Source organism: Rhodococcus sp. P4_F3_2 (assembly GCF_056401335.1).
In genome coordinates this window covers 1-57,671 of the sequence record NZ_JBFUJN010000001.1, presented here as the reverse complement: position 1 = coordinate 57,671, position 57,671 = coordinate 1, and the positions used below count along the sequence as shown (strand labels likewise).

At 61.6% G+C, this 57,671-nt stretch carries 54 protein-coding genes and 1 pseudogene (1 of these 55 running past the window's edge); 24 read left to right on the top strand and 31 right to left on the bottom strand.

The genetic code is table 11. The annotated features are described in order from the left end of the window. A protein-coding gene (locus AC1DWA_RS00275; protein ID WP_019745331.1) for a type I glutamate--ammonia ligase crosses the window boundary here: on the bottom strand, positions 1–1,018 show its 5' portion. It extends 275 nt beyond the left edge of the window; the window shows 1,018 of its 1,293 coding nt (coding positions 1–1,018); the start codon lies at positions 1,016–1,018; the stop codon falls past the left edge of the window. A 38-nt stretch (positions 1,019–1,056) separates the two neighbouring features. Beyond that, on the bottom strand, positions 1,057–2,223 hold the full coding sequence (gene hsaA, locus AC1DWA_RS00270; protein WP_020970820.1) for a 3-hydroxy-9,10-secoandrosta-1,3,5(10)-triene-9,17-dione monooxygenase oxygenase subunit: 1,167 nt from the start codon (positions 2,221–2,223) through the stop codon (positions 1,057–1,059). 237 nt (positions 2,224–2,460) lie between these two features. Between hsaA and AC1DWA_RS00265 the strand changes: the two genes are divergently transcribed. From AC1DWA_RS00265 to AC1DWA_RS00250, 4 genes are read left to right on the top strand one after another with little or no spacing between them, the layout of a single operon-like run. Next, entirely contained in the window at positions 2,461–3,624 is a 1,164-nt protein-coding gene (locus tag AC1DWA_RS00265) for a 3-ketosteroid-9-alpha-monooxygenase, oxygenase component (protein ID WP_019745333.1), read from the top strand. After that, positions 3,602–3,898 carry a hypothetical protein gene (locus tag AC1DWA_RS00260; protein WP_033233220.1) on the top strand — a complete coding sequence of 99 codons (297 nt, stop codon included), beginning with the start codon at positions 3,602–3,604 and terminating at the stop codon, positions 3,896–3,898. Before AC1DWA_RS00265 ends, AC1DWA_RS00260 begins: the two co-directional genes overlap by 23 nt. A 30-nt stretch (positions 3,899–3,928) precedes the next feature. After that, positions 3,929–4,717 carry an SDR family NAD(P)-dependent oxidoreductase gene (locus AC1DWA_RS00255; RefSeq protein ID WP_197940935.1) on the top strand — a complete coding sequence of 263 codons (789 nt, stop codon included), beginning with the start codon at positions 3,929–3,931 and terminating at the stop codon, positions 4,715–4,717. 51 nt (positions 4,718–4,768) lie between these two features. Then, positions 4,769–5,227 carry a nuclear transport factor 2 family protein gene (locus AC1DWA_RS00250; protein WP_021331968.1) on the top strand — a complete coding sequence of 153 codons (459 nt, stop codon included), beginning with the start codon at positions 4,769–4,771 and terminating at the stop codon, positions 5,225–5,227. Between the two features lies 1 nt (position 5,228). Here the strand turns inward: AC1DWA_RS00250 and AC1DWA_RS00245 are convergent, their stop codons facing one another. Beyond that, a complete protein-coding gene (locus AC1DWA_RS00245) occupies positions 5,229–6,023 on the bottom strand; it encodes an SDR family NAD(P)-dependent oxidoreductase (protein WP_031333800.1) in 795 nt (264 codons plus the stop codon). Positions 6,024–6,237: 214 nt separating this feature from the next. Between AC1DWA_RS00245 and AC1DWA_RS00240 the strand changes: the two genes are divergently transcribed. Further along, positions 6,238–6,816: a GNAT family N-acetyltransferase gene (locus tag AC1DWA_RS00240; protein ID WP_477845653.1), complete on the top strand. Its 579-nt coding sequence runs from the start codon at positions 6,238–6,240 to the stop codon at positions 6,814–6,816. On the opposite strand, the gene AC1DWA_RS00235 is transcribed toward AC1DWA_RS00240, so the two are convergent. The 6 genes from AC1DWA_RS00235 to AC1DWA_RS00210 all read right to left on the bottom strand — a co-directional run bounded on the left by AC1DWA_RS00235 (position 6,807) and on the right by AC1DWA_RS00210 (position 16,670). Beyond that, positions 6,807–7,313 (bottom strand): ClbS/DfsB family four-helix bundle protein, encoded by a 507-nt coding sequence (locus AC1DWA_RS00235; RefSeq protein ID WP_019745339.1) that lies wholly within the window; start codon positions 7,311–7,313, stop codon positions 6,807–6,809. The two genes, AC1DWA_RS00240 and AC1DWA_RS00235, sit on opposite strands and share 10 nt — an antisense overlap. 87 nt (positions 7,314–7,400) lie before the next feature. After that, positions 7,401–8,336, bottom strand: a complete 936-nt coding sequence (locus AC1DWA_RS00230) for an alpha/beta fold hydrolase (RefSeq protein WP_029256278.1) — start codon at positions 8,334–8,336, stop codon at positions 7,401–7,403. Between the two features lie 32 nt (positions 8,337–8,368). After that, on the bottom strand, positions 8,369–9,448 hold the full coding sequence (locus tag AC1DWA_RS00225) for a dipeptidase (protein WP_069145588.1): 1,080 nt from the start codon (positions 9,446–9,448) through the stop codon (positions 8,369–8,371). Between the two features lie 98 nt (positions 9,449–9,546). Next, positions 9,547–10,941: a serine hydrolase domain-containing protein gene (locus tag AC1DWA_RS00220; protein WP_029537034.1), complete on the bottom strand. Its 1,395-nt coding sequence runs from the start codon at positions 10,939–10,941 to the stop codon at positions 9,547–9,549. 217 nt (positions 10,942–11,158) lie between these two features. After that, positions 11,159–11,914: a histidine utilization repressor gene (gene hutC, locus AC1DWA_RS00215; RefSeq protein WP_024487384.1), complete on the bottom strand. Its 756-nt coding sequence runs from the start codon at positions 11,912–11,914 to the stop codon at positions 11,159–11,161. 109 nt (positions 11,915–12,023) lie between these two features. Beyond that, on the bottom strand, positions 12,024–16,670 hold the full coding sequence (locus AC1DWA_RS00210) for an NAD-glutamate dehydrogenase (protein ID WP_477845652.1): 4,647 nt from the start codon (positions 16,668–16,670) through the stop codon (positions 12,024–12,026). Between the two features lie 235 nt (positions 16,671–16,905). Here AC1DWA_RS00210 and AC1DWA_RS00205 point away from each other — a divergent pair, with 235 nt between their 5' ends. From AC1DWA_RS00205 to hutG, 11 genes are all read left to right on the top strand, one after another. Continuing rightward, entirely contained in the window at positions 16,906–18,075 is a 1,170-nt protein-coding gene (locus AC1DWA_RS00205; RefSeq protein WP_019745344.1) for an acyl-CoA dehydrogenase family protein, read from the top strand. Between the two features lie 11 nt (positions 18,076–18,086). Further along, on the top strand, positions 18,087–19,229 hold the full coding sequence (locus AC1DWA_RS00200; RefSeq protein ID WP_084324934.1) for a CaiB/BaiF CoA transferase family protein: 1,143 nt from the start codon (positions 18,087–18,089) through the stop codon (positions 19,227–19,229). A gap of 37 nt (positions 19,230–19,266) precedes the next feature. Beyond that, complete coding sequence (locus tag AC1DWA_RS00195) at positions 19,267–19,929, top strand: IclR family transcriptional regulator (protein WP_019745346.1); 663 nt, start codon at positions 19,267–19,269, stop codon at positions 19,927–19,929. 92 nt (positions 19,930–20,021) lie between these two features. Beyond that, positions 20,022–20,813 carry an IclR family transcriptional regulator gene (locus AC1DWA_RS00190; RefSeq protein ID WP_477845651.1) on the top strand — a complete coding sequence of 264 codons (792 nt, stop codon included), beginning with the start codon at positions 20,022–20,024 and terminating at the stop codon, positions 20,811–20,813. Between the two features lie 109 nt (positions 20,814–20,922). Further along, on the top strand, positions 20,923–22,491 hold the full coding sequence (gene hutH / locus AC1DWA_RS00185; protein ID WP_046379310.1) for a histidine ammonia-lyase: 1,569 nt from the start codon (positions 20,923–20,925) through the stop codon (positions 22,489–22,491). Beyond that, entirely contained in the window at positions 22,488–23,561 is a 1,074-nt protein-coding gene (locus AC1DWA_RS00180; protein ID WP_046379311.1) for a histidinol-phosphate transaminase, read from the top strand. Before hutH ends, AC1DWA_RS00180 begins: the two co-directional genes overlap by 4 nt. A 16-nt stretch (positions 23,562–23,577) precedes the next feature. Then, positions 23,578–24,942 carry an FAD-binding oxidoreductase gene (locus tag AC1DWA_RS00175; RefSeq protein ID WP_029256287.1) on the top strand — a complete coding sequence of 455 codons (1,365 nt, stop codon included), beginning with the start codon at positions 23,578–23,580 and terminating at the stop codon, positions 24,940–24,942. 202 nt (positions 24,943–25,144) lie between these two features. Continuing rightward, on the top strand, positions 25,145–26,581 hold the full coding sequence (locus AC1DWA_RS00170) for a purine-cytosine permease family protein (RefSeq protein ID WP_020909179.1): 1,437 nt from the start codon (positions 25,145–25,147) through the stop codon (positions 26,579–26,581). A gap of 43 nt (positions 26,582–26,624) precedes the next feature. Next, positions 26,625–28,298, top strand: a complete 1,674-nt coding sequence (gene hutU, locus AC1DWA_RS00165) for a urocanate hydratase (RefSeq protein WP_019745352.1) — start codon at positions 26,625–26,627, stop codon at positions 28,296–28,298. A 37-nt stretch (positions 28,299–28,335) separates the two neighbouring features. Beyond that, positions 28,336–29,526, top strand: coding sequence for an imidazolonepropionase (gene hutI, locus AC1DWA_RS00160; RefSeq protein ID WP_029256288.1), 1,191 nt, complete (start codon positions 28,336–28,338; stop codon positions 29,524–29,526). 23 nt (positions 29,527–29,549) lie between these two features. Beyond that, entirely contained in the window at positions 29,550–30,518 is a 969-nt protein-coding gene (gene hutG / locus AC1DWA_RS00155) for a formimidoylglutamase (protein ID WP_021331955.1), read from the top strand. Here hutG and AC1DWA_RS00150 read toward each other — a convergent pair. Continuing rightward, positions 30,515–31,168: a TetR/AcrR family transcriptional regulator gene (locus AC1DWA_RS00150; protein ID WP_097386853.1), complete on the bottom strand. Its 654-nt coding sequence runs from the start codon at positions 31,166–31,168 to the stop codon at positions 30,515–30,517. The two genes, hutG and AC1DWA_RS00150, sit on opposite strands and share 4 nt — an antisense overlap. A 110-nt stretch (positions 31,169–31,278) precedes the next feature. Between AC1DWA_RS00150 and AC1DWA_RS00145 the strand changes: the two genes are divergently transcribed. After that, positions 31,279–31,653, top strand: a complete 375-nt coding sequence (locus AC1DWA_RS00145; protein WP_097386852.1) for a nitroreductase family deazaflavin-dependent oxidoreductase — start codon at positions 31,279–31,281, stop codon at positions 31,651–31,653. Between the two features lie 9 nt (positions 31,654–31,662). On the opposite strand, the gene AC1DWA_RS00140 is transcribed toward AC1DWA_RS00145, so the two are convergent. The 4 genes from AC1DWA_RS00140 to AC1DWA_RS00125 form a co-directional block, all read right to left on the bottom strand. Then, complete coding sequence (locus AC1DWA_RS00140) at positions 31,663–32,214, bottom strand: TetR/AcrR family transcriptional regulator (protein WP_021331952.1); 552 nt, start codon at positions 32,212–32,214, stop codon at positions 31,663–31,665. Positions 32,215–32,241: 27 nt separating this feature from the next. Next, a complete protein-coding gene (locus AC1DWA_RS00135) occupies positions 32,242–32,928 on the bottom strand; it encodes an ABC transporter ATP-binding protein (protein WP_020970838.1) in 687 nt (228 codons plus the stop codon). Continuing rightward, positions 32,925–34,055 carry an ABC transporter permease gene (locus AC1DWA_RS00130; RefSeq protein WP_477845649.1) on the bottom strand — a complete coding sequence of 377 codons (1,131 nt, stop codon included), beginning with the start codon at positions 34,053–34,055 and terminating at the stop codon, positions 32,925–32,927. The genes AC1DWA_RS00135 and AC1DWA_RS00130 overlap by 4 nt, the downstream gene beginning before the upstream one ends. A gap of 143 nt (positions 34,056–34,198) precedes the next feature. Next, positions 34,199–35,149 carry a TauD/TfdA dioxygenase family protein gene (locus tag AC1DWA_RS00125; RefSeq protein ID WP_113682581.1) on the bottom strand — a complete coding sequence of 317 codons (951 nt, stop codon included), beginning with the start codon at positions 35,147–35,149 and terminating at the stop codon, positions 34,199–34,201. 128 nt (positions 35,150–35,277) lie between these two features. Here AC1DWA_RS00125 and AC1DWA_RS00120 point away from each other — a divergent pair, with 128 nt between their 5' ends. The 3 genes from AC1DWA_RS00120 (at position 35,278) to AC1DWA_RS00110 (ending at position 38,612) form a co-directional block, all read left to right on the top strand. Then, complete coding sequence (locus AC1DWA_RS00120) at positions 35,278–36,093, top strand: MerR family transcriptional regulator (RefSeq protein ID WP_019745361.1); 816 nt, start codon at positions 35,278–35,280, stop codon at positions 36,091–36,093. Positions 36,094–36,192: 99 nt separating this feature from the next. Next, on the top strand, positions 36,193–37,734 hold the full coding sequence (locus AC1DWA_RS00115) for an alpha/beta fold hydrolase (RefSeq protein ID WP_477845648.1): 1,542 nt from the start codon (positions 36,193–36,195) through the stop codon (positions 37,732–37,734). A gap of 92 nt (positions 37,735–37,826) precedes the next feature. Further along, complete coding sequence (locus tag AC1DWA_RS00110; RefSeq protein WP_019745363.1) at positions 37,827–38,612, top strand: IclR family transcriptional regulator; 786 nt, start codon at positions 37,827–37,829, stop codon at positions 38,610–38,612. Positions 38,613–38,617: 5 nt separating this feature from the next. On the opposite strand, the gene AC1DWA_RS00105 is transcribed toward AC1DWA_RS00110, so the two are convergent. The 14 genes from AC1DWA_RS00105 to AC1DWA_RS00040 form a co-directional block, all read right to left on the bottom strand. Beyond that, positions 38,618–39,373, bottom strand: coding sequence for an SDR family oxidoreductase (locus tag AC1DWA_RS00105; protein ID WP_007732761.1), 756 nt, complete (start codon positions 39,371–39,373; stop codon positions 38,618–38,620). After that, the gene (locus AC1DWA_RS00100; RefSeq protein WP_019745364.1) at positions 39,360–41,090 is read right to left on the bottom strand and encodes an IlvD/Edd family dehydratase; all 1,731 of its coding nucleotides are present in this window, start codon (positions 41,088–41,090) and stop codon (positions 39,360–39,362) included. The genes AC1DWA_RS00105 and AC1DWA_RS00100 overlap by 14 nt, the downstream gene beginning before the upstream one ends. Continuing rightward, the gene (locus tag AC1DWA_RS00095; RefSeq protein ID WP_020909189.1) at positions 41,083–41,976 is read right to left on the bottom strand and encodes a beta-keto acid cleavage family enzyme; all 894 of its coding nucleotides are present in this window, start codon (positions 41,974–41,976) and stop codon (positions 41,083–41,085) included. The genes AC1DWA_RS00100 and AC1DWA_RS00095 overlap by 8 nt, the downstream gene beginning before the upstream one ends. Further along, positions 41,973–42,605: a dihydroxyacetone kinase subunit DhaL gene (gene dhaL / locus AC1DWA_RS00090; RefSeq protein ID WP_020909190.1), complete on the bottom strand. Its 633-nt coding sequence runs from the start codon at positions 42,603–42,605 to the stop codon at positions 41,973–41,975. The genes AC1DWA_RS00095 and dhaL overlap by 4 nt, the downstream gene beginning before the upstream one ends. A gap of 29 nt (positions 42,606–42,634) precedes the next feature. Then, positions 42,635–43,630: a dihydroxyacetone kinase subunit DhaK gene (locus AC1DWA_RS00085; protein WP_029537040.1), complete on the bottom strand. Its 996-nt coding sequence runs from the start codon at positions 43,628–43,630 to the stop codon at positions 42,635–42,637. Beyond that, positions 43,627–44,061 (bottom strand): hypothetical protein, encoded by a 435-nt coding sequence (locus AC1DWA_RS00080; RefSeq protein ID WP_020909192.1) that lies wholly within the window; start codon positions 44,059–44,061, stop codon positions 43,627–43,629. The genes AC1DWA_RS00085 and AC1DWA_RS00080 overlap by 4 nt, the downstream gene beginning before the upstream one ends. Further along, entirely contained in the window at positions 44,061–44,417 is a 357-nt protein-coding gene (locus AC1DWA_RS00075) for a hypothetical protein (RefSeq protein ID WP_127160019.1), read from the bottom strand. Before AC1DWA_RS00075 ends, AC1DWA_RS00080 begins: the two co-directional genes overlap by 1 nt. A 58-nt stretch (positions 44,418–44,475) precedes the next feature. Beyond that, complete coding sequence (locus tag AC1DWA_RS00070) at positions 44,476–45,396, bottom strand: beta-keto acid cleavage family enzyme (RefSeq protein ID WP_019745366.1); 921 nt, start codon at positions 45,394–45,396, stop codon at positions 44,476–44,478. Beyond that, on the bottom strand, positions 45,386–46,150 hold the full coding sequence (locus tag AC1DWA_RS00065; RefSeq protein WP_019745367.1) for an SDR family NAD(P)-dependent oxidoreductase: 765 nt from the start codon (positions 46,148–46,150) through the stop codon (positions 45,386–45,388). Before AC1DWA_RS00065 ends, AC1DWA_RS00070 begins: the two co-directional genes overlap by 11 nt. A gap of 2 nt (positions 46,151–46,152) precedes the next feature. Next, complete coding sequence (locus AC1DWA_RS00060) at positions 46,153–46,695, bottom strand: VOC family protein (RefSeq protein WP_477845645.1); 543 nt, start codon at positions 46,693–46,695, stop codon at positions 46,153–46,155. A 136-nt stretch (positions 46,696–46,831) separates the two neighbouring features. Further along, positions 46,832–48,211 carry an MFS transporter gene (locus AC1DWA_RS00055; protein ID WP_477845643.1) on the bottom strand — a complete coding sequence of 460 codons (1,380 nt, stop codon included), beginning with the start codon at positions 48,209–48,211 and terminating at the stop codon, positions 46,832–46,834. Between the two features lie 88 nt (positions 48,212–48,299). Further along, positions 48,300–49,820, bottom strand: coding sequence for an AMP-binding protein (locus AC1DWA_RS00050; RefSeq protein WP_019745370.1), 1,521 nt, complete (start codon positions 49,818–49,820; stop codon positions 48,300–48,302). Positions 49,821–49,893: 73 nt separating this feature from the next. Further along, on the bottom strand, positions 49,894–51,015 hold the full coding sequence (locus AC1DWA_RS00045; protein ID WP_019745371.1) for a DUF5938 domain-containing protein: 1,122 nt from the start codon (positions 51,013–51,015) through the stop codon (positions 49,894–49,896). Positions 51,016–51,072: 57 nt separating this feature from the next. Beyond that, positions 51,073–51,876 (bottom strand): SDR family NAD(P)-dependent oxidoreductase, encoded by an 804-nt coding sequence (locus AC1DWA_RS00040; RefSeq protein WP_019745372.1) that lies wholly within the window; start codon positions 51,874–51,876, stop codon positions 51,073–51,075. 307 nt (positions 51,877–52,183) lie between these two features. Here AC1DWA_RS00040 and AC1DWA_RS00035 point away from each other — a divergent pair, with 307 nt between their 5' ends. Then, the gene (locus AC1DWA_RS00035) at positions 52,184–52,786 is read left to right on the top strand and encodes a TetR/AcrR family transcriptional regulator (protein ID WP_371326914.1); all 603 of its coding nucleotides are present in this window, start codon (positions 52,184–52,186) and stop codon (positions 52,784–52,786) included. A gap of 24 nt (positions 52,787–52,810) precedes the next feature. Here the strand turns inward: AC1DWA_RS00035 and AC1DWA_RS00030 are convergent, their stop codons facing one another. Further along, positions 52,811–53,404: a TetR/AcrR family transcriptional regulator gene (locus AC1DWA_RS00030; protein ID WP_019745374.1), complete on the bottom strand. Its 594-nt coding sequence runs from the start codon at positions 53,402–53,404 to the stop codon at positions 52,811–52,813. 116 nt (positions 53,405–53,520) lie between these two features. On the opposite strand from AC1DWA_RS00030, the gene AC1DWA_RS00025 reads away from it, so the two are divergent. From AC1DWA_RS00025 to AC1DWA_RS00015, 3 genes are all read left to right on the top strand, one after another. Beyond that, complete coding sequence (locus tag AC1DWA_RS00025) at positions 53,521–54,282, top strand: enoyl-CoA hydratase-related protein (RefSeq protein ID WP_378666819.1); 762 nt, start codon at positions 53,521–53,523, stop codon at positions 54,280–54,282. Positions 54,283–54,523: 241 nt separating this feature from the next. Beyond that, the gene (locus tag AC1DWA_RS00020; RefSeq protein WP_019745376.1) at positions 54,524–55,039 is read left to right on the top strand and encodes an OsmC family protein; all 516 of its coding nucleotides are present in this window, start codon (positions 54,524–54,526) and stop codon (positions 55,037–55,039) included. 37 nt (positions 55,040–55,076) lie between these two features. Further along, a complete protein-coding gene (locus tag AC1DWA_RS00015) occupies positions 55,077–56,390 on the top strand; it encodes a bifunctional o-acetylhomoserine/o-acetylserine sulfhydrylase (protein WP_019745377.1) in 1,314 nt (437 codons plus the stop codon). Between the two features lie 64 nt (positions 56,391–56,454). On the opposite strand, the gene bphC is transcribed toward AC1DWA_RS00015, so the two are convergent. Further along, positions 56,455–57,375 (bottom strand): biphenyl-2,3-diol 1,2-dioxygenase, encoded by a 921-nt coding sequence (gene bphC / locus AC1DWA_RS00010; RefSeq protein ID WP_020909199.1) that lies wholly within the window; start codon positions 57,373–57,375, stop codon positions 56,455–56,457. 35 nt (positions 57,376–57,410) lie between these two features. Continuing rightward, positions 57,411–57,671 (bottom strand): annotated as a pseudogene (locus AC1DWA_RS00005) (acyl-CoA dehydrogenase family protein); the annotation flags it as partial.

Here is a 57,671-nt window from a genome sequence, read left to right as displayed (position 1 = left end):
GCGAAAGACCGAGTACCGCAGCGGTGGCCAGATACGGATTGGCCGATGGATCGATGATCTTGACTTCGGCGTTGGCGCCGTGTGGATTCGACGGTGACTCCGTGCAGAACCTCAGTGCCGCTTCCCGGTTCTCGAGCCCCCAACAGACGTAGGCCCCCGACCAATTGTCCGGACGCAGCCTGAGGCCGGAGAGCGGCGAGGAAGCAAAGACGGCCGTGAATTCCGTGAGGTGAGAAAGGATTCCACCCAAAGCTGATGATCCTTCGTCGGTCATCCCGTAGTCCTGACCACCACCGGAGAAGACGGGCCGCCCACCTGAGATCAACGAAAAGTGCTGGTGTGCACCGTTCCCGGCACCTCCGATCGTAGGTATCGGTGAAAACGATGCCGCCAATCCATGGGCTCTGGCAGTGCGGCTGATCAAGATCCGGGCCAGCACCACAAGATCGGCGGCCTGAACGGGAGTTGCCGGAGCGATGGAGATCTCGAATTGATCCGGTCCGTACTCCGCATGAACTTGCTCGATATGAAGTTGTGCGCGTTCGGCATTGCGCAGAAGGTCCTTGAGGAAGTCCTCGCGGCGAAGGACTGCACCTAACCCGTACGCCGACCACGCTCCGTCGCACGCATCACCGAAAAGAGTGAATTCGATCTCGTGACCCACCCGAGCTTCCAGTCCGTCGGCAGCAAGCCGCGCCACGACGGCAGTGAGTGCGGACCGAGTGCACACGGCAGCCGTCGAACCGTCTTGCTCGTACAAAGTGGCCGGCGCCCACGACACACCCTCGCCGAGATCGCGGAGGTCGGAGCGGTCGATACGCAACCGGAGATCACCCACGACGGAAAAGGAATCGGTGAAGGCAATCCGATCGTCGCTGCAGAAAACATTCCAACTCGGCGAGACCCCCGCACCGACTTCCTCGAAGACACCGCTTCGGCCTGCCGGCATCACTTTCGCCCGCGCGACACCCGCCATGTCCACGATCGAGCCGATAGTCAGCGCCGGAACTTCCCTCATCCAGAGGCAAATACCCCACTCGGCGGCACGCCAACCGGTCAGATCAGGTTGTCCTCCACCGGCAGTCCGAACGCCGCCCGGCCGTACAGCGCCAACGCGCGCTCGGGTTCGTTGGCAACGTGAACGCTGCCCGCATGAACGTCTCGCCACGCACGCTCGATCGGGTTTCCACGAGAGAGGGAGTTCCCGCCTGCCGTCTTGAACAGCATGTCGATCGCTTCCACCGAACGTTCCGTCGCGCGAACCTGATCTCGACGCGCGCGCAGCCTCATCGAGAGCGGAAGCTCCTTGCCGGCGACAGCAAGTTCGTACATCTCCCGGATATTGCGATCCATCTGCAGAATCGCGGCATCGATCTCCGACGACGCACGCGCGACGGCAACCTGAGCGAACTGGTCCTCACTGAACCGCCCACCACCCAAGCTCAGACGGACCCGCTCACGCATCACGTCCAGGTACCCCTCGTAACAACCGGCGACGATGCCCACACACGGAGCCGCGACCGTCGAGGTGAAGATGCTCCCGAACGGAAGCTTGTACAGCGGACCAGGATTGACTGCTTGGCCTGGGCCGCGAAGTTGTGCGGTCTCGTAGTTGCGCTTCAATCGGTGCTCGGGCACAAAGGCCTTGTCGACCACGATCTCGTTGCTCGCGGTGCCGCGCATCCCCACGACATCCCAGACATCTCGGATCTCGTAATCCGTACGCGGCACCAACACCGTCATGAAATCGACCGGCCGGCCGTCCATCCCGACCACCATCGCGCCCAGCAATGCCCAACTCGCGTGATCACAGCCGGAAGAGAAGCCCCACTGGCCCGACAGTTCGTAACCACCGTCCACCGCCGTCAGTCGACCGACCGGCGCGTACGCGGACGAGATGAGCGTCGTCTGATCCTCTCCCCACACGTCGGCCTGTGCCTGGTCGTCGAAAAGCGCCAGATGCCACGGGTGCACTCCCACCACCGACGCGACCCAACCGGTCGAACCACAGGCAGCGGAGATTGCCCTGACCACTTCGTAGAAGTGGACCGGGTCGCTCTCGGCGCCCCCATATCTCTTGGGCGCCAGCATGGAGAAGACGCCGGCTTCGGAAAGCTCCCGGATGGTCCGTTCGGAGATCTTGCGCGAATCGTCGACCTTCTGAGCGCGGGCCGCGATCTTCGGAAGCAGATCACGGACTGAGCTCAGAACCTTGTTGACCATGGAAGACACTCCTCGCACCGAACCGTGAGGGAGCGGATCGGCAGATAGACATAACGGCTGCCCCGTCACGATATGTCGGTCACGCGTTCCGATGATCGGAAGTCCCGGAGGCCGGGATCAGCCGCCGGATCCTCTCGCTCGCCGCTGGTCCCGGCCAGTGAGACGAGGCCCCAGCGGTAATTCACGCTCCCCTAGCGTCGGGCGTCGACACTGACCCTGGAAAGGACGGGACTCATCGTGACGATCAATCAGTCCGACAACGACGAAGTTCGCGAGATCCAAGCTGGAACCGCGCCTACTCGCTTTGCACGTGGATGGCACTGCATTGGGCTCACGGAGTCCTTCAAGGACGGCCAGCCGCACTCCATCGAGGCGTTCGGTACCAAGCTCGTCGTCTTCGCCGACAGTGAAGGCAACGTCAAGATCCTCGACGCGTACTGCCGTCACATGGGTGGCGACCTGAGCCAGGGCACCATCAAGGGCGACGCCATTGCCTGTCCGTTCCACGATTGGCGCTGGGGCGGCAACGGCAAGTGCCAGAAGATTCCCTATGCACGCCGCGTTCCCCCGCTGGCCAAGACGCGCGCATGGCAGACCCTCGACCAGGACGGCATGCTCTTCGTCTGGCACGACCCCGAGGGCAACCCGCCGACCGACGACGTAGCCATCCCCCGTATCGAAGGCGCGCTCAGCGACGAGTGGAGCGACTGGGTCTGGTACACCACGACCGTCGACACCAACTGTCGTGAAATCGTCGACAACATCGTCGACATGGCGCACTTCTTCTACGTGCACTACTCCTTCCCGACGTACTTCAAGAACGTCTTCGAAGGCCACGCCGCAACGCAGTACATGCGCGGCGTCGCTCGCTCGGACATGCGTCCGCACGCAGCAGGCACCCCGAAGATGGTCGGCAGCAACTCCGTCGCCACGTACTTCGGCCCCTCCTTCATGGTCGACGACCTGACCTACGAGTACGAGGACTACAACGTCGACTCGGTACTCATCAACTGCCACTACCCGGTCAGCGCAGACAAGTTCGTGCTCCAGTACGGCATCATCGTCAAGAAGTCGGATCGTTTCCAGGGTGAAGCCGCCGACGCGATGGCAGCGAACTTCGGCACGTTCATCGCCAAGGGCTTCGAGCAGGACGTCGAGATCTGGAAGAACAAGACTCGCATCGAGAACCCACTCCTGTGCGAAGAGGACGGCCCGGTCTACCAGCTCCGTCGCTGGTACGAGCAGTTCTACGTCGACGTCGCGGACATCGCTCCCGAGATGACCGAACGCTTCGAATTCGAACTCGACACCGCGCGCCCCGTCGCCGCCTGGCAGAAGGAAGTCGAAGACAACCTCGCTGCGAAGAAGGCAGACGAAGATGCAGCCTCTTCAGTGCGCTGAGTGCAAGGCGCAGGTCCTGGTCCAGAAGAACAGTTGGGAACACACCACCGTTCAGTGGAGTGACCAGGCCCGCGCCAAGTGCCTCGAGATCGCCGACGAACGTGAATTCGGGCAACGTGAGGGACGCCCAGGCGCTCCTCGCAAGGAGTGCGGCGCCTTGATCGCGTCCATCGTGAACGCTGCAACGGCAGGCGAGCTCGAGATCCTCAACGACGAGCCGGTGCCCAAGCCGATCGTCGACGACAGCGAACCAGTTCCCGCTCCGTTTCATTAGTCAAGCCAACATCTTTCGAAGAAGGTAGTAATGATCGATCCTCAGTACTACGGCCCGTGGGCAGTCATCGCCGGCGGTTCCGAAGGTGTCGGCGCGGGGTTCGCCGACGAGCTCAGCAAGCTCGGTATCAACCTCGTGCTCATCGCCCGCAAGCCGGGCCCGCTCGAGGAGACCGCGGCCAAGGCACGTGCCAACGGCGTCGAAGTACGCACTCTGGCACTGGATCTGCTGGTTCCCGACGCGCTCGATCAGATCAAGGCTGTCACCGACGACGTCGAGGTTGGCCTGCTCATCTTCAACGCCGGCGCCAACAGTTACGGCCACGAGTTCGTCACCGGTGATCTGACGGGATTTGCCGGAGTCATCGAGCTGAACATCAACAAGCAGCTCGAACTCTCGCACCACTTCGGCGGATTGATGAAGGATCGCGGACGCGGCGGCATCATGCTGCTCGGTTCGCTGGCCGGATTCATGGGTTCCGAGCACCAGAGCATCTACGCAGCGTCCAAGGCATTCGGACGCATCTTTGCCGAGAGCCTGTGGCTCGAACTCCAGCCGTACGGCGTTCACGTCGTCGAGTTCATTCTCGGTGTCACTCGCACGCCGGCCATGATTCGCGCGGGATTGAACTTCGACATCCCGGGCATGAACGTCGCAGAGCCCGAGGATGTTGCACGCGAAGGCCTCGAACACCTTGCCGACGGCCCGATCTGGGTTGCTGCAGGAAACTACGAAGGCGCCAAGAAGCGCAGCGGCTTCCCCCGCGACAAGATGGTCAAGGGCGCTGCCGAAGCGATGCGCAAGCTGCTGAACCGCTGACTTCTGCTGTGCGCCTTTATTAACCCCCCGACGTTAAGAAAGGCGCACAGCATGGGCGTCGACATCACCACTCTTCTCGACGAACGCGAGATCACCCGCTCCATTTTCGAGTTCGCCCGAGCCATGGATGCGCGGGACTGGGATGAACTCCACCGAATCATGACTCCGGACGCTACGGCAGAACTGGGAACCGGAACTCTTCGTGGACCTGCCGAGGTGGTGGCTTCCATCCGCTCGTTCCTCGACGAGTGCGGTCCCACCCAACATCTGATCGGCAACGTGCTGGTCGAAGTGGTCGGTGATATTGCCACCAGCCGCTCCTATGTCAGCGACATGCATGTGGGCACCGGGAGCAAAGCTCACCTGAACTTCTTCACCCTCGGCGACTACCACGATTCGTGGACCCGAATCGACGGAAGGTGGCGAATGACGCACCGCACCAAGCATTCACACGCCAGTCAGGGATCCATCGAGGTTCTGGGCGCCGGCCCCAGCGGTTGGCGGAGCTGACTCAGCTCAACATCGACGAACGGCTGGTCGCGAGTGGACTCTTGCTGGTGAGTCCACCGTCGACCACCAAGGTCTGCCCCGTCATGTAGCGAGATTCGTCCGACGCCAGGTAGAGCATGGCGTGTGCGATATCTTCGGGTTCACCGAGGTAGGGCAGCGCGTTTGCCTGCTTCATGCCGTCGATGACATCAGCGGGGATGTTGTCCACGAGTGCGGGTGTCATGATCGCGCCCGGTGCTACGGCGTTGCACCGAACTCCGTTTGCTCCGTACTGGACTGCTATGTACTGCGTCAGACGAATGACTGCCGCTTTGGCGGATCCGTAGGCAGACTGCAGGGAATCCCCGATCAATCCACCTACCGAGGCCGTGTTGACGATCGATCCTCCACCGGCACTGTTCATGTGCGGAATGGCAAGTCGTGAAGCGACGACAGTGCTGCGGACGTTGAGCGACATCACGCGATCCCACTCGTCCAGGTCCATCCGGAGCAGGTCGAGATCCTTGCGCGGATTACTACCGCCCACGTGATTGCACAAGACGTTGATGCCACCGAATTCGGCGACCGCTCTTTCGATCATCGCTGCCAGAGACTCCTCGTTCATGACATCGACGCCGAAACCCAGCGCAGTGCCGCCGGTCTCGCGTATCGCCGCCGCTGCTTCCTCCGCTCGAGCTGGATCGAGGTCGGCGACCAGCACCTTGGCGCCTTCTGCCGCCATGAGTTGTGCTGCTGCACGCCCGATTCCGCTGGCGGCGCCGGTGATCACTACATTTTTGCCTTCGAGCCTGTTCATATTCATTCCCTTCGCGGGGAATCGCCGTACCCGGATCTCATGTGCCCGAAATTGACAGCTCGGCGACTACCCGATCACTACCAGTGAACGCAGGATCGACAGCCGCGTCCAACTTTCTTGAATGAACTCACAAGTACGTGACCACGGCCCGCGCACCTGCTACACCGCCGAAATCGAGTGGCGACAGAAGACACCACTGTGCTGAAGTGGCACTATGCAGAATTCTGTTCGACCGCTGTCCATCGACGACCTCGACCGTGCCGCCGAGGTTCTCGGCGAGGCTTTTGCCGACTATCCCTGGACGAACTGGTGCGTCGCCGAAGACTCTCACGTGGAACGGGTCGCCGCTCTACAACGGATCTACCTCGAACACCTGGCACTACCGTTCGGACGTTCATACATCGATGATTCAGGCAACGGCGTCATCGCAGTCCTGCCGCCCGACGCCCCGCAGCCTGATGAAGCGACTGTCGAGAAGATCGTGGAACTGCACGGAGATCGGTTCGAGCGCGTTCTCCAGGCTGACGAACAACTGTGTACGCTTCCCGTCCCCGACAACGCGTGGTCGTTGGCAACGATCGGTACGACACCGCATTCGCAGGGCAGTGGATTGGGTTCTGCGCTACTGAAACATGCTTTGGCGGAACTGGATCGAACCGAACAGGCTTGCTGGCTCGACACGTCGACCGAACGAAATCTCCCGCTGTACCAACGGTTCGGTTTCACGATCGTCGGCCAGACCTCGCTCCCCGACGGACCGGACGTATGGCGGATGCATCGACTTCAGGGCTGATTGTTCGACTTCAGCACTCGCCGAATCATTTTCGACAACGACGCGTATTGGGTGATCGTGTTGACGGCGATCCACCTCGAGACTGGCCACGTCCGGGTCCACGAGAAAACCCCGACCGACAGCAGTTGATCGTCTTCGAGAGTTCCCACGTATCGACGCAGCGCTGCGACAGCCGCGCGCAAACGATCCCGAAGCTCTCGAACCGAGGTACCTGCACTCGCCTCGACCACCGACTGGTTCAGCGCGGGTGTTTGCGTCCACTTGTAACCCGCAGCCGGCGTCTGCGGTGTCTCGTCTCGCAGTCCGGCACCTATCCACTCTACGACGGCCTCTGCCCACCAGACACGCACAGCGAGTACGTCGTGCACCGTCCACGCATCGACGGCAACGGCGTCGAACGCATCGGCCTCGGCGACGCCGTCGAGTAACGCGTCGAGTTTCGAATACGCCGAGTCCAGCGCACTCGCCAGTTCCTCACGTGACAAGGTCTGCGCCACAATGCCTCCGAACGATCAGTAGAGAAAGAAGAAGCGGGACCATCTCGACTCGATGGCCCCGCATTCAACATTAACGTCCTACGAGTTTCAGTTCAGCTCGCCCAGGAACCTTTCGAGGTTCTCGGCGATCTCCTTCGACTTGGTGTGGTGTAGGTAGTGGTCTCCGTCCAGCAAGACCAATTCACCATGATCGACCGATGCTGCCTGTTCTTCGTGCAGCTCTGTCCAGCCCTGGACCTTGGAATTCTGTACAGCGAACAACAGAATCGGGAGATCGGCAGGGAACGTCTTGCCGATTGCCGCGGCGAAGTTGCTGGAAAGGTGATCCATTTCGTTGAGATACGTGTCGCTGAAGTTGTTCTTCGCGACCAGTCTGCTCATCTCTGCCTTCTCGGCTTCATCGAGGTAGGCATCGGTTTCCTCACTGCCACCGAGTTTCGCCAGAACGTCGGAGAAGCCCAATTTCTTTGCAACGCGGAAGACTTCGATCGGGAACTTGGTGTCCATGTTCGGCTGCCCCGGGACGCTGCTGTCGATGCCCACGAAAGCGGTGACCTCGTCGCCGTACTTCGCGGTGTAGTCCAAGGCATAAACACCTGTGATGGAGTGACCCATGAGGATGTATTCGTCAATCCCCAAGGCCTGCACAGCCTCGTGTATCTCTTCGACGATGTTCTCAGCCGTGCGGTCCTTGTCGGTTGCGTCGCTGTATCCGTAGCCGAATGGCTCGATCGTGACAACGCGGTAGTCAGGTGCAAGCTCGTCGATGAGTGATTTGAAGTCGAGGATCGGTGCGGACGTTCCGAACCCGGGCAGCAGCACGATGGTCCGATCACCGCTGCCGCGAATCGAGTAGCTCATGTTCTTGCCGTCGACGGACACGAACTGGTTGCCCGTTTCCGCGGTCGGAACGTTCGCCTTGCTGGAGCCGACGTTGAATACGAGCGCTATTGATACCAGCACAACCAGAACTACGGACACCGAAGCAACCACCTTCAGTGCAACGGTACGAATCTTCTTCATTCTCATCCTCATCTTCTCGGGCGTCGATACGGCTAGGAAAGGCTCGATATCGAGGCCGCACTGGTCTCGTCGAGCACACGCAACACGTTGTTGCCCATCAGCTTTGCCAAGTCCTCCGCGGACCAACCGCGTTCCGCCAGACGGTTTATCAACACCGCGAAACCGGATACGTCCTGCATACCATCCGGAAAGTCGTCGAACCCATCGTAGTCACTACCCAAACCGATGTGGTCGATGCCCGCGACGTCTCGGGCATGCTCGACGTGATCGGCCAGATGGTCCACCGTCATCGCCGGCCGTGGGCCGACCCGCCCGCCTTTGAACCACTCGTTGTACTCGGAAGAAAGGAACATGGGCACAAAGGCGATCATGATGACCCCGCCGTTGTCCGCGAGCAGCCTCATGACGTCGTCGGGAACGTTGCGGGGGTGACCGCATAGCTGAGTGCAGGACGAATGGCTGAAGATCACCGGCGCCGACGACGTCTCGATGGCATCTCTCATCGTTTCCACCGAGACGTGCGACAGGTCGACGAGTACGCCGAGCCGGTTCATTTCGCGCACGATCTCGCGACCGAAGTCGGTCAGCCCGCCGTGTACGCGCGTGTCCGTCGCGGAGTCCGCCCACCCAGTGTTGTCGTTGTGCGTCAGAGTCATATACCGAAGACCAAGGCGCGCCATCATTCTCAGGACGCCGAGCGAACTGCCGATGCTGTGACCGCCCTCCGCGCCCAACAATGACGCGACCTTGCCCTCGCTCCAGATGCGACGCACGTCGTCACCGGTGCGCGCGAATTCGAAAGTATCCGGGTACCGCTCGATCATCCGGTACACGTAGTCGATCTGCTCGAGTGTGTACTGAACAGCCTCGGCCTCCGTCCTGTCACACGGGGTGTAAACCGACCAGAACTGCGCACCGACGCCACCGCGACCGAGTTTGTCGATGTCGGTTTGGAAGATGGAATCCTTCTCCAGATTTTCCACCGAGTATGCGGCGGTTTCGCGAGCCGTCCATGCCAGATCGTTGTGACCGTCGATGACCGGCGCAAGGCCGTAAGCATCCAGTGCCGCTGGGTGATTCACGTCCGGAAAAGGAGCGAGAGGTTTCAACATGAGTTTTCCTCGAGAAAGTAGTGCGGGCAGGTCGAGGGCCCTCATCGCCCTCGACCTGCCCGAGATTTCATTCAGCGGAGAGAATCATCTCGCCGCGGCTAGTCGGAAATCTTCTTGAAAAGCCGTGTCATGTACAGATATTCCTCGCCATCGATCGTGAGGTGAGCCATCTCGCCAGAAGCGCTCTCGTTACTGATCGAGAACCGGGAAGCAGACAGAGGCACGACCTTGGTGGGCGGGGCCGGCGGCTCGCCGTCGATCTCGACCTTGGCGAAGTTCTGAACCTGGAATCCGCCGTCGTCGCCACGCGTGAGTTCGATTCGAACGGTTGTCGATTCATAGGTCCCGAGAATGTGAGACAGATCGATGTCTGCTGCATCCGGTTCGGACTTCGGCTCCGGCAGAACGAGATCGAGCTCCTGAGCGATCTCCTTCTCGATGTCGTGAGCCAGGGCACCGCCACCACGCGAGTTGGTGACAACTGCCATGGCCAGGCCGAGTTCGGGGAAGGTGTGAAAACGAGTGATCTGGCCGATCGTCGCACCACCGTGCTGCGCGGACGTCACACCGCCCCAGTCGGACAGGATCCAGCCGAGCCCCCAGGCCTGATCGACGCTCGAAACCGCGGTCAGGTCGAACTGTGGGGTGCGCATCAGACGCGCGGATTCTTCGGACAGGATGCGTTCACCCGTCAACGCGAGGCCGTCACGCATGTGTGCAGCACCGAAGGTCAGAAGCGAGCTGACGGATCCGGTGATGATCCCGGCCGGACCGATACCGCGCGGAAGCAGCCACTGCTTGGTCGGAACCACCTTGTCCGGCGACGTCCGATCCGGGTTCGCCACATGACCGACGGCGGTGCGGAACAGCGGGGCATCCTTGGCCTTGGTGATGATGTGCGTCAATCCGAGTGGCTTCCAGAGGTATTCGACCAACGCCTCGTCCCACGTCATCTCACGAAGAACCTCGACGATACGGCCGGCAACGGCGAAACCTGCATTGCTGTAACTCAGATGCCCGCCGGGCTCGGTGACGCTGATCGCGGTCGCGAGTTCGTCGACGTACTTCTCGACGCAGTCGTCGCCGTCGCCGGTGTCGTTGAACAGGTCTCCGTCGATACCGCTTGTGTGCGTGAGCAACTGGCGGATCGTGATTTCCTTCGTGTTGGAAGGATCCGCGATCGTGAACTCCGGAAGCACCTCCACCACCAGGGTGTCCAGCGTCAGCTTGCCCTCGTCGACGAGCTGCATGATCAGAGTCGTCGTCCAGATCTTGCTCGCGGATCCGTACTGGAACAGGGTGTCTGCGTCGACGTCGACACGCGTGTTCAGGCTCGTCACTCCGGTGGTGATGACACGGATATCCGCTGCACCGTCTTCGCCCAGCGCGATCACACCGACCTGCGCGCCAGGTACCGAATGCTTGGCTGCCAGTTCGTCGAGGCGTTCCTGCCACTTCGGGGCGACAAGTAGGTCCTTGGGCAAGTCGGTCACAGGTCGAACTCCTTCGATCATGGAAGCCAGTGGCGTAGATAGCGTTGCTGCGATCCGCTCAGGTCTCACTCGTCGGGAAGTGAGGTTGCGGAAGCAATAACCGTCCACCCATGATCTCAGTGTGCTCGCAGTCACGTCCTGGTCGATTGCACCGAACTCGACCCCGAAAATGGTGCGATCGGACGAGCCTGCGTTCAGGACTCGCCACTCGAAACGATCAGCGCTCGAAGGTTCCTTCCAAGCGATTGCGTGAACCGGGGTGGATCAAGCGCGCCGCACTGACCAACCCGTTGGCCGACCAGGTGCGGCGGCGAATCAGCAGACACGGTTCCCCTCGATCGATGCGGAGCAGCTCGCATTCGTCCGGGCTACCTAACACTGCTTCCACGACATGCTCGCCGCGAACCAGAGGCGCAACGTCACTCAAGTAGTTGTTGGGGGTGATCGCGGTGAAGTCCTGGCGCAGATAGTCGGGCGCCTCGTTCGGATTCACGAACCGGTCTTCCACCTGAATCGGGGTTTCGTCCTCGAAGTGCACCATCAGCGAATGGAACACCCGTTTGCCCACCGATTCACGAAGGAACGTCTGCCCGTGGTCGGTTTCTTCCTCACGAACGAAGACGACCTCGGTTCGATGACGGTGGCCGCGGCGCTGAATCTCGTCGGCGATGTTCTTTACTTCGAACAGCGGGGACGCGGTCTTCGTGGCGGCGACAAAAGTACCGACCCCCATCATCCGCACGATCAGACCGTCGCTGGTGAGTTCACGAAGCGCTCGGTTGATCGTCATACGTGACAACCCAAGTGCACTGACCAGTTGATTTTCCGAAGGCAGCTGATCGCCTTCGGTCCACCGACCCGAATTGATCTGCGAGACCACGAGGTTCTTCACCCGTTCGTAGGCAGGGGCGGACTCGCCGCCTGCCTCGTTGAACAGCACGGCGAGTTCTGCGTCCACTTCAGCAATCGCCATCGCCACCACCCGTTCGTCGAAAACCACCGAGTCGGTTCTCCCGTTCGGCCTTCGAAGTCTATCCGTCTCGCGCACCTTTCCGATCAATCCGCGGGCGTCCGCGCCGGGCCTAGCCCACCATGCGCCGCAATTGGCTCGTCGCAACCGAAAGCGCAGCAAGATCGTGTTGCCCCGATGCCTCGATCTCGGCGAGCGCGAGAGTCGACCTCTCGATTCTCGACGCATTCCTTTCTTCCCACCTGGAGAGTTTTTCCGCTGTCGAGTCACCCGCTTCCGCGTCGGCCAAGACGTCGAGGGTCAAGGCCCGCACCGTCGAGTACAACTCGTCCCGCAGCGACAACCTCGCCAATGCGTTCCATTTTCCGTCCTTGCTCAATGCCGACACTCGATTGAGCATCGGGACGAGCCCAACATGCTCACCGAGCCGGAAGTAGAGTTCACCGGTCTCCGAGATTGCGCGATCGGCGAGGTCAGCGATCTCCACCACATCGAGCAGTCCGAACTGATCGAGCAATATCTCCACTCGCCTGACCAGGTTCTCCGGCGCGCCCTTGTCCGTGATGAGGACCGTTCGCGCAGCCAGGTTCCGCTGATCTGCGCCTACCAGCCAGTCATCGAGCTCGGTCGACGCCTCCGCGATGCGATCACCGAATCTGCTGATCTCGGCCCCGACGGCCAGCGGTTGCGGCCGACGCGTCAGCATCCACCGTGACGCCCGGTCGAGCAGTCGCCTGGTGAGCAGGATCAACTCGTCGGATACGGCGGTCGAGATCGAGGCTTTGCTGATGTCGTGCCACAACTTCCACAGTCCGAACACCTCGGAAACCACGGTGAAGGCACGTACCGCGTCTTCCGGATCAGCGCCGACCTCTTCACCGAGCCGATACGCATAGGTGATGCCGCCCCGATCGATGACGTTGTTCGTCAGCACGGTCGCGACGATCTCGCGCCGCAATGGGTGCCGGTCGAGGGCGTCGCCCCCTGCATCTCGAACGCCCTCCGGAAAGTAGTTCACCAGCGCCTTGCGGTAGATCTGGTTGTCGATCGAGCTTCCAGCCAACAGCGTGGATTTCAGATCGAGTTTGACGTGGGCCATCAGTGTGGCGAGTTCCGGCGACGTCAGCCCCGTTCCCGTCTTCTCGGCCGCGGCGAACTGCTTCTGGGTCGGAAACCCTTCGATGACGCGGTCGACGATTCCGCGAGATTCGAGGTTCGAAATCACTCTGCCGTGCACGCCGATCATTGCCCCCGCATCCGCACGCGTGGTGCCCATCAGTTCGTTCTGTGAACGGTTGTCTGCAAGAACGAGTTCGGCGACCTGATCGGTCAACGATTCGAGCAGTGCATCGCGATGTGAGTCCGCGACGACGCCTGAGCTGATCAGGGAGTCGAGAAGGATCTTGATGTTCACCTCGTGATCGGAGCAATCGACTCCCGCGGAATTGTCGAGGGCGTCTGTATTGATCCGTCCGCCGATACGCGCGTATTCGATTCGTCCTGCTTGGGTGAGGCCGAGGTTGCCTCCTTCACCGATCACACGTGCACGCACTTCGTTGCCGTTCACCCGAACCGCGTCATTACTCTTGTCGCCGACTTCGAGGTCGGACTCACCGGAGGCCTTGACGTACGTTCCGATGCCGCCGTTCCACAAGAGATCTGCCGGGGACCGCAGAATCGCCCGAACCAGTTGCGGTGGAGTCAGTTCGGTGACGTCGGCGTCGAGACCCAGTGCCTGTCGCATCTCGTCACTGATCGGAACGCGCTTCGCCGAGCGTTCCCACACTCCGCCACCCGCACTGATCAAGGTCGGGTCGTAGTCGGCCCACGACGATCGTGGGAGCGAGAAGAGACGTGATCGCTCGTCGTACGAGCGCTCAGGTGACGGGTTCGGGTCGACGAACACGTGCCGATGATCGAACGCCGCGATGAGACGAATGTGCTTGCTGCACAACATACCGTTGCCGAAGACGTCACCACTCATGTCTCCGATCCCCACCGCGGTGAAGTCGTCGTGCTGGGTATCGACGCCGAATTCCCGGAAGTGCCGCTTGACACTCTCCCAGGCGCCCTTCGCCGTGATACCCATGGCTTTGTGGTCGTAGCCGACCGATCCGCCGGATGCGAAGGCGTCGCCGAGCCAGAATCCGTACTGCGCGGCAACGTCGTTCGCGATGTCGGAAAACTTTGCAGTGCCCTTGTCCGCGGCGACAACAAGATAAGTGTCGTCCCCGTCGTGGCGAACGACCCTTCGCGCCGCGACAACGGCGCCGCTCTGTTTGTCGACGTTGTCGGTCAGATCGAGTAGTCCGCGAATGAAGGATCGGTAGCACTCGATCCCGGCCGCCAACGTGGCTTCTCGGTCCGCGTCTACACCCTGTCCTGGAACCGGCGGGCGTTTGACGACAAATCCGCCCTTCGCACCGACAGGCACGATGACCGCGTTCTTGACTGCCTGCGCCTTCACCAATCCCAGGACCTCGGTGCGGAAGTCCTCTTTCCGATCCGACCAGCGCAAGCCGCCGCGGGCAACCGTACCGAAGCGAAGGTGCACACCTGCTACATCGGGTGAGTACACGAATATCTCGAACTTCGGTCGAGGGAAGGGCAGTACGGACAGCTTCTCCGAATCGAACTTCAACGAGAGTGCGCCGAGCGATTCGGTGCCATAAACGAAGTAGTTGGTACGCAACGTGTTACGGACCAGCTCGGACAACGCGCGCAGGATCCGATCGGCGTCGAGTCCTTGCACTTGTGCCACGGATGTTTCCACCTCCGCTGCTGCACGCGCACCTCGATCTCCGTCTACGACGTCGGGATCGAAACGGCTCTCGAACAATTCGCACAGACCGGCGGCGATCTCGGGATGATCGGCAAGTACCTCGGCGACGCGACTGGTGCTGTACGGAAATCCTGCTTGCTGCAAGAACTCCGCGTATGCCCGCAGCACCACTACTTGTTTCCAACCGAGTCCGGCGATCGCGACAAGTTCGTTGAACGAGTCCGGCTCGGCGGAGCCGTTTCGAACCGCGGCAAACGTCGCCGCGAACCGCGCGGCAAAGTTGTCGAAGCCTTCGACCGGCGCACTCGGATAGTCGAGCGTGAACTCGTAGATCCAGGACTGTTCCGAACCTGCCGAGACGAGCTCGTACGGACGCTCGTCGACCACGTCGACGCCCAGGCTCTGCAATACGGGCAGAACCTCGCCCAGCGAGAGCGGGTCACCTGATACGTACAGCCCGAGTCGGTGAGTACCGGGTCCGTCGACAGATCGGGCCAACCGTGGGCTCACCTCTCCGAGTTCGAGGCCGTCGAATACCGCCATGTCCTCGGCGGCGCGGACGGCGTCGAAATCCTGCTTGTATGCCACCGGAACTTGCTCGGCGAACTGAGCACGCCTGCGCTGCTCGTCGTAGTGCGAAGCATCCAGAACGAATCGCTCGTCCCACGTCAGGCACGCGTCGACGACGAGATCCCGAATCTCCCGCGCTTGTCGCGCCGATGCGAAGTTTGCTCCACCGCCGACTGTGGCCGTGAAATGCACGACAGCCAAGGGAGATTCCGATACTCGACTGGAGAACTCGATGGTGCGGGCACCGAGCGCCTCGGCGAGTACCGACTCGGCCGTTGTTCTGATCGTCGTACTGAATTTCTCGCGCGGAACGAACAGCAAAGCCGACAGCTCCTGGTCTTGCCCCGTCGTCGGAGAGCATCCCACGGGTTGCAGGAACAGATGGAACGACGTGCGGCCGTCCACAGAAGTGAGTTCGTCCAGTGCGTCCGCAATTCGGGCCGGGTCGGCGGCAAAGAGGACTGTGATCGGAATCGACTGAATCACCGCCAGCATCGATTGTCCGACAAACGAATCCACGGTGGATCCGGAGGCGTCGAAGATGTCTGCGACGCGCCCTCGCACGAGCGGGGTCCGCCTGACGTCTGCGACAAGTCCGGTCGAGGTGAAGGACCCGATGAATCGGTATTCACGGTCACCGACGGACACGTCGATCTCGGTGGCGTATGCGGATCCACCGAACCCTTGCCCGAGGTACACCACTCCGATCGAGAGGGGCACCGCCTTCGAATCCGAAGAGCCGGTTGGATCGGGGAGCACGCCGAGGGTGTACGGCTCGTGCCTGTCGATTGTTCGCGCACCGCCGACGACACTGAAGTTTCCGGCACTGCACCACTGGAGGAAGTCAGCTTCTTCGGCGTGACCGCCCGAGGTCAGTTGCCCGCGCGCCTCGTCGACGAGATCCCGCAGGGGCGAGGTATCGCGGAAGGCACGCGCGATACGGTCGAGGATTCCGGCGACGTCATCAGCGATCACCTGCGCCTGCGCGTCCGAACAATGTGCGGGTAGTCCTATGTGGATCCATGATTCGGCACGCTCCCCGACCCGGGCGTCTTCGGTGCTGTGCGCCGGTTGCACGACTGTGCGAAGCACTGGGTGCACCACGAATTCCGGCTCCATGCGCGCGCGGGCAAGTGTCGCCAGTACCGCTTCGACGAGCTGCGGCATGTCGTCGCCGACGTATTGAATTGCCGGCCCGTCCCCCAGCTCCCCGGCCGGCGCGAGTCTCGAGATCGACGAGTTGTGTCCCCGTCGGCGCGAAAGATCCATGTGCGCGGCGACCATCGCAAGCTTGCGGTCTTCGGCGAGCGCCGCGTATCGATCAGCCGACAAGCCCTCGAAATACCTACTGCACACCCTCCTCACATTCTCGGAGTCCGGTGTCGTGTCGACTGAAACGAGGCTCATGTCAGCACCTTCCGCCGAAAGCCACGCTGCTTCCGACTTGTAGTGGGTTCGATCCGCGATCAACTTGTCTATACAGGATTAGACAAGTTGATCATTGCAGAACGTGAGCCGCGACACAACAGCTCCACCCCTGGACAAATTCGCCACCCTCAGCCATAGTCAGTTGTGCCAACTAGTGGCAATTAGATTCCATTAGATGAAATTCGTGAACTACCTCGCTTCGAAGGAGCCCCCCGTGACCACCCAGACCGCGCACGACATCGACAGCGTTGATCTCGCTGAGTTCCGCAGCACCGTCCGAGCCTTCGCCAACGCCGAGATCCAACCCGGAGCAGCCGCACGCGACGAGTCCAAAGAGTTCCCGGCGCAGCTGGTCAAGCGCCTCGGACAGCAGGACCTCATGGGCATTTCCGTGCCGGAGGAATTCGGCGGTCTGGGCCTGTCGACACGAACCCAACTGGTCGCCATCGAAGAAGTTGCACGCACCGACGCCGCACTGGCATCGATTTACACCGCGCACTATCTGGGCCTCGAGCCGATTCTCGTCGGCGGTTCCGAAGAGCAGAAGCACCGCTGGTTGCCCCAGCTCGCGTCGGGCGAACTGCTGGCCGGATTTGCACTCACCGAACCCGACGCCGGCTCCGACATCGCCTCGATGCGTACCGTCGCTCGACGCGAGGACGACGGCTGGCATCTCTCCGGATCCAAGACGTACATCTCCAACGCGAAGGAAGCCGACCTGGTCGTGCTCTTCGCCAAGACGGACCCGAGCGCAGGATTCCGAGGCATCACCGCCTTCGTCGTCCCCAAGGGCACTCCGGGAATCAGTTACTCGGAGCCGCAGGACAAGATGGGAATTCGTTCGGCTCCGACATATACCGTCTACCTCGACGACGTCGTGCTGCCGCTCGACTCGGTGATCGGCACCGAAGGTCGCGGCGGCAACATCGCCTTGACCGCACTGAACCGTGCGCGCATCGACGTGGCGGCAATGGCGAACGGCATCGCTTTGCGCGCTTGGGAACTGGGACGTGAGTACGCCACCGAGCGAAAGCAGTTCGGCACGCCGATCTTCGACTTCCAGGCAATTCAGCTACTCCTCGGTGGCTGCGACGCGCAACTGGTCGCGTCACGCGTCACCGCAGACTGGGCCGCCGACGTCAAGGACGCCGGTCAGGACATCCGCCGCGCCGCATCGATTTCGAAGTACGTCGCCACCGAGGCCTGCTTCTCGATCGTCGATCAAACCGTGCAGATCCACGGTGGCGCGGGATTCATGCGCGAATCGGAAATCGAACGCCTGTACCGCGATTGCCGCATTCTCCGCATCTTCGAGGGCACCTCGCAGATCCAATTGCTCACCATTGCCGGCAACGCTCCGTCGCCGCGTTCCACCGATTTCTGAAAGGCACGGACATGTCTGCACTTCCACCACTCGACGGCATCCGGGTCATCGACCTCTCGCGCGTCCTCGCCGGACCCTACTGCACCGCACTGCTTTCCGACGCCGGTGCGGACGTCGTCAAGATCGAATCCGAACACGGTGAAGACTCGAGGCACCTCGGCCCGTTCCGCGACGGCGAGAGCATCTACTTCAACGTGCTCAATCGTGGCAAGCGTTCGGTGGCACTCAACCTCAAGAACGACGAGGACCGTGAGGCGCTGCTGACGCTCATCGAGACCGCCGACGTCGTCGTGGAAAACTTTCGCCCTGGCGTCACCAAGCGCCTGGGAATCGACTACGAGGCTGCGCGGGCTCGCAATCCGCGGATCGTGTACGCGTCGATCTCCGGTTTCGGCCAGGACGGACCCATGTCCGGCGCCGCCGCCTACGACCTTGTAGTCCAGGCTCTTTCGGGAATCATGAGCATCACCGGTTCGGAAGAATCCGGCCCGACCCGGCTGGGTGAGTCGTTCGGAGACCTGGTCGCCGGGCTGTTCGCTGCCTGGGGAATCAGTACCGCCCTGCTGGGCGCTCGGGCGACCGGGCTCGGGCAGCATCTGGACGTCGCGATGTTCGACAGCATGCTCGCCATGCTGCCGACAGCACACAGCCAACTGCAATCCACCGGACTCACTCCCCCACGCGTCGGCAACCGTCATCCGGTGTCAACACCGTTCGACACCTACAAGGCCGACGACGGTCTCTTTGTCCTCGCGGTTGCCAGCCAATCCGGCTTCGAGAAATTGGCGCAGACGATGAATCGCATCGACCTGATCGCAGATCCTCGATTTGCCGACGACACCGCCCGGACCGAGAACGAGCCGGCACTGCGCAAGGAGATCGAAAACTGGGCTGCCGGAAAGACCGTCGCCGACGTGGTCGGCATTCTCGGCGACGCGGGCCTCGCCGGCTCGGAGATCTGGGACGTCCAGCAGGCACTCACCTCCGCACAGGCCGAGTATCGCGGAGTCGTCGAATCGTTCGAGCACCCGGTAGCAGGAAAGATCTCCTACGTACGACAACCCGTCGTGTTCGGTGAGAGCCAACGCCCCGATGTCCGCCGCAGCCCCCTGCTGGACGAGCACCACGGTGAGGTACTGCCGGGCTCGCGATAGATTCAGCGCAGACATCCCTCGGCACTTGGAGTAGGACATGGCCCCCGGCGACGTGACCCGCAGCGCGAATCGCACGTTCGAACTTCTCGGTGCGATCGTCGAGCACGGCGGATTGACGCTCGGCGACGCCGCCAAGGCAACCGATCTGGCAACCAGTACCGCCCTTCGCCTGATCAGAAGCCTCGAACAAACCGAGTTCGTCGTTCGCGGCGAGGACAACGTCTATCGCGTCGGCCCGCGGCTACTGCAAATCGGAGCTCGCGCTCTCGGCGACAATCAACTGTTGCCGAGAGCCCGGCCCGCGATGAAGGCCATCGCCGAAACCACGAGGGAGTCGACCTACCTGTCGACGATGGGACCGAAAGACACTGCGCTGTATCTCGATCAGATCGAGGGCACGCACGCGATCCGCCACATGGGGTGGGTCGGACAGAGTGTTCCCCTGGACGGCACCGCCGTCGGCGCAGCGTTGAGCGGCAAGGTAGGTGAGAGCGGGTACGCCATTGCGCACGACACCATCGAGGATCACTCGACCGGAGTTGCCGCGCCGATCTACAACGCAGTCGGTCAGATAGCCGGAGCGCTCAGCGTCGTCGGCCCGACATTCCGTCTGACGGACGAGGTCTGCGCCAGCCACGGTCGCGTCTTGGTGGAGCACTGCGCACGGTTGTCCGCGGAACTCGGCAGCCAGACTCCCTGACCACCCCGAGCGCTTGGCGATTCAGTCTCGTATCCGAGACAATGTGGTTCCCCGCTCCGGATTTCCTACCTACTCGTAAGGACACACCCCACATGACGACGAGCCGCGTGAAATCTGCTGAGCGCGTGCTCGACGTGCTCGATCTCCTGGCCCGCCGGGGGGTGCCGCTGGTGACGGCCGAAATCTCGAGCGCCCTCGACCTGCCGAAAAGTACGACGCATCATCTACTCAATGTCATGCGAGATCGACGGTTCGTCTCGTACTGGGCTGATCAACGCGCCTGGACCCTGGGTGTCTCGGCGTTCGAAGTCGGCGCGTCGTACATGCGCTCGGGCCCACTTCACCGTGAGGGCCAACGATTCATGCTGGCACTCACTCAGTCGACGGATGAGACGTCCCATCTGGCGGTACTACAGGGATCTGACGTCATCTACCTCGACAAACGTGAACCACTGAAGCCGGGCGTGCGATTGGTGACCGAAATCGGGACTCGCCTTCCAGCGCATCTCACCGCAGTCGGGCGCGCGATTCTGAGCCGTCTGGACGTGGAACAGATCAGCGCGCTCTACGAGGGATACACCTGGCCGACGCGGACCGGAACGGGACCGTCGACGCTCGCCGAACTGCGAGAACTGCTCGCCGCAGCACGTGAGAGCGGATATGCGGTCGAAGCGAATGCGACGACATCCGGAATCAATTGCATCGCCAGCCCCGTGATCACGCGGGACGGTCGTCCGGTCGCAGCTCTCGGCGTCACCTTCCTCTCGGGCTCCAAATCGGCCGAGGAGAGTGCCCTGATCGCCGACCGAGTGCGCGCCGTCAGCGCCGAGTTCTCCGCCGATCTCGGAGATCGAATGGTGGAGACCCCGACCGCAGACATGTAGCCAATTTCTCCGTTCCGTACTTTTCGGGCCTTGTTTTCGTCTCATATTCAAGACTAGAGTCTCGTATACAAGACTTGCTGAATCACCACCGCATCATCATTGGAGTCCCATGAACGCCACCCCTGCCACCCATACAGCCACCCGAACCATTGAGGTCGGAATCGGGGCTGTCACCATCGCCGACGTCGTCGACGTCGCGCGCAACGGTTACGGCGTCGCATTGACCGCGGAATCACTGACCGCGATCGCCGAAAGTCGTGCACGCATCGAGGCCCTGGCCGCAGATCCCACGCCGGTCTACGGGGTTTCCACCGGATTCGGCGCACTTGCCACCCGGCACATTCCGGCGCATCTGCGGACGCAGTTGCAGCGCAGCCTGATCCGCTCACACGCGGCAGGTTCGGGACCGGAAGTCGAACGCGAAGTGATCCGGGCCTTGATGCTTCTGCGCCTGTCGACGCTCGCCACCGGAAGGACCGGAGTGCGCCCCGTGGTCGCACAGGCGTACGCCGACCTACTCACCGCAGGCATCACCCCGGTGGTGCACGAATACGGCAGCCTCGGATGCTCGGGAGATCTGGCACCACTGGCTCATGTGGCGATGGCAATCATCGGCGAAGGTTCCGTCCGCACCGCCGACGGTGAACTCACCGATGCGGCAACGGCATTGGCTGCCCATGGCCTCGAACCGGTGGTTCTGGCCGAGAAAGAAGGCCTCGCACTGATCAACGGTACCGACGGGATGCTCGGCCAACTGGCCCTTGCGATCACCGATCTCGATCATCTGCTCAAGTTGGCCGACATCGCTGCCTCCATGAGCGTCGAGGGCTTGCTCGGCACAGATCAGGTGTTCGCCGCGGACCTCCAAACGCTTCGCCCCCACCCCGGCCAGGGCGCGGCCGCGTCGAACATGGTGCGTCTGCTTGCCGATTCCCCGATCGTCGCCAGCCATGCGGGCCCTGACTGCACCAGGGTTCAAGACGCGTACTCACTGCGGTGCGCACCGCAGGTCGCCGGCGGCGCACGCGACACCGTCGATCACGCCCGCCTCGTCGCCGGGCGCGAATTGGCCAGTGCTGTCGACAATCCCGTTGTCACCCTCGACGGACGGGTTCGATCCAACGGTAACTTCCACGGAGCTCCCGTGGCTTACGTCTTGGACTTCCTCGCCATCGTGACCGCGGATGTCGCGGGTATCAGCGAACGCCGAACCGACCGCTTCCTCGATGTTGCGCGCAACCACGGTCTGACTCCCTTCCTTGCCGACGACCCCGGAGTCGACAGCGGACTGATGATCGCGCAGTACACACAAGCTGCCGTCGTGTCCGAACTCAAGCGACTCGCGAGCCCCGCCAGCGTCGATTCGATTCCCTCCTCGGCCATGCAGGAAGATCACGTCTCCATGGGATGGTCGGGTGCACGTAAGCTCCGCCGGTCCATCGACGGTCTCACCCGAGTTCTCGCGATCGAGATACTCACTGCAGCACGAGGAATCGATTTGCGATCCCCACTCGAGCCCTCACCAGCCACCGGAGCCGTCCTTCGGACCCTGCGCGAGAAGGTGCAGGGGCCGGGCACCGATCGCTTCCTGTCCCCCGAGATCGAGGCCGCGGTGGACTTGGCGGCATCCGGTGCACTCGTTGCGGCCGCGGAGAACGCGATCGGCGCCCTGGCATGAGCGCGCCCGGAGCGCTGCGGCCTCGCCCCCGACCCGAAATCGAAGCACTCCCTCGATACTCCAAAGCCGCCGGCCTCGAGCAGGTTCGGTGGCGGGCGTCGAGCAACGAGTCGACGGTTGCACCCTCGGCGGCAATTCTCGAGGCCGTCAATCTCGCGGCCTCACACTCGCACTTGTATCCGTCGCTGTTCGGCGACACGCTGATCGCCCGGTTGAGCGACCGCCTGGGCGTCGGCGACGACCAGGTATTGGTCGGCGCCGGGTCATTGGCACTGCTCCAGCAGGTATTGACCGCATACACGGGCCCGGGCACCGAAGTCGTCTACCCGTGGCGCAGCTACGAGGCGTACCCGATTCTGATCGGAATCGCCGGGGCGAGCGGTGTACCCGTCGCACTCGATTCCGAACACCGGCACGATCTGAGTGCAATGGCGGCAGCCGTGACTCCGCAGACCCGCGCGGTACTCGTCTGCAACCCCAACAATCCGACCGGAAGCGAGTTCTCGACCGCCGAGTTCGTCTCGTTCGCACGCTCGATCCCGGGTGACGTCCTCATCCTTCTGGACGAGGCTTACCGGGAGTTCGCGACCAGCGATGTCGACGGCGTCGACCTGCTTCGAGCCTTTCCCAACATAGTCGTATTCCGAACCTTCTCCAAGGCTTACGGATTGGCCGGCCTTCGGGCCGGCTATGCCATCACCAATCCGGCGATCGCAGCGGACCTTTCSAGCGCGGCACCGCCCTTCGGGCTCAGCGCCGTTGCCGAGGCCGCGGCCTGCGCAGCGTTGACCGATCCGGCGCACACCGATTCGATAGTCGAAACGGTAACCGCGGGTCGCGCTCACCTACGTGAGCAACTCGCTGTGCGCGGCGTCGAGTCCGTCCCCAGCGGAGCGAACTTCGTCTGGATCCCTCTCGGCGAGAGAGCTTCTGCACTAGAAGCGGCTTGCGTCGCCCAGGGTGTCTCGGTCCGGATGTTCCCCGGCGAGGGAGTGCGGGTCACCGTCGGCGAGCGGGCCGCAGAAGACGCCGTGATCGCGGCTGTGGACGCTCTCGCACACAACCTTTGACCGACTGGAGAAAAGAATGTCCGTCCACGAACTCGCTCGGTCGATCGGTTCGAGTCGCCTGATCACCGACCCGGCGGTAATGGACTCGTACCGTCGCGACGAGGCCCATCTCGCCGAACCCGGCCATCCGGCAGCCGTCATGCTCGCTGAAACTGCGGCCGACATTTCCGAGGCTCTGAAATGGGCTACTGCTCACCGTGTCCCGGTGGTAACCCGCGGTGCGGGAACCGGTTTGGCGGGTGGCGGGGCAGCCGTCGAGGGCTGCCTGGTCATCTCGACCACTCGCATGCGCTCGATTCTCGAGGTCAATCCGGACGATCAGCTGGCTGTCGTGGAAGCCGGGGTGATCAACGCTGACATCAGCCGAGCAGCAGACGAGTACGGGCTGATGTACGCCCCCGATCCGAGCAGCTTCGAGATCTCCACGATCGGCGGAAACATCGCCACCAACGCCGGTGGACTGCGTTGCGTGAAGTACGGCGTCACCCGCGATTCAGTCCTGGGTCTCGAGGTTGTGCTCGCCGACGGTCGGATCGTGCGGACAGGCCGAAGGACCGTCAAAGGTGTTGCGGGATACGACTTGACCAGTCTTCTCGTCGGTTCGGAAGGAACACTCGGAGTCGTCACGAGTGCCACGCTCAAGTTGCAGCCCAAGCCCAAGAGAGCACCGGTCACCGTCGTCGGCAGTTTCGACTCTCTCCGCTCCGCAGCGGACGCGGTTGCCGCGGTCGTTCGCGACGGGATCGGGCCGAGCCTGCTGGAGCTGATCGATCGAGCAACCCTTCGCGCAGTCGACGACTGGAAACGAATCGGGTTGGAAGACAACACTGCCGCGATGCTGATCGCACAGGCCGATGGGGTCGACGCCGACGCAGCAGCCGCGGCGATGCAGAAACACTTCGAGCAGGCCGGCGCCGATTTTGTCGCCGTCTCACAGGACGCAGCAGAAGCCGCACAGCTACTCGAGATTCGCCGACTCGCCTATCCGGCATCCGAACGACTCGGTCAATGTCTGGTGGAAGACGTCGGGGTCCCGCGGTCGAAACTGCCCGACATGCTCGAAAGTATCGACCGGGCGGCCGCCGAGCACTCGGTCAAGATCATGACCGTCGCGCACGCGGGTGACGGCAACGTCCATCCGACCTTCGTCTTCGACCGCACAGCCGACGGCTCGGTCCCCGAAGCCGTGTGGACCGCCGCGGACGAGGTCTTCCGGCGTGCTCTCGAACTCGGCGGAACTCTGACCGGAGAGCACGGCGTCGGCGTTCTGAAGCGTCGCTGGCTCTCTCTCGAGCTCGGCGAGGACAGCATGCAACTGCACCGATCGATCAAGGCCGCGTTCGATCCACTCGGAATCCTCAACCCTGGTAAGGGTTTCTGATTCTCGAGCGGTGTTACACAGCATTTACGCGAAATCGGGTTTCAGGTATTGACGCCTGTATATACAGGCATATACATTTATCCGCAGTGACAGTGACCCAGCGCACAGAGCACCAGGCGCAAAGCACCAAGCACGAAGAAGGTGGGCAATACCCCGACGTCGATTCCGTCGCTCGACGGGCTCGCAGCAGAAAGACAGGCCTATGACTCACGATGGACCGGCCGAGGTCATCCTCACTCCGGAACGACGCACTATCGACGTCGTCCCGGATGCAGAACGACACGGCACCCCGCGCAGCCAGTTCACTCTCTGGTTCGGCGCCAACATGCAGATCACGGCAATCGTCGACGGTGCTCTCGCCGTCGTATTCGGCGCGGACGCCATCTGGGCAATCGTCGGACTTCTGATCGGCAACATCTTCGGTGGCGCTGTCATGGCGCTTCACTCCGCACAGGGCCCGCGCATGGGCCTCCCCCAGATGATCTCGAGTCGCGCCCAGTTCGGCGTCAAGGGAGCCGTCGTACCGCTAGTTCTCGTCATCCTGATGTACCTCGGCTTCGCTGCCACCGGCACCGTGTTGGCCGGCCAAGCCGTCAACAAGATCCTGCACATCGACAGCCCCACCGTCGGCATCGTCGTCTTCGGTCTCCTCACCGCATTCGTCGCGGTCACCGGCTACAAGCTGATCCACATCGTCGGCAGGATCGCCACCGTCGTGGGCATCGTCGGATTCTCCTACCTGGCCGTTCGACTGTTCCTCGAGTACGACGTCGCCTCGTACGTCGGTATCAAGGGCTTCGACATCGTCACCTTCCTGCTCGCGATCTCGCTGGGCGCCGGTTGGCAGCTCACGTTCGGCCCGTACGTCGCCGACTACTCGCGTTACCTGCCGCGCAGCACCTCCGAGAGCACTACCTTCTGGTCGACGTTCCTCGGTAGCGTCATCGGATCACAGTGGTCCATGACCTTCGGCGCCCTCGTCGCGGCCTGCGCCGGCGACGCGTTCCTGGGTAACCAGGTCGGCTTCATGGGAGATCTGGCCGGACCCGCTGCCATCGCCTTCCTGATCTACTTCGTCATCCTGGTCGGCAAGCTGACGGTGAACGTGCTCAACGCGTACGGCGGATTCATGTCGATCCTGACCACCGTCACAGCCTTCAACGGCCAGTCACGAATCTCGAGCACCGCCCGTACCCTCTACATTCTCGGGTTCACCGCCGTCTCGGTGTTGATCGCGATCGCCGCCAGCGCCGACTTCCTGGACAACTTCAAGAACTTCGTCCTGGTGTTGCTGATGGTGTTCACGCCGTGGAGTGCGATCAATCTGATCGACTACTACCTGATCTCCAAGGAGCGCATCGACATTCCGGCGCTCTACGACGTCAACGGTCGATACGGAGCATGGAACTTCACCGCATTGGCTTGCTACGCCGCCGGCGTTCTCGCCCAGATCCCGTTCCTCGCCCAGAAGATGTACACCGGCCCCGTCACGGACATGCTCGGCGGCGCCGACATCTCCTGGATCGTCGGCATCGTGTTCACCGGGCTGATCTATTACCCGCTCGCCAAACGCACCAGCAATCCACCTTCGTCGATGATCTACCCCGATCACACCGCGATGACCGACTCTCGCGTCTGATCCCCCAACATCTTTCGAACTTCAGTTAAGCAAGGAGAACACCATGGAAATCAGCACCCCCGGCCACGAGCCGCGCCCCGTCCGTGCTCCCCGCGGCCCCGAGCTCACGACGCTCGGTTGGCAGCAGGAGGGCGCCCTGCGCATGCTCATGAACAACCTCGACCCCGATGTTGCCGAGCACCCGGACAGCCTCGTCGTCTACGGCGGAACCGGTCGCGCAGCACGTAGTTGGGCGGCATTCGACGCCATGGTCGCCACGCTGAAGACGCTGAAGAACGACGAGACCATGCTGGTGCAGTCCGGCAAGCCGGTCGGTGTCTTCCGCACCAACGAGTGGGCACCGCGAGTGCTGATCGCCAACTCCAACCTCGTCGGTGACTGGGCGAACTGGGAAGAGTTCCGCCGTCTCGAAGACCTCGGCCTGACCATGTACGGCCAGATGACCGCAGGCTCTTGGATCTACATCGGCACCCAGGGAATCCTGCAGGGCACCTACGAGACCTTCGGCGCCATCGCGAAGAAGCGCTACAACGGATCGCTCGCCGGAACGATCACCCTCACTGCGGGTCTCGGCGGAATGGGCGGCGCTCAGCCTCTCGCCGTCACCATGAACGACGGCGTCGCGATCTGCGTCGACTGCGACATCACCCGCATCGACCGTCGTATCGCCCACAAGTACCTCGACACCAAGGCCGACAGCATCGAGCACGCGCTCGAACTGGCGACAGCGGCACGTGACGCCAAGAAGCCGCTCTCCATCGGCCTCGAAGGCAATGCGGCAGAGATCTTCCCGGCGCTGCTGGAGATGAAGGCCCCCATCGACATCGTCACCGACCAGACCTCGGCCCACGATCCCCTCGCCTACCTGCCGATCGGGATCGACTTCCCCGACATGAAGATCATGTCGGAGAAGGATCCGCAGAAGTTCACCGAAGATTCCCGCAACGCGATGGCCGCGCACGTCAAGGCCATGGTCGGATTCATGGACGCCGGCGCCGAGGTGTTCGACTACGGCAACTCCATCCGTGACGAGGCCCGCAAGGCCGGCTACGACCGCGCTTTCGACTTCCCAGGATTCGTTCCCGCCTACATCCGCCCGCTCTTCGAAGAAGGTCTCGGCCCCTTCCGCTGGGCAGCTCTCTCCGGTGATCCCAAGGACATCGAGGCCACCGACAAGGCCATCCTCGAACTCTTCCCCGAGAACGAGCACCTGCGTCGCTGGATCACCATGGCAGGCGAAAAGGTTGCCTTCGAGGGCCTTCCGGCCCGCATCTGCTGGCTCGGATACGGTGAGCGCCACCTCGCGGGCCTCAAGTTCAACGAGATGGTCGCCTCGGGCGAACTGTCCGCGCCGATCGCCATCGGCCGCGATCACCTCGACTCGGGATCGGTCGCCTCGCCGTACCGCGAAACCGAATCGATGATCGACGGGTCCGACGCGATCGCCGACTGGCCGCTGCTCAACGCCCTGGTCAACACCGCGTCCGGCGCGTCGTGGGTTTCACTTCACCAAGGCGGCGGCGTCGGTATGGGACGCTCCATCCACGCGGGACAGGTGTGCATCGCCGACGGCACCGAACTCGCAGCCAAGAAGCTCGAAGCGGTTCTCACCAACGATCCCGGGATGGGCGTCATCCGGCATGCGGATGCAGGATACGACCACGCCATCGACACGGCGGCCACGCGCGGCGTCCGTATCCCGATGACCGAGAACTGAAACAGCTCCACCACCTCACCCTGAGTTAGGAATGACATTGACCACGAATGGTTCTCGAACCACAGTTCTGACCAACATCGGAACCCTCGTCACCAATGACCCGACTCTGGGTGAGGGCAAGCTCGGCGTACGACACGACGCGGCAATCGTTTTCGACGACGGCGTTGTTGCTTGGGTCGGCGATTCCGCCGACGCCCCGGCTGCCGATATCGGTCAGGATATCGGCGGTCGGGCCCTGCTCCCCGGTTTCGTGGAGAGTCACTCGCACCTGGTGTTCGGTGGCGAGCGGGCCGAGGAATTCGCAGCTCGCATGGCGGGCGAGAAGTACGCCGCCGGCGGCATTCGCAACACCATCGAAGCGACGCGCTCGGCCACCGACGAGCAATTGCAGGCCAATGTTCGACGCCTACTCGACGAATCCCTGCGCTCGGGCAGCACAACCGTCGAATGCAAGACCGGGTACGGGCAGAACACCGAGAGCGAACTACGCAGCGCACTGATCGCCGGACAGTTCACCGACGAGGTCACACTGCTGGCCGCCCATGTTCCACCACCCGAATATGCCGGCCGCGCCGATGATTACGTCGCCATGGCGTGCGACGAGATGATCCCTGCCTGTGCGCCACACGCGAAGTGGATCGATGTCTTCTGCGAGCGAGGAGCATTCAACCGCGAACAGGCTCATGCAGTCCTGAGCGCAGGCGTCGCCGCCGGACTGATCCCCCGCGTCCACGGCAATCAGCTCGGCGAAGGGCCAGGAGTCCAGCTCGCCGTCGAGATGGGAGCAGCGTCCGTCGACCACGTCACGTACGTCACCGCCGAGGACATCGATGCCCTGGCTCAGAGTTCTACCGTCGCAACGCTGTTGCCCGGCGCCGACTTCTCCACCCGCAACAAGTACCCCGACGCCCGCGCACTGCTCGACGCCGGAGTCACCGTAGCTCTGGGCGCCGACTGCAATCCCGGTACCTGTTACACCACGAGCCTTCCGTTCTGCATCGCAATTGCGGTGCGAGACATGCACATGACGCCCGCTGAGGCAGTCTGGGCAGCCACTGCAGGTGGCGCTCGGGCGCTGCAGCGCACCGACGTCGGAACCCTTTCTCTCGGAACACGTGCCGACGCCATCGCGCTCGATGCACCGTCGTACCTCCACCTCGCCTACCGCCCGGGCGTCCCTCTGGTGCGCGAGGTCTGGAAAAACGGCGCACTCGCCACAAGCTACTGAAATACACTCACCGGGAGGCCGTCGTGGCACATCAGATCGCAGTCGACATCGAACCCAAGCCGTGGACCGGGCGCTCCGACGGCACCACTGCCGAGCATCTGCGGTGGCATCATGCCGTGCAACCGTATTCAGCCGAAACAGCTCCCGGCGACTGTGTTCTGATCGGATTCTCCAGCGACGAAGGAGTCCGCCGCAACAAGGGCCGCCGCGGCGCCGCGGATGGCCCGGACGCATTGCGAGCGGGGTTGGCCTCCATGGCGCTGGCCGAACCACTGCAGATTCAGGACGCGGGAACCGTTGCCGTGTCGGGTGAAGAACTCGAGGCCGGTCAGGCCGCACTCGGGAACGCCGTCAGTGCCGCGCTCGATTCGGGACACTTCCCCGTGGTTCTCGGGGGAGGACACGAAATCGCCTACGGTACATACCTCGGCGTCGCGGGCTCCGAGTTGCGAACCGCCGGAGCCAAACTCGGAATCCTCAACTTGGATGCGCACTTCGACCTTCGTGGCGACCCGATCCCCAGTTCCGGCACGCCCTTTCGTCAGATCGCCGAGGACGAAGCCGCGGCAGGCACCTCACATCAGTACAGCGTGATCGGAATCAGCCAACCGAGCAACACCACTGCTCTGTTCGACACGGCTCACCGCCTTGGCGTTCGCTATCTGCTCGACGAAGAATGCGGAGTGATCGCTCGAGGCGTCGTGGATCAGTTCCTCGCAGACTTCCTCGACGACGTCGATCTGGTCTACCTGACCATCGACCTCGACGTGCTTCCCGCCGCCGTGGCGCCGGGCGTCAGCGCACCCGCGGCCTACGGCGTCAGCCTGGAAACAATCCAATACGTATGTGATCGAGTCACATCCAGCGGAAAGCTCGCGGTTCTCGATGTCGCCGAACTGAACCCGAGCCTCGACATCGACAATCGCACTGCCCGGACCGCTGCTCGCCTGATCCACCGGATAGTCACCAAGCACGTGCCGGTTCGGCGCTAGCATCGGCGCGCCTCCAGCGCATCGAGGATGAGATCGAGACCGTAGGCGAACTCACTCGTGTGGTCGTAAGCCGGACTCAGACCGTGATCGACGATCATCTCGTGAAGGAAGGGCAACTCTTCAGCCGGAAGGTGCTCGAGGATGTCACTCGCAACTTCTTCGACGTCGACGGGCCCGCTGATCGGCAGATTCGCCTCCTGGAGAACATATCCGCCGATGTAGCTGTCGATCAGCGAGGCTCCGTGGGCGGCCATCGGCAGCGTGAACCCGGCCTTCCGGAGGACTCCGAGCACAGCGTCGAGATGACGCATGGTCGCCGAGCCAGGGTTGCGTCGCGAATCCAGCAAACCGAGAGCCCAACGGTGCTGCGACAGGACTGTGCGAGCGGAAAAGGCGCGTCCGCGGATTGCATCTCGCCAATCCGCGCACTCGCTGTCAGGCAGGTCGATCGCCTCGAAGACCGCATCGACGACGCCGTCGAGAATCGCATCTTTGTTGGGCACGTGGTGGTAGAGCGACATCGCCTCGATGCCCAACTCCTGGGCCACCCGTCGCATCGTGACGGCCTCGACACCACCCGCGTCGGCAACGCGGATCGCGCCCTCGATTACGCGAGTCCTGTTCAGCGACTGTCGCGGTTGCCGTGACACACAGACTCCCCTCCGAGGAACGAATACGTTGACAACCTTACATCCGTAAGTCACCCTTACAGGTGTAAGCCAGCCTTACGTTCGTAAGGCGCTCGCGAAGGGAGACCGCAATGCCGATGCCGAGATGGTGGGGACACGTCAACAAGCGAGTGTTCAATCCTCGCGCGATCTCGAGCGGGAAATGGCCGATACTGACACACGTCGGACGCACATCCGGCACGACCTACCGGACACCTCTCGACGCCTATCCGGTCGAGGGTGGCTATGTCTTCATTCTGGTGTACGGATCAGGCTCGGACTGGGTGCAGAACGTCTTGAAAGCGGGAAGCGCTCGACTGTCGGTCGACGAGACGGAGGTGGGCCTCGGCGCCCCGCGCCTCGTCACGAAAGACGAAGCATTTCAAGCACTTTCCTCAGACGTGTCCCAACCCCCGAGACTGCTCCGCATCACCGAGTACCTTCGGATGGATCTGATTACGGCCTGAGGCTGCCCGTCACGCGAGGACCTCACGCACGGCGGACCTGACTTCGTCCATGCTGCAACCGGATTCGATCAGTTCAGTACCCGTATGCACCAGCGAGTTGATCAACTTGGCGGTGAGCTTCGGGTCCGACACGCCACGGAGGCGAAGGGCCTCGACAAGCGGAAGCACAAGACTGTCGTGCATTTCCATGATCCGCGAATCTCGAAACGTTTGCGGGGTCAGCGTCGCCAGCGCTCCGACTATCGCATGCTCCCCGTCGGCAACCAGCTGGAGGTTTGCCTCGACGTACGCCCATACCGGATCGTCTGCGCCTGCCATCGCTTCGACGATCTTGTCGTTCCAGCGCGGGAACATGTCTTCGACGACGGCACTGAGGAGATCTTCTCGGGACCGGAAGTAGTGGTAGGCACTCGACCTGGCGAGCCCGGCCTTCGCTGCCACCTCACCGAGCCCCGGCGGCCGGTCCGGGGTCTCGGACAGAAGAGCGTGTGCAGCGTCGAGGAGGGCACGCCGCTGAGCAGCACGATGCTCGACCACAGTGGGGGCATCGATCCTCGGCACCGAATCTCCTCCAGTCCCCTTGCGGGCTTACTCGCTCTGACGCAATCGACCGTCAACCATTTCGAGGATGCGGTCGCAGTGCCCGAGCACGTCGTGATCGTGGGTCACCATGATCGTAGCGACGCCGGCCTCGTGAGTTTCGCGCGAGAGCAGTTCAACCACCTCATGGCTACGCTTGCGGTCGAGAGCAGCCGTCGGCTCGTCGACGAGCAGTAGCGAGGGATTGCTCATCAATGCCCGAGCGATACCGACGCGCTGTCGTTCACCGCCGGAGAGTTGACCAGGTCGACGATCCGCACGGTGGCTCATACCGACCGAGTCGAGCAATTCCTCGGGATCGCGCCCCGGCCGCCCCGTGAGCTTGGGAATCAGCCGAAGCTGATCGCGCGCCGTCAGCGCTGGAATCAGATTGCCGGATTGAAAGACGAAGCCGACCTTGTCTCGTCGAAGTTTGGCCAATGCACGGGCCGGCATCGCCGACACGTCGACGCCGTCGATGACAATCGTTCCACTCGACGGCCGACCGAGTCCGCCTGCCACAGCGAGCAAGCTCGACTTTCCAGCCCCTGACGGCCCGACGATCGCGACGAGTTCGCCGCCCGTGACCTCGAGGTCCACGTTGTCGAGGGCGAGCACTGTGGAGTCACCGTCACCGAATCGAAGACTGACAGCGGTCAATACCAGTCCGGTAGTGGTTTTTTCGACTGTGGTCATCGGTTTTCCCCCAATGCGGTGAGCGGGTTGACACGCGTAACGCGGACGATGGAAACGGCTGCGCCGATCAGCCCGAGTACCGCCAAGAGCACTGCGCCGTTGACGACAGGGCCGGACTCCAGAGCGAACGGCATCCCACCGCCTTCGAGTCCCGAGCCGAGCCCCAAGCCCAGCAACACACCGATGCCGATGGAACCAAGCAGCACTACCAGTGCCTGTGCCATGCCGTCGCGAAGCAGAAAGCCGGTGGAGGCTCCCATCGCACGCAACACTGCGAGTTCGCGACCACGCTGAACTGTCCAGATACTGAAGAATGCGCCGACGACCAGTGCGGAGATCGCGTACAGAAACGCCTTGATCATCGACATTGTCATCATTTCCGCGGAGAAGCCCGGTGAGGAGTCGAAAGATTCCTCGAGCGTCTTTGCAGACGTTCCCGCCGCCGCATCTCCCGACACGAGGTCCGGCACTACATCGTCCAGGCCCCGAATCGCAACGACACTCGCTTCGGAATAGGCACTGGCGTTGGCGGTTTCGCCGATCTTGGCACCGGCGTGGACCTCCTGCCAGGTACGCAGGGGCAGGTAGGCGACGTCGACGTGACCGAAAGTGCGCTTGTCTTCGGTGAATCCGACAACTGTCAGCTCCGTACCGAGTCGATCGAGTATCACGGTGTCACCGATCGCAACACCATCATCACGGAAGGTAGAGCTGACGACGATGTCCGTGTCGGCTTGCAGTCCCCTCCCGTCGGCGGTGACGGGCTCGAGGAAGGAGCCAGGTTCGATACCGAAGAGCGTGAGATCGACAGGCGTGCCACTGCGAGTTTTTGCATTGACGATCATGTTGCCGAAGAGTCCGGCGTCTTGGACATCGGGTTGCATGCGCCATGCCTGCGCCTGCTCCTCGGTGACGACCGAGCGCGAAAACGCCGAGTCGGCTTTGGTGTCCGGCGCGAAGGCAAACGCCTGAATCGGCGTCCGCTGCAAAGCGGACACACCATCATTGACCAGGCCGGACGAGAGGCCGGACAGGATCACCATCAGGATCGAGATGAGGGCAACCACGGCACCCATCAAGAGGAATCGATTTCGCGCAAACCACAGTTCACGCAGGGCGAGGAACATTCGGGAAGCTCCAAAGTCGTCGGTGCGAGTTACGCCGACTTTTATCGACGCCTTGTCGAAATCATATCGACAAGGCGTCGAAAAACTATGTGAGGTGCGTTACTACTATTCGTAGTAGACATCGTGAGGCGCTGAGCGTCGTATCAGTCCCCGACGCCCACTGGCCGATCGCCGACAATCGAGATTCGATCCATCACACGACGAGCCGGGAAGTAGTCACTGGCCGCGTAATGCTGGCAGGTCCGATTGTCCCAGAAGGCAACAGTATTCGGCTCCCACTTCAGTCGGACCTGGAATTCCGGACGATTGACGTGGCGATACAGCATCGTGAGAAGTTCGTTCGATTCCTCTTCGGATACGCCCAAGATCCGTTGCGTGAAGGTCATGTTGACGAACAACACCCGCCTGCCGCTTTCCGGAATGACCCGAACCACCGGATGCTGCACCGCGGGGAACTTCGGACGCAACATCTCGACCGCATCCGCCGGCATCGACCTGCCGAACGAGTTGATCCAATCATGTTCTGCAACAAGCGGGTCGATACGCTTCTTGACGTCTTCCGGAAGCAGATCGTAGGCAGCAGCGGTGTCAGCCCACAACGTGTCACCACCCACCTCTGGCACCTCGACTGCACGAAGTACGGCGGCAAATGAAGGAAACTCGTGCCACGTCACGTCGTTGTGCCAGTTGTTCTCGACGCCGCCGACCATCGCATCCTTGGCCAGCGTCGTGACATCGACGTCCGTCTGCCCTGGCTGCGTGTACTTGAAGAACGGATGCTGTTCGAGATCGCCCCAACGCTCGGCAAAAGCTCGATGTTCCGCTCGGCCGAGGTCCTGATCCCGAAAGAAGAGGACTTTCCATTCGAGGAGAGCGCGGCGAAGTTCCGCAATCACGGCATCAGACAGGTCCCCACCGAGTCGAATACCGGAGATTTCCGCTCCGATCGTCGGCGTGACCGCCTTGACCGCACAGTGTTCGTACGGCGCCGCAACTACCGACTCGGGATTCCGGCGAGCGACAAGTGGACCATAGGCAGCAAGCGGATCGGTGGGGATCGGAAAGATCGTTGCCGCAGGCAAAAGGGTAGCCATCAAGGCACTTCCTCGGAATCGACGGTGTCGTAACGGACAAAATCCAGATTAAGGTTATCTCCTTAAAGTGTCAACGGTCACGTTGTCCGGCGCGCACCTTGACCCTGACGCCGCGTCAGGGTTGGAGAATGGTTTCCACAGACGAAATCCGAATCGACAAACGGGAGGGCGAGGCGATGATGACCATCGGCGAGCTGGCGAATCTGGCCGGCACCACCGTCAGATCCGTGCGCTACTACCACTCGAACGGGCTTCTCGAAGAACCACAACGCCAACCCAACGGCTACCGCATGTACCGGGCGGTGGACCTGGCACGACTGAGCCGCATCCGCCGCCTGCGCGATCTGGGGATTCCTGTTGCCAAGATCGCCGAACTGCTCGACGGCGACGCTCACGACACCCGGTCCGCACTCGACGCACTCGACAAGGAACTGGCAGCCAAGGCCGAACAGATCGCGGTTCAACGTGCTCACATCGAGTCGCTACGCCGCAACGCCGATCCCGAACTACCCGACGCGTTTTCGGAAGTGCTCGCACAGTACGTCGTTGCCGGTGCACCGACAGCGTGGATCGACAACGAGCGCGAACTCCTGATTCTCGCGCTCACCGTCTCCGGGGGTGATCCCGAAGTCTGCGATTCACTCCTGAGCGCACACCGCCGGGCGTTGGCGAAGCCGAACCGCAAGCAGGCAATCGAATTGATTACTCGCATGTACGCCCTCACCGACGCTCCGGCGGACGCCGACACGATTGCGGCCCTTGCCATTCAGTTCTGCGATTTCACCGAGAGAGTGCTTCCTGAACAGGCCGCACCGGAACGCCCTTCACCCACCCGGTTGGTAGCGGTGCTGCGCGAGCACCAAGCAGATCGAAGAACCCCGACCCAGGAAAGATTCGCGAAGGCTGTAGCGGCCGAGTTCGCTGCCCGCCAGTCTCGACCCTGAAACTCCGCCACTGAATCCCCACATCGGAAGTGGGGTGATCAACGCTGCCCGAAAATGGGCTCGAAACAAGGACACGACACGACAATGACTGGATCCATCATGCCCAGATCACGCACGCCTCGACCACGAAAGTGGCTGGCTACCACAATCGCCGCTGCCGCACTCGCAGTACCTGCGCTGGCGGCGTGCTCGGATCCTGCTGCTCCGCAGGAAGATCCACAATCGAATCTCAGCGCGTTCTACGACCAGGATGTCGAATGGGGGCCATGCGCCACAGACACCGGAACATCGACGGCAAGTGACTGTGCCATGGTCACAGTACCTTTGGACTATTCCGCCCCTGACGGCAAGACGATCGAAGTGGCGATCTCGCGGGTCGCATCCACCGACCCTGCACAGCGACGCGGGATCCTGCTCACCAACCCTGGTGGCCCGGGTGGCCGAGGACTGGGATTGCCCGAGATTCTGAATGCCGGGATGACACCGGAAGTCGCAGCGGCATACGACGTCATCGGCATGGACACCCGAGGGCTCGGCAAGAGCACGCCGATCGACTGCGGCGTCGAGCAGATGACATGGATGCGTTCACCGGGTACCACAGAGGAAGGGTGGAACGAAAGTGTTGCGCTCGCACGCGAGGCCGCTGACACATGCTGGGACAAGTACCCGGACTATCTGCCGCACATCAATACTCAGAACATCGCCCGCGACCTCGACGTGATTCGTGGCGCCCTCGACCAGGAGAAGGCGTCGTACTTCGGGTGGTCGTACGGCACATATCTTGGTGCGACCTATGCGCAAATGTTCCCAGACAGGACCGACCGTGTGGTTCTCGACAGCGCACCGGACCCGAAGAAATACGGTTACGAGATGTTCCAGGACATGGGCCCGGCCAATGAGAAAGCGATCGACGGATTCTCACAGTGGGCAGCAGAACGCAATTCCACCTATGCACTCGGATCGACGCCCGCCGAAGTTCGCGCCCTCATCGAGAAGCTGATCTCGGACGCTGCCACCACTCCGATTCAGATCGGTGACTACGCCGTCGACGATCACGTCCTTCCATTCCTGATGTACGTCAACGGAACCGGGGACACCGAAAAGGAAAGCGAGGCATTCGCGCAGGTATTGGTTCAGTTGCGCGAACTCGCCGCAGGCAAGACCGTCGAGGACATCCATCCCCAGCTGACGGGACTGATGCAGGCGTGGTTCCAGACCGAATTGGGGACCGGCCCTGACTATGCCGGAACAATCGCCATTGTCTGCGGAGACGTGTCGATGCCGAGCGATCCCGCGTGGTATCGCAACAAGTTGGAGGAGCACCGTGGTGATCAGCCGATCTTCGCCGGCACGCACAACACGATCATGCCCTGCGCGTTCTGGCGCAGTGAGGCCCCGAAGCGGATCGACATCGACAACAACGTTCCGGCATTGCAGATCCAGGCAACCGGTGACACCCGCACGACGTACGACGAAGGCCTCGGCATGCACGAAGCGATGAAAGGCTCACGGCTCGTGACAGTTCCAGGCCGCACTCATGCGGTGTTCCCGGGCTACGCGAATACTTGCGCAAACGCCGCCGTCAACTCGTACCTGCTCGACGGCTCACTGCCCGCCGAAGACGTGGTGTGCGAGTCGTGACGATATCCGGCGATCCCATCACCGGAAGACCTGCGTGATCTGATGCGCGATTGCCCCTCGACAATCGCGCATCAGGCAGACAGAATAGTTCGGTGAGTCCCATTCATCGGGCCGATGGCGAGGTTTCCGCAATTGGTCGTTCCACCGAGATCCTGAAGACTTTTCGTGACAGCTCAGGCGTTCTCAGCGCAGCAGCGCTTGTTCGACGGACAGGCATGGCCAAAACAACGGTGTATCGAATGGTCGACGATCTCGTCCGAGTCGGGTTGCTCGAACGGCAAGGAACCAACTACCGCTTGGGTCTCCTCCTGTTCGAGATCGGCGAATCTGTTCCACGGCAGCGAAACCTCCGCGAAGCAGCGCGGCGCCACCTTTCGGCCTTGCGTGAAGCAACGGGGCACAACGTGGGACTCGCTGTATTGGACGGTTTCGACGTGGTTTACCTTGATGTCTTCCGTGGCGACGACGGACCACGCCTTCCGCAGCAAATCGGTGGTCGGTGGCCTGCACACGCAAGTTGTTCCGGCAAAGCAGTATTGGCGTTCACCAACTCTCGGGATTTCACGATGCCCACTGTCCTCGAAGCACACACCGAGAACACCATCACCGACCCCGAACTCTTCCACCGAGAACTGGATCGTGTTCGCAAGCGTGGTGTCGCCTTCGACCGCCAGGAAGCATTTCCCCGGATCGTCGGCGCCGCAGCACCAATATTCGGCCCGGACGAAGACGTCCTCGGCGCCATCTCCATTTCCGGTATGGCAGGCCGAATAAATCTGACCCGTATCGACGCGGCGGTGCGGACGACGGCAATCGCCATCTCACGTGATCTCTCGAGTGCCCAGTCCGTCGTCCGCCCTGTCCTACAACGACGCTGACGCCGTCAACCGCGCCCGACGTACGGCATCCGGTTTGCCATGATCGTCAGAGTCGGGACATTCACGTCGAGTGGTAGATCTATCAGTTGCACAACGGTGTTCGCGACATGACGAGGATCGAATGTCGGCTCGGGCCTGGTGGTGCCGTCAGCTTGTCGTGCCGAGTGGCCGATTCCGGCTGTCATGTCAGTTGCCGCATTGCCGATGTCGATTTGACTGCAACAGATGTCGAATTCTCGGCCGTCGAGAGAGATCGACTTCGTCAAACCTGACACACCGTGTTTGGTCGCGGTGTAGGCGGCACTGTCAGGCCGGGGCGTGTGAGCGGAGAGCGACCCGTTGTTGATGATCCGGCCTCCTCTCGGATCCTGTGTTTTCATGATACGAATCGCTTCACGCGCACAAAGGAATACGCCGGTGAGATTGGCTGCGACTGTCGCGTTCCACGCTTCAGGATCGATCTCGTCCACACTCCCCGACGGACCGAATGTCCCTGCGTTGTTGACAAGCACATCGAGTCTGCCGAAACGCTCAGTCACGGATGTGAACAACCGGTGAACCGATTCGGGCGAGGACACATCAGCGGGAATTACCACTGCACGCTCGTGACCCCCACCTGTCGCTTCCAAGCTCACGCTGTTTCGACCAGCCAATACAACGTGGTGTCCTGCATCGAGTAGACCTCTGGCCATTGCGCGGCCGAGTCCCGACCCTGCACCGGTCACGACCACGACTCGGCCGACACGCTCAGTGATTGTCACCGTGTACCTCCGTTCCACGCCTGCCCACCAGGAAATCGAAATCGACTCCGCGGTCGGCCTGCATCACATGATCCACGAACAGTCGTTGATACCCACTCGTACTCTTTTGTACGCGTGGCGGCAACGCCTCGAGACGCCTGGCCAGCTCGTCGTCGTCGACGAGTACACGCAAGACTCCACGAGCAACATCCAACTCGATCAAATCACCATCCCTGACCGCGCCGAGAGGCCCACCGGCTCCCGCTTCAGGCGCAACGTGCAAAACGACTGTGCCGAAGGCTGTTCCGCTCATTCGCGCATCCGAGATCCTGACCATGTCTCGCACACCCTGCTCGAGCAGCCTTCGAGGGAGTGGCAGATTACCTACCTCTGGCATACCCGGAAACCCCTTCGGTCCAGCACCGGTGAGGACGATGACGTCGTCGGCTTCGATGTCGAGATCCGGCGAGTCGACGCGCGCCGAGAAGTCGTCCATTCCGTGAAACACGACCGCACGACCCACGTGGCTGAGCAACTCGGGCGACGCCGCAGACGGCTTGATCACTGCACCGTTCGGCGCGAGATTGCCGGTCAATACCGCTATGCCGGCTTGCTCCAGCAACGGTGCCGCCGTGCTACGAATTACGTCGTCATCCCAAATCGTTTCGCCGGAGTTGTTCTCACCGAGAGTCATTCCGGTAACCGTGGCGGCATCCAGATGGAGGATGTCTCCGAGCTCGGCGATCACCGCGGGCAGTCCGCCTGCGTAGAAGAAATCTTCCATCAAATAGGTACCCGAAGGCATGAGGTTGACCAGCAGGGGAACGTCACGACTCTGCTCCCCGAAATCGCTGAGTTCGAGGGGAATTTCCAGCCTCCCGGCGATGGCAAGCAAGTGCACCACAGCGTTGGTGGACCCACCGATAGCCGTGTTCACCTTGATCGCATTCTCGAATGAATTTCGGTCGACGACCGAAGACATCGTCAGGTTCTCGACGACCATCTCCACGATTCTCACGCCGCTGTCGCGTGCAAGTACACGTCGCCGTGAATCCACTGCCGGGATCGCAGCATTACCGGGCAGCGTGAGGCCCAAAGTCTCGACAATCGAAGCCATCGTCGACGCGGTGCCCATAGTGTTGCAGTGACCAGGCGATCGAGACATCGCCGATTCCGCTGCTCTGAACTCACATTCGCTCATGCACCCCGCTCGCACTGCTTCACTCATCTCGAACACCGAGGTTCCAGATCCGACAGTTTTACCTTGATGGCGGCCGTTCAACATGGGCCCACCGGATACGACAATGGTGGGAAGGTCACAACTGGCTGCGCCCATTACCAGCGCCGGGGTGGTTTTGTCGCAGCCGCAGAGCAGTACGACGCCGTCGATCGGATTGGCTCGAATCGACTCCTCCACGTCCATGCTGACGAGGTTCCGATAGAGCATCGTGGTGGGGCGGATGATCGTCTCACCCAATGACATCACCGGAAACTCAACTGGAAATCCGCCCGCTTCGATGACACCCAGTCGCACCTGCTCGGCCAGATCTCTGAAGTGAGCGTTGCACGGCGTGAGCTCGGAATACGTGTTGCAGATACCGATAACCGGTCGGCCGTCGAACATCCGATCAGGGATACCCTGGTTCTTCATCCACGAGCGGTGGATGAATGCATTGAGATCATTGCCTCCGAACCAATCCTGCGAGCGAAGTGTTCTACTCGTCGGTGTTCTACTCATCCGAACCCTCCAAACCAAGGATTGCCCTTGCCTCCCCAGGTGTTGCAGGCTGCATTCCGAGTCGCTGGACGATGTCGACGATGTTCTCCACCAAACGAACGTTCTCGGCCGGCTCCCCATTCGCGAGAAACGGATAGTCTTCGATTCCCACACGCACGTGCCCACCGAGCACGAGTGCATGAGTCAGACCACGCAGTTGATCTGGCCCGCTGATGCTCACGGAGAAGACCGATTTCTCCGGTAGGTGTTCCACCATCTGCTGCAAGATCTGCGGGGAGTACGGCATCGCATTCTGAAAAGTTCGATCAAGTCCCAGTACAAGATTGACGAGGTGCGGGCCAGGCTGCTCTTCGGTCAACGTACGTATCTCCTGGAGCAGATGTGACGGGCTGAAGGCCTCCCATTCAGGTTTGATTCCTAGTTCGCGCATTGACGCTGCCAGTTCGGCGGCACGACTGGGCGGCGTGTCCATCAGTACCTCACCGACCGGTGATGTCACATAGGCCGTGATGGCATCGAGCGTGCATGTGTCTGCTCCGCCATGCAGGCCCTGCAGCCTCGCGTCCCAGTCCACGACGCGCGTTCCGTCACTGCGAACACTCACCATGTCACCGTTGACTCCGCCGCCGGTCGAGTTGTTGATCACGATGTCGCAGCTTTGGCGGACAAGCGTATTCATCCGCCGATAGATTGCGGCATCACAGGTCGCTTGATCGTCCGGTCGTCGAGCATGAAGTGCTGCCACGCTGGCTCCAGCGCTGTGGCAGCGTGCCACATCCGCCGCAATCTGCTCAGGCTGAGTCGGAATGAACGGATTGTCGGCAACAGTGAGGAAGCCACCCGTCGGGGCAACTGTGACGATGACCTTGTCTCGCAGATCGCTCATGCCGGAACGCTCTTGTAGCTGGATGCGGCGAAGAACATGGCAATCGCCGATGCCCCAGGGTCCTCGACGCCCCTGGCGTGTTCTCCCACGTAGGTCGCGCGTCCGCGGCGGGCGAGCATCGCGCGAGTCGATTCGGCGCCGAGCCTCGCAGCCGTGGCCGCAGAGCTCAAGGCAGCAGACAAGGTTGCCCCGCTGACTGCCGCCTCGGTCAATGCGCTGGTTGCGGGGACCATGGCGTCGACCATGGTCTTGTGACCCACCTGGGCATTGCCGAGACGCTGCACCGCAGCTGTCGCCGTACCTAGGGCAGAAGCCAAGTCTGTTGCGGTCACTTCAACTCCAGAGACTGCTCCGATCCGGCCGAACCACAGACCGAGAAGTGGTCCGCTTGTCCCACCGATGCCGAGAAACGCATCCGACGTACGGGCGAACACTTCACCAGGACTGGTCGGCGGGTCGGAACGAAGTCGTTGCACCGCACTTCGCAGGCCCGTCCGCAGATTCATTCCGAAATCGCCGTCTCCGACAAGCCGGTCCAAATCTGTGAGGGAATCGAATTGATCTTCGGCGGCGTCGGCAAATCGATCGATCCACGCCCGAGTGTCCCCAACGCTCAACGTTGTCATCATGAAACTCTTTTCAGTAGTGCATATTCGAGTTACCAAGCGAGAGCGGGAGTGCGTACCGTTGCATCCCAGAGATCCACAAACTCCTCGGTCGAACGGAGAAGGGTGATAGAGAGCCCGTGCATATCCAATGCAGTGACGAAAGAACCTGCAATCACCCGATCCAAACCGATACCGGCATCCCCGAGGAAAGACTTCAATTCTGCAGTGGCAATCGATAATTCGAGTCCATGTGTTGCCCCTAGCCCATTCACTATCGCTATCACACCATCCCCGCGCTCCACCCCGACAGCATCGAGGATCGGCTCCGACAACTGCGCCACGAGTTCGGCGGCAGGAACCGTCGGACGCGTCTCACGTCCACGCTCGCCATGGATTCCGATGCCGAACTCCATCTCCCCCGGCGCCAGTTCGAAGGACGGACGATCCTGTCCGGGAGCCGTGCACGAGCGGAAAGCTGCACCCAACGTCGCCGACGCCGCCACCACCCGGCGCCCCAGGTCAGCGATCTCGGAAAGCGCCCAGTGCCGTTCCGCGGCCGCCCCACAAATCTTCTCCACGGCGATTACCGCAGCGGTACCACGACGTCCAGGTCCACCCTCGTCTGCAGTCGTCGTCGCGAGGTCGTCGTCGACCATCACGATCTCCACTTGCCGCTCAGTTCCGAGTAACTCGGCCGCGATCGAGAAATTCAGTTTGTCTCCGGTGTAGTTCTTCACGATGAGAAGTGCACCCCGTCCGGTCTCGACAGCATTGACCGCAGCACGGATCTGAAAGGCTGTGGGACTGGCGAAGACCGACCCAGGAACTGCGGCGTCCAACATGCCGGATCCGACGAACTCCGCGTGTAACGGCTCATGCCCGGCCCCGCCACCTGAGACCAACACAACTTTGTCTCGGGCGACAACCGCGCGAGTCACAAACAACGGATCTCGGTGGTAGGAGAGCATTTCCGGGTGCAGGATCTGAAGTCCTTCGAGCGCTTCGCGGACTACATCCTCGGGCCGGTTGACCACATGGCCGATCATGACGAACTCTCGGACGCCGACATTGGGCCGACAGGGAAGCGAACCGCAAACGCACTCACACACGTGCGAACGTTGTCACCGACCCGTATCCCAGCCGCCGCTGCGGGCTCGTTGACATACGAAACAGTTCCGTTGTGCCACATATCCATTCCATTGCTGATCTCGGCAGAGTCGTGACTGACCGCTACGCCGGCAAGTCCCGAATCTCCCATGCGGACGATTCCGATGATCCCCGCGTTGTCCTTGCCGATTCCGGCATCGTTCAGCACAGCCAACGCACAGCCCGTCGCAATCGCCATCCGCCCTGACTCTTGACCTCCGTTGGATGCCGCAACGACGATGCGGTCGCGGTCCGACCGTTCGATCTGCGACATACTGTCCATGACGACAATCTGTCTACCGTTCTCCACACCGACAATGTTCCGAAACATCAGTCGACGCTCCTCTCTATCAGTGCCAGCACTTCTTCGGAAACGCGGCTGCCCACACGCACACCCGCTGCGACTGCAGTCGGATTGGCATACGTCACGATGCCGCACTCCCACACGTCCTTGCCATCTCCGATACGCGAACTCTCGTGTCCGACTGCAATGCCGACGATCTTCTGGGCGTCGATCGCAGCCAAACCTGCGATTCCTGCCTTGTTCTTCCCTATGCCGGCGTCATTGCACACCACAACACGAACCCCGAACCCGACGGCGTACTCTCCAGCACTCGTCCCTCCGTGTGATCCGGTCACGATCACATCACCGGCCTGAGCCGAGGAAGCAAACGCAATCGAATCCATGATCCACACTCTCTTTCCGTTAGAGGAATGAACCAAAGTAGGTTCGGCACCTTCGGTTTCAACTACTCGCATGGACATCCACCCCTAGAATTCGACGTGCCTGATCAGGACTTGCGGGTTCACGCCCGTACCGCCGAGCGATCGAAACAACTTCGGCGACCAGATCAGGTGTGGAGGGGTATCCCAGTTCTTCGTAGTGGTAGTCACCGGCACCGATTGCTACATGGCCCCCGCGCTTGATCGACTCCTCCGCTGCTGCAAGAACATTGCCTCGGTAGGCCGAGACGATCCACTCCACTGGAAGATCAGTCGGCAGGAGGTCCAGTTGCGCACGTAGCCCTGCTGCTGTCGCCGGATGTGCAGCCGGAAACTCGTCACCACCGAGAATGAAAGCGATCACCAATGGTGACGACGGATTCCGCACCCTTGCGTGGGCGAAGATCGCGCGCGTCCAACTCACGTTGAATGACGTCTGATACGGCACCAGACCCAATTCACCAGCGCGCGAAAGTAACTCGATCTGTGTTCGAGTGTCGTTGACGAAGACCCTGGAATCGGTTGCGAACAAGCCTGTCGTCGCATCGATCAAGTCCATCGCCGCACAGCCCATATCGACGACCAAGAAGTCGGAACGTCGTTTCGGATCACTTTGGTTCGGGGCAAGATTCGACAGCCGCTCATCTATCGTGTAGCCGGGAACATTGGCCATCGACGGCGCAAGCAGCAGATTCGATACCGCCCGAACCCGCTCGACGATCTCTCCGTAGGTCGCCGCCGAGTGATCCACGCCGCCGTCCACGGCTCGACCGTGAAAATGCATCAACGACGCCCCCGCATCCTCACAAGCGCGAGCAGTGTCGGCTATTTCGCTGGGCGTCCACGGAATGTGGGGATTGGGTGCGCGCATGGTGTTCTCGTTGACGTGCACTCCGATGATTACCGGTTTCTCCGTTGTATTGGACGTTGCGTCAAGAGTCATGTCGCTCCTTCGCAAGATTCCAACCGGCTGTCATCGACTGACCTCCGTCGACCGTCCACGTCTGACCCGTCACGAAACCGGCGCCGGGACCAGCGACAAAGGTCACGACTTCGGCAATCTCAGCCGGCTCCGCGTAACGGCTCAACGGGATCGACTGCAAGATGGCGCTCTGCATTTCAGGGCTCTGGGCCCGACTTGCAAGCGGTGTCCGCGTCGAACCCGGTGCAACACAATTGACTCGGATCCCCTCGCCGGCGAGCTCGATCGCGAGTTGTGTGGTCAACGCGACCACGCCACCTTTCGAGGCGGAATACGCGGCACGGTCTACGCTGCCGCGTAGGCCGGAAACCGAGGCAATTGTCACCACCGATCCGCCGCCATCTCCGGCGAGCAGATCCACGAACTCCCTGACCACCGCAAACGTGGAAACGAGGTTCAGCTCGAGGGTTCGCCTGAATCGATCGGGTGTGGTGTGCCGGATCGGCGCGTTGTCCGCGGTTCCCGCCGAGGTCACAACCGTGTCGACACGACCGAACAGCTTTTCGGCGACGTCGCGAAGCCGTCGGATATCCCCCTCATCGGTGACATCCACTCGAACGCCGACTGTCCGTGTATCTGGTTCTGGCGCAGTGTCTCCGGATGTATGCGACAGGTCGGCAGAGATGACATTCCAACCCAAGTCGGCGAATCGTTTGCACGTTGCCAGGCCGATCCCCGATGCGCCACCAGTGACGATCGCTACCTTCCTACTCACGACTACAGCACCTTCCTCATGTCGCGAATGGGATTCGACCCGTTCCACTCCTTCGATGCAGCCTCGACTGCGCGAAACAGATCACCCTTCCTTCCGCTGACCTCCGAGATTTCGATGACTGTTCCCGGATACGGGCCGTCCTCGTAGTACACGAATCGCTCGTCCGGAGCGCCACTACCGGACCTACCACTCTGCAATTCGACGAGCCCTCGGTTCTTGGATTCCTCCATATATCGATCGAAATCCGTTGTCCAGTAGGCAACATGTTGAAGTCCTTCGAGCCCGCGATCGGCGAACTCGCGAAATGCCGACGGCTCATCGTTGTGTTGTTGAATCAGCTCGATCTGCGCGCTTCCGCTGTGCGCGAGCGCCACACTGAATCGAGGCGCACTCGACTTGCCACGGAAGACGAAGTCGTTCAACGGTTGGTCCTCCACGAAGAAGAAGGGGCCAACGCCGACAACGTCGATCCAATGCTTCAGCGCACTGTCGATGTCGTTGACCACAAAACCCAATTGGCGCAAAGGCCCGAAGTATCTACTCACGAAGTCCTCGTTTGTTCGTTGCCGACGAAACCACGGTCGACGACTGTGATCCTGATAAGTGATGATGTCCTGCGCATGCTCGCCTGAAGAATGAAGAATTCCCGTTGATCGGGAATCTTCCGGGCCGAGACTCGGCTCAAACCTGCTCAGGTGCAACCAAGGTTCCGGCGTCGCGCTCCGCCCGGTAATCCAGAGTCAGTTGGGCGTTGGCCTTGTCGGCCTTTCTGGTGATCACCTTGAGCAGCAGCACGATCAATGCTGCCGTCGCCAGCACCGCGGAGTACACCCCGATTGCCGGTGTGAAACTGTTGGTCGCGTCCTTGATCCAGCCGGTGACCTGTGGACCGAAATAGCCTCCGAGGTTACCCATTCCGTTGATGACACCGAAACCTGCCGCCAAGGCAGCGCCGGTAAGGAAGCTCGAAGGCATGGTGATGAAGATGCTCATCGAACTGTAGAGACCGATCCCGGCGATGCAGAATCCGAAGATGGCGACAACCGGTGTGGTGAAGAACAGCGCAGCAATAGCAAAACCGAGTGCTGCGACCGATGCGGCGATGGCGAAGTGCACGGGGCGCTCTCCGGCGCGGTCCGAATGGCGCGTCCACCAGATCATCGGTCCGATCGCAATCAGTGCAGGTAGTGCGGCAACCCATCCGATCTGATTGGTGCTCATCCCGAATTGCGCGTAAATCTGCGGCATCCAAATCTGGAAACCGTTGAGGCTGAATGTGAAACAGATGAACACGGCGATCAACACCAGTACTCGTGGGTGCACGAGTCCCTGGAGGAAGCTGTGCTTACCGACGACCGCTTCGCGCTCTTGCGCCTCCGACTCGAGCGTATCGGTGAGCCAACCGCGTTCTTCCTCGGAGAGGAACTCCGCCTCGGAAGGCTTGTCCCGCAGAACCTTGTAGATCACAAACGCCATGACCACGGCGGGGACGCCGGTGAGAATGAATACCCATCGCCATCCGGAAAGCCCGAGAAAGCCGTCGATAGCCATCAGGTGTGTGGTGATCGGAGTACCCAGGCCGGAGATACAGATGAAGGTCACGATCCACGCCATTGCTTTGCCTCGATCCCGATTCGGGAACCACTTCGAGACGAAGAACAGCATGCCGGGCGAAAAGCCGGCTTCGGCAATACCCAACAGGAATCGTGCTGCCACCAATCCGCTGGCACCCTCAACGAACGCGGTTCCGATGGTGACCACGCCCCACGTGATCATGATTCGTGTGATCCAGCGCCGCGCACCGACCTTTGTGAGGATGTAGTTGCTCGGGGGTTCGCAGATCGTGTAACTCCAGAAATAGATTCCGGCCGCAAACCCGAACATCGAGGCCGATATTCCGAGTTCTTTGTTCATCGTCAATGCTGCAACGCCGATGTTCAATCGGTCGAGATACAGGACGATGTATGCCAATCCGATGACCGGCATGAAGCGGAGCATGACCTTCCGGACGGTCCTGGCCGGAAGGGGAAGTTGCTCGGTGACTGTTCTTTCGTGACGCATGATTCACCTCGTACTCATTCGAACACATCATTGTGATGGCTGACACAGAGCCACTCCGCGCGGTGAAACATAGGCGTTCCGGGGGTATTCAGCCAGTCAGCTCGCTTTTGATCTCGTTCTTGAGAACTTTGCCGACCTTGGAGCGAGGTAGATCGTCCCAGACGATGACTTGCTTCGGAGTCTTCACACTTCCGATGCGAGACTTCACGAAAGCCATCACCTCGGCGCCGTCGATGTCTGCGCCGAGGTGTGGCTGCACCACTGCCACAACACGTTCGCCCCACTTGTCGTCCGGCAACCCGATCACTCCGCAGTCCTGAATCCCCGGATACGCCATGAGTGCCTGCTCCACCTCGACCGAATAGACGTTGAAACCGCCGGTGATGATCATGTCCTTCGCACGATCGACGATGAACAGGAAATTGTCCTCGTCCAGGTACCCGATGTCGCCGGTGTGATGCCAGCCGTGGGCTGACGCTTCCGCGGTTGCGTCGGAGTTCTTGTAATAACCCGCCATCACCAACGAACTGCGAATCACCACCTCACCACGCTCGCCACGTCCGAGCAGCGCGCCTTTGTCGTCCATGATCCCCACGGTCACCAGCGGCGACGGTCGACCCGCCGACGAAAGTCGTGACGTTGCGACAGTGCCGTCCGGGCCGAAATGCTCCTTCGGTGACATCGTCGAGATCATCATGGGGGCTTCACTCTGCCCGAACAGCTGAGCCATGACCGGTCCGATCTTGTCGATCGCCTCCTCTAGCCTGGTCGGGGAGATCGGTGCCGCGCCGTACCAGAAACACTGCAGCGAGCTACGATCCGTTACCGCGAGGTCCTCGTGCTCGAGCAACATGTAGATGAGCGTCGGCGGCAGGAAGGTGTGAGTCACCTTGTGCTTCTGAACGTTCGCGAGGAAGTACCCGAGATCGGGCTTCGGCATGATCACCACTTCGCCGCCGAGGGCCATGATCGGGAAGCACAAAACACCGGCGGCGTGAGTCAACGGCGCCAACGCCAGATACACCGGGCGCCCCTCGAATGGATAACTCATCAAAGTGATTGCGGTCATCGTCTCGATGTTGTGCCCGGTCAACATCACGCCTTTGGGGCGGCCCGTCGTACCACCGGTACCGACCAGCATGGTGACGTCGTCGGGCGCCGCGGCGTCGAGTTCTTCTTCCCCGAGCCAGCTTTCGAGGGACTGTGCCGAATCCCACTCGCCGTCGATACAGACGAGCGTCACCAACTGTGGAAGCGCGTCCTTGATCTGGTCGACAAGCGGCGCATAGGACTTCTGGAAGAACAGAGCGCGACAATCGAACAGATCCAACAGGTCTCGGTTCTCCGCAGCTTCGTTGCGGGGGTTGATCGGGCACCAGACCGCGCCAGCCCTACTGATACCGAATACGCAGGAGAACGAGATCGGGTCATTGCCGGACAGAATCGCGACCTTCTCGCCCGCCGCGATGCCCGAAGCCGCGAGCGAAGCTGCGAAGCGTCGGCTGAACTGTTGCACCTCGCCGTAGGAGAGAGTGCGCTCCCCCATCGTCAAACACGGTGCGGTGGAACCAAGAGAGGCTCCCTTGTCGAGATAGTCGGTCAAACGCATGGGGAGCCTCCAGGGCGGGGCTCCCGGCGCGATGCACGCCGGGAGCCGTGAACATGATGACGAGGGCGACGAGCTAGGCGTTGATGGTTACTTCCGGCTCCAGAGCCAGCCCGAAACTACGTAGCGCGCCAAGCAGTTCGCGATGGCCGAACGCCTGGCAGGCCGAGGCAAGCCCGGTCCGCTTGGGCGCCTGCTGAAGCAACGAATGCGCTGCATAGGCGTGCAGGAGGCCCGTCTGCTTGTAGTTGCAGTTTCCGTGAATCACGACGTGCGAGCGACCCAGCGGACCCGACGCGTAGACGGAGTCGAGTGAGGTGTTGATGCGCGGATTTTCACGAGGGGGCATACCCGCCTGAACCGAACCGGCGATCTCGGCCAAGGCGGCTTCCTGCTCGTCGGCGGGCAGGGTCTTGATCTGCTCCTCCACGATCTTCTGTGTCGCGACAACACCTTCCATCACGGTGCGGTCGAACACTCCGCCCGCAGCCTTGACGTTGGAAACTCGCGGATCGTTCTTGAACCACACGGGGTGGCAAGTTCCGCCCCACGGCAATGCAAGCGCAGTTTCGTGCTGGCCAGGAACGACGACGTCGAAAGTCTGGCCGGGCGCCCACTGCACGTACTTGTTCTGCTCGAGGTAGTACCAGTTCGCTTTGAGGATGGTGAAGATCGTCTGAGTGGAGGCATAGGTGGGAAATCCCTTCCACAGCACGAGAATGTCGAGCGTATCGAGACCCGGCGTTTCCAGTGCGATGTTGGCCGCGATCTCACCGGTGGTGTACATCTGCGCGATACCGGGCGAGAGAAGCAGACCCTTCTCCTGGTACTTGTCGCCGAATTTCTCCTGGACGTCGAGTACCCAGTCCTGCTCACCGGTGGTGTCCATGTAGTGGCAACCGGCATTCAACGCAGCCTCGACGACGGTGCCGCCAAGCTTGATGAACGGCCCGACCATGTTGCTGACAACCTGTGCGCCGGTGAACAGTTCAGTGAGCGCCTCGACGGTGTGCTCGACCTCGACGACCTCGTGATCGACGGTGTCCAAACCGGGGATCTTGTCGAGGACCTCTTGGATGCGAGCGGCGTCGCGACCGGCTGCGATGAACGGGATGTTGAACTCGCGCAGGTATTCACACACCAGACGGCCGGTGTACCCGGAGACGCCGTAGACGATGACTGGCTTCTTTTCGGACATGTTCGTGGAACCTTTCGAAGACGTGAGGAGGGTGTACGTGCGAATGGGGAGGGCGAGTTACATGCCCATGCCACCGTCGACCGGTAGGCCGATTCCGGTGATGAATCGCGCGGCGTCGGAGGACAAGAACACCACGGCGTCAGCCATGTCGTTCACTTCACCGAGGCGGCCGAGCGGGGTGAGACCGATGACGTCGCCGACTGCCGCTTCGGCACTGGGCCACAGGCCGAGCTTCTCCATGTCCGCCGCGAGTCCGAGACCCATCTCCGTGGCGACGAGGCCCGGGTAGATGCAGTTGACGCGGACTCCGTAGCCGAGCTTGCCCGACTCGGCGGCGGCAACTCTGGTGAAGCGATCGACCGCGGACTTGGTCGCGGAGTATCCACTTATCCCGGGAAACGGAATGGTTGCGGCCACTGAAGAGATGTTGATGATGGAGCCGCCGGTTCCGGCTACGCCACCCGGACGCATGCTGCGCAGTCCGTGTTTAGTTCCGAGCGCTGTTCCGAGGATGTTGACCTCACACATACGGCGGATGTCGCCCGGATCGAGGTCAACCACCAGCGAGGAAATCTCGATGCCTGCGTTGTTGACGAGGATGTCGAAGCCGCCGAGAGTCTCCGCGGTGGCGGCGACTGCCTCTTCCCAGTTGGCGTCGTCGGTGACGTCCAGCTTTACGAACCCGGTTTTGACTCCGCCCGAACCAACGGCCTCTGCGGTGGCACGACCTTCGTCTTCGAGAACATCGCCGATCATCACCGACGCCCCCGCCTTCGCCAACGCCTCAGCCATTCCGGCTCCGAGCCCCTTGGCACCACCTGTGACCAGTGCTTTTCGTCCCTCGAGATCAAACACGCTCATTTTCGACTGCCTCCATGACTGAAACGACTCTCGCGATGCCACCGTTCACAGCGACGCTGCCAAGTGGTGTGAGTCACAGAGTATTCAACTTTGGACGAGTGTCAAGAGAAATCTTGACGACTGTCAAGATTTTGTTACACGCTCGTCAAAGACCAGGGGTTACACTGATTCGGACGCGGCGATCGTGCCGCTGTGGAAATCGCAGGGAACAGGACGTGCCATCGTGACCACGACAGTCGAGAAGCCAAGTGGGGCAGGAAAAAAGGCGGTTCCTGTCTCTTCGGAGAAGCGGTCCAACGCAGACAAGGTGTCACGTCGTCAGGTCGACAAATTCTCCGAGCGACGTGATCAACTGGCCGAGGCCGCACTGCAAACGCTGGCCGAACTGGGCTACGCACGCACGAGCCTGCGCGAAATCGCCCAGAATTCGGAGTTCTCACACGGCGTCCTGCACTACTACTTCAGCGACAAGGTCGATCTCATCACCCACTGCGTGCGCCACTACAAGGCACGCTGCGTCACCCGCTACGACGGCATCGTCGCCACCGCTCAGACGCCGGAGGAACTGAAAACGGGTTTCGGCGCGCTGCTCGCCGAGACCATGATCGACGAGCCGACGATGCACCGCCTCTGGTACGACCTGCGCGCGCAGTCGATGTTCGAGGAGTCGTTCCGAACCGACGTGGCCGCGATCGACGAGAGTCTCGAAAACATGATCTGGCGCATCGTCTCTCGCTATTCCGAGCTTCTCGACGTGGAGCCCTCGGTCACCTCGCCGGCGATGTACGCGATCTTCGACGGCCTGTTCCAGCAGAGTCTTCTTCGCCACCTGTCCGGTGATCAGACTGCCGCGAACTATCTTTCGGAGAGCGTCCAGCAGATGCTGCCCATGGTAGTGCCCACACCCTGAGCCGGCACCACGTCCTGAGTCGACTCAGCGAGCAGCGATGCCTTCCGCGACGTACCTGGCACCGCGATCGAATTCGCCGACCACGTCGTAATCGGCGTCTTGCCGCCAGAAGCGGACCAACGCTCCGTACGTACCGCCGATCATCTGCGCGAGAAACAGCGGCGGGTAGTCCGATCTCACTTCGCCGGCTTCGATACCGGCAGTGACGATCCGCAGAAGTTCCACATGGAACCGATGATCGTGTGCCGCCCCCGCTCCGGAGGAGGCGAAGTCGCGCTCGAGTTCTGCAGTCACCATGCGCAGATAGCGCGGATGCATGATCGCTTGTTGCGCAAAGTCCTGAAAAATCCGGGAGATCCGATCAGAGGTCGGCATCGGAGATTCCATGAGCTGATCCACCAGTGCCGCAAGCTGATCGAGATGATCACTGTGCAGCGCCTCGAGAACCGAGTCCTTGCCCTGGAAGTAATTGAAGAAGGTGGCTCGCGACACCTCGGCTCGCTCGGCGATGTCGTCGACGGTCGTGCTGGCGAAACCCTTTGCCGAGAACAGAATTCGAGCAGCTAAGAGCAACCTGTCGTTGGTATCGCGCTTGTTCTGTTCTCGTTTGGAAATCACGTCGACCTGCCTTTCTCCGCCTCAGGACACAGTCTTCGCCACAGTCCGGAATGTGTCCAATGTCGGTCTCGCCAGTTGACGCACCACCCCCTCGATAGATGGACTACAGTCCAATTATGTCGACTGTTTCCACAGAACGCCACGACCGCGTTCTCATCGTCAGGATCGAACGCGAAGAACGTCGTAATGCGATCAATCGTGAAACTGCCGAGGGAATCGAAGCCGCACTGAACCTTCTCGACGACGACCCTGCGCTGTGGGTCGGCATCATCACCGGAACCCCCAACATCTTTTGCGCCGGAACCGATATCCGAGAGCGAGCCGACCTTCGCATGCCTCGCGGCGGTGAGTACGGCGTCATTCGGCGTCAGCGAAACAAGCCTCTGATCGCCGCAGTGGAGGGATACGCGCTGGGTGGCGGATTCGAAATCGCATTGGCCTGCGATCTGATCGTCGCTTCCGCCACAGCCCAATTCGGTCTGCCCGAAACCAAACGCGGTCTGGTTGCGACGTCCGGTGCGCTCTTTCGGGCGCCACGTGCCCTTCCGATCAATGTCGCTCGCGAACTCCTGATCACCGGGCGCACTCTCGATCCCAATCGGGCCAAAGATCTCGGCGTCGTCAATGCAGTGACTGCCCCGGGTAAGGCGCTCGACGAGGCTCTGGTGATGGCGGCCGAGATCTGCGAGTCCTCTCCGACCTCGGTAAGCCTGAGCCTGAAGGCAATCGACGCTCTTTACGCCGAGGCCGATACTGCCGGATGGACCATCACCGACGACGCCAAGGACGCGGTGCTCCGATCGCCGGACATCGCCGAAGGACTCGACGCTTTTGCGAGCCGTCGGACGCCGCAGTGGAGCGGACTGCCGCCCACATGAGCGACCACGATCCGAGACGGATTTCCTATAGGGCTGGTCGGAAAGGGTGGGAACCGGTTACAGTCTCTTCCGTGACGGGAATTGGCGCATACGAGACGGGCACGCTGCTGACGCGGCGACGCCATGTCGATTTTGCGCACGTCTGTACATCCGGGTGTCCGATCTACTGATCGGACCTACGACGTGAGCGCCGCTCACGTCGATACTCGTATGTACACCCAGATCAGGGGACATTTCTGTCATGACCACCGCTTCGATCTCGCACCTGAGTTCCGTCGTAGCAGCCAATGCCGACGCCATCGACAAGGACGCAAGCAAAGCGCACGTCGTCTTCAAGGCATCCGCTCAGGCGCACGACGCCGTTGCCAGCACCATTTCTCTCGGTAAGTACACCGTCGAGGTCGACGAGCCGCCGGCCCTCGGCGGCGAGAACACCGCAGCCAATCCCGTCGAGTACTACCTCGCATCCCTGCTCTCCTGCCAGGTGGTCACCTACCGTGTGTGGGCGGACAAGCTCGGTATCGCGCTCGACGACATCTCGGCCAGGGCAGAAGGCGACCTCGACGTTCGTGGATTCTTCGGATTCGACGATGCCGTCCGCCCGGGATTCTCCGAGGTTCGCGTCGTGGTGACCCTGACCGGTCCGGAAACTCGCGAGCGATACCTCGAGTTGCAGGAGACGGTCGACGCCCACTGCCCCGTACTCGATCTCACCCGAAATCCCGTCCCAGTGCATACAGTCGTCGAAACCGCCTGACCCGCACCAACCCACCTTCACCACGGAGTATGAATTCATGAGCGAGAACACCCCCGTCGACACCGATCCGACCGCCGATTGGTCGTTCGAAACCAAGCAGGTCCACGCCGGACAGGGCCCGGACAGCGCTACCAACGCTCGAGCGCTTCCGATCTACCAGACCACCAGCTACGTCTTCGACAACACCGACCATGCGGCGGCGCTCTTCGGCCTCGCCGAGCCGGGCAACATCTACACCCGCATCATGAACCCGACGCAGGACGCCGTCGAGCAGCGCATCGCCGCTCTCGAAGGCGGAGTCGCGGCTCTGCTGGTTGCGTCCGGTCAGGCCGCCGAGTCCTTCGCGATCCTCAACCTCGCCGAGGCCGGGGACCACATCGTCTCCAGCCCCCGCCTGTACGGCGGCACGTACAACCTCTTCCACTACACGCTGCCCAAGCTCGGCATCACCGTCGACTTCGTCGAGGACCCGGACAACCTCGATCACTGGCGTGAGGCAATCCGTCCGAACACCAAGGCGTTCTACGGCGAAACCATCTCCAACCCCAAGAACGACGTGTTCGACATCCCCGGCATCAGCGCAGTCGCCCATGAACACGGCATCCCACTGATCGTGGACAACACGGTTGCAACTCCGTACCTCATTCAGCCGCTGAAGCACGGCGCCGACATCGTCGTCCACTCCGCCACCAAATACCTTGGTGGACACGGCACCGCGATCGCCGGCGTCATCGTCGACGGCGGCACCTTCGACTGGACCCAGGGACGCCACACCAACTTCACGACCCCCGACCCCAGCTACCACGGCGTCACCTTCGCAGACCTCGGTGCACCCGCCTACGCCCTCAAGGCACGCGTTCAGCTTCTGCGCGACCTCGGCTCGGCCATCGCACCGTTCAACGCCTTCCTCATCTCGCAGGGCATCGAGACACTGAGCCTGCGCATCGAGCGCCACGTGTCCAACGCCCAGAAGGTCGCGAAATTCCTCGAGGGCCGCGCCGAAGTCACGTCGGTCGCGTACGCCGGACTGGAATCCTCACCCTGGCACGAGCGTGGAAAGCAGCTGGCTCCCAAGGGAACCGGCGCCATCGTCGCGTTCGAGCTCGCCGGCGGAGTCGACGCAGGCAAGAAGTTCGTCAACGCACTGACGCTGCACAGCCACGTCGCCAACATCGGTGACGTTCGCTCACTCGTCATCCACCCCGCGTCGACGACGCACTCGCAGCTCACCCCCGAGGAGCAGCTCGCTTCGGGTGTCACCCCGGGGCTCGTCCGCCTCGCGGTCGGTATCGAAGGAATCGACGACATCCTCGCCGACCTCGAAACCGGTTTGGCAGCAGCAGCTTCCTGATCGAGCACACGAAAAAGCTCGGTCCCGACAGGCGTCGGGACCGAGCTTTTTTGTTGCGTCAGAACTAGCTCTTGGGAGTGAACGCGGCCAGCGGTTCACTGTCGGACCAGTCATGGCCCCAGTAGCTGTCCGCCGTGATTTCCTCAGCGGTGTAGAAGGTTTCGTCGACAAGCGTGCCTTCACAACCGAACTCGAGATCCCAGCCACCGGGTGCGCGCACGTAGAACGAGACCATCTTGTCGTTCGTGTGGCGACCCAACGTCGAGGAGATCGAGAAGCCGAGCTTGGCAACACGATCGAGAGCCTGACCGACGGCGTCGAGAGTCTCGGCTTCCATCATCAGATGCACGAGACCGGGTTCGTCAACCGGCGGCGCCGGGCACAGCGCCAGGCTGTGGTGGCGCTGGTTGACACCCATGAAGCGAACGCGGCGAGCCGGCGGCGGCGCATCGATTCCGCCGAGACGGATGGAACCGCGCGGGAGGAATCCGAGCACCTCGGTGTAGAAGGTGTACGCCTCGTCGAAACGCGTAACCGGAAGCACCACATGGCCGAGTCCCTGATCACCGGTGACAAAGCGGCCGCCGTGCGGGGTGACCAACGGGCTGTGGTCGAGTACCGGTCCGAAGAAGACCTCGACACGGTTGCCGTTGGGATCGTCGAATGCGATGACCTGCTCGGCATCGCGGTAGCTGGCGTCGACCTCGGAAAGAACCTCGACCTCGACTCCGGCCTTCTCGACCTCTTCACGAACACGCTGGAGCGCGAACTGATCTCGCACTTCCCAGCCCACTGCGAGGGCCTTGTCCGTCTCACCGGGCAGGACAATCAGTCGCGCACGACGCTCGTCCAGGCGCAAGTAGAGGCCGTCGGCTTCCGGGCCACTACCGACCGCGAGGCCGAGTCCGTCGACCACGAGCTCGCGCCAGCGAGCCACGTCCTGCGTTTGGATCCTGAGATACCCCAGGCCCCGAATTTCAGTCATGCCTAACCGTCCTTGCTTCGAGAGTGATTGTGGGACTAGATCATCGAGCGGTGGATGCCCTGCGGTTCGCCACCGAGCTGCGAGAGCGTCGACGCGTGGAAGATGGAACCGGGTACGTGGATCGCGTGCGCGAGACCGGCATGCGCGTCACGCCAGAACCGCTGCATCGGCGTGTTCAACTGCAACGCGCCACCACCGGAACGAGCAAAGATCTCGTCCACCGCCCGCACCGCCCGCCACGCCGCAGCAGTCTGCGTACGCCGACCGATCGCACGAAGCTCGAACGAAACTTCCTG

What these genes read in the sequence shown, in the direction of transcription:
- AC1DWA_RS00100 (WP_019745364.1), bottom strand. Translation starts at nt 41,090, where the DNA reads ATGAGTAGAACACCGACGAGTAGAACACTTCGCTCGCAGGATTGGTTC.
- hutC (WP_024487384.1), bottom strand. Translation starts at nt 11,914, where the DNA reads ATGGCGATTGCTGAAGTGGACGCAGAACTCGCCGTGCTGTTCAACGAG.
- AC1DWA_RS00095 (WP_020909189.1), bottom strand. Translation starts at nt 41,976, where the DNA reads ATGAGCGATCTGCGAGACAAGGTCATCGTCACAGTTGCCCCGACGGGT.
- AC1DWA_RS00230 (WP_029256278.1), bottom strand. Translation starts at nt 8,336, where the DNA reads ATGAAGAAGATTCGTACCGTTGCACTGAAGGTGGTTGCTTCGGTGTCC.
- hsaA (WP_020970820.1), bottom strand. Translation starts at nt 2,223, where the DNA reads ATGGTCAACAAGGTTCTGAGCTCAGTCCGTGATCTGCTTCCGAAGATC.
- AC1DWA_RS00170 (WP_020909179.1), top strand. Translation starts at nt 25,145, where the DNA reads ATGACTCACGATGGACCGGCCGAGGTCATCCTCACTCCGGAACGACGC.
- AC1DWA_RS00085 (WP_029537040.1), bottom strand. Translation starts at nt 43,630, where the DNA reads ATGATCGGCCATGTGGTCAACCGGCCCGAGGATGTAGTCCGCGAAGCG.
- AC1DWA_RS00045 (WP_019745371.1), bottom strand. Translation starts at nt 51,015, where the DNA reads ATGTCCGAAAAGAAGCCAGTCATCGTCTACGGCGTCTCCGGGTACACC.
- AC1DWA_RS00115 (WP_477845648.1), top strand. Translation starts at nt 36,193, where the DNA reads ATGCCCAGATCACGCACGCCTCGACCACGAAAGTGGCTGGCTACCACA.
- AC1DWA_RS00200 (WP_084324934.1), top strand. Translation starts at nt 18,087, where the DNA reads ATGTCTGCACTTCCACCACTCGACGGCATCCGGGTCATCGACCTCTCG.
- dhaL (WP_020909190.1), bottom strand. Translation starts at nt 42,605, where the DNA reads ATGATGACAACGTTGAGCGTTGGGGACACTCGGGCGTGGATCGATCGA.
- AC1DWA_RS00055 (WP_477845643.1), bottom strand. Translation starts at nt 48,211, where the DNA reads ATGCGTCACGAAAGAACAGTCACCGAGCAACTTCCCCTTCCGGCCAGG.
- AC1DWA_RS00125 (WP_113682581.1), bottom strand. Translation starts at nt 35,149, where the DNA reads ATGGCTACCCTTTTGCCTGCGGCAACGATCTTTCCGATCCCCACCGAT.
- AC1DWA_RS00070 (WP_019745366.1), bottom strand. Translation starts at nt 45,396, where the DNA reads ATGACTCTTGACGCAACGTCCAATACAACGGAGAAACCGGTAATCATC.
- AC1DWA_RS00145 (WP_097386852.1), top strand. Translation starts at nt 31,279, where the DNA reads ATGCCGATGCCGAGATGGTGGGGACACGTCAACAAGCGAGTGTTCAAT.
- AC1DWA_RS00245 (WP_031333800.1), bottom strand. Translation starts at nt 6,023, where the DNA reads ATGAACAGGCTCGAAGGCAAAAATGTAGTGATCACCGGCGCCGCCAGC.
- AC1DWA_RS00250 (WP_021331968.1), top strand. Translation starts at nt 4,769, where the DNA reads ATGGGCGTCGACATCACCACTCTTCTCGACGAACGCGAGATCACCCGC.
- AC1DWA_RS00020 (WP_019745376.1), top strand. Translation starts at nt 54,524, where the DNA reads ATGACCACCGCTTCGATCTCGCACCTGAGTTCCGTCGTAGCAGCCAAT.
- AC1DWA_RS00225 (WP_069145588.1), bottom strand. Translation starts at nt 9,448, where the DNA reads ATGTTGAAACCTCTCGCTCCTTTTCCGGACGTGAATCACCCAGCGGCA.
- hutH (WP_046379310.1), top strand. Translation starts at nt 20,923, where the DNA reads ATGAACGCCACCCCTGCCACCCATACAGCCACCCGAACCATTGAGGTC.
- AC1DWA_RS00130 (WP_477845649.1), bottom strand. Translation starts at nt 34,055, where the DNA reads ATGTTCCTCGCCCTGCGTGAACTGTGGTTTGCGCGAAATCGATTCCTC.
- AC1DWA_RS00050 (WP_019745370.1), bottom strand. Translation starts at nt 49,820, where the DNA reads ATGCGTTTGACCGACTATCTCGACAAGGGAGCCTCTCTTGGTTCCACC.
- AC1DWA_RS00195 (WP_019745346.1), top strand. Translation starts at nt 19,267, where the DNA reads ATGGCCCCCGGCGACGTGACCCGCAGCGCGAATCGCACGTTCGAACTT.
- AC1DWA_RS00080 (WP_020909192.1), bottom strand. Translation starts at nt 44,061, where the DNA reads ATGTTTCGGAACATTGTCGGTGTGGAGAACGGTAGACAGATTGTCGTC.
- AC1DWA_RS00135 (WP_020970838.1), bottom strand. Translation starts at nt 32,928, where the DNA reads ATGACCACAGTCGAAAAAACCACTACCGGACTGGTATTGACCGCTGTC.
- AC1DWA_RS00075 (WP_127160019.1), bottom strand. Translation starts at nt 44,417, where the DNA reads ATGGATTCGATTGCGTTTGCTTCCTCGGCTCAGGCCGGTGATGTGATC.
- AC1DWA_RS00210 (WP_477845652.1), bottom strand. Translation starts at nt 16,670, where the DNA reads ATGAGCCTCGTTTCAGTCGACACGACACCGGACTCCGAGAATGTGAGG.
- hutU (WP_019745352.1), top strand. Translation starts at nt 26,625, where the DNA reads ATGGAAATCAGCACCCCCGGCCACGAGCCGCGCCCCGTCCGTGCTCCC.
- bphC (WP_020909199.1), bottom strand. Translation starts at nt 57,375, where the DNA reads ATGACTGAAATTCGGGGCCTGGGGTATCTCAGGATCCAAACGCAGGAC.
- AC1DWA_RS00190 (WP_477845651.1), top strand. Translation starts at nt 20,022, where the DNA reads ATGACGACGAGCCGCGTGAAATCTGCTGAGCGCGTGCTCGACGTGCTC.
- AC1DWA_RS00015 (WP_019745377.1), top strand. Translation starts at nt 55,077, where the DNA reads ATGAGCGAGAACACCCCCGTCGACACCGATCCGACCGCCGATTGGTCG.
- AC1DWA_RS00260 (WP_033233220.1), top strand. Translation starts at nt 3,602, where the DNA reads ATGCAGCCTCTTCAGTGCGCTGAGTGCAAGGCGCAGGTCCTGGTCCAG.
- AC1DWA_RS00175 (WP_029256287.1), top strand. Translation starts at nt 23,578, where the DNA reads ATGTCCGTCCACGAACTCGCTCGGTCGATCGGTTCGAGTCGCCTGATC.
- AC1DWA_RS00040 (WP_019745372.1), bottom strand. Translation starts at nt 51,876, where the DNA reads ATGAGCGTGTTTGATCTCGAGGGACGAAAAGCACTGGTCACAGGTGGT.
- AC1DWA_RS00025 (WP_378666819.1), top strand. Translation starts at nt 53,521, where the DNA reads ATGTCGACTGTTTCCACAGAACGCCACGACCGCGTTCTCATCGTCAGG.
- AC1DWA_RS00255 (WP_197940935.1), top strand. Translation starts at nt 3,929, where the DNA reads ATGATCGATCCTCAGTACTACGGCCCGTGGGCAGTCATCGCCGGCGGT.
- AC1DWA_RS00120 (WP_019745361.1), top strand. Translation starts at nt 35,278, where the DNA reads ATGGTTTCCACAGACGAAATCCGAATCGACAAACGGGAGGGCGAGGCG.
- AC1DWA_RS00240 (WP_477845653.1), top strand. Translation starts at nt 6,238, where the DNA reads ATGCAGAATTCTGTTCGACCGCTGTCCATCGACGACCTCGACCGTGCC.